We start from the raw sequence: 52,121 nt of genomic DNA on the forward strand, positions 1-52,121 counted from the left end.
TGGCCGCACTGATGGAGATGGTGGCGTTAGATGCGACATTAGCGAACCACTGGCCGCATGAAATTTCCGGCGGCCAGCAGCAGCGGGTTGCGCTGGCGCGCGCGTTGGCCCAGCGGCCATCCCTGATGTTGCTGGATGAACCTTTCTCGGCGCTGGATACCGGGCTGCGGGCGGCGACGCGCAAAGCCACCGCCGATCTGCTGGCCGAGGCTGGCGTAGCCTCGATCCTGGTCACTCACGACCAGACGGAGGCGCTGTCGTTTGCAAGCCAGGTCGCGGTGATGCGGCAGGGGCGTTTCGCTCAGGTAGGGACGCCGTTCGAGGTCTACTCGCGTCCGGTTGACGAGGCCACCGCGCTGTTTCTTGGCGATGCGCTGGTGCTCGACGCCGAGCTCATGGAAGGGCGCGCCCGTTGCGCCATCGGCGAGTTGCCGACCGACGATCCTCACGCCAGCGGCCGCGGGCGCGTGATGTTGCGCCCGGAACAACTGCGGGTGTCGTCGTGCGCGCCGCAGGAGAGCGCCTTTCGCATCGTGGATGTCGATTTCGCCGGCCATATCTCGACGCTGACCGTGAGGGCGGCGGGGCAATCGATGCCGCTGGTGCTGAAAACCGTCAGCCAGGCCGCCTGGCAAGCTGGCGCCGCGGTTCGCCTGGACGTTATTGGTCAGGCGCGGATATTTTGCGCATAGCGGTGAAAAGCTGAACGTTCAGCTGGGATAAAAATTGATTTGGCGCGGAGATGCGTTAATTCGCTGCTGATGTAGCACATTGTGCTAATTACACTACCAGCGAAGGCTTTAGTATCCGCGCCACTGATCTCGTCGCCATGGAGTGGTAGGTCGTTGGAATATTTCCGCGGGGTCAGTCCATTCTTATTGCGGTGCGAGCTGGAACTGTGATTGTCTCTCCGGCCAGCGCCGCTGGCCGGAGAGCGAGCTATAAATCCAGCACTAACCGGCCGCCTTTAGCGCGTGAGCAGCAGATCAGCATACTCTGCTGGCTGGCTTTCTCTTCATCGCTGTAATACTGATCGCGGTGGTCGGCTTCGCCCTCCAGAATCATCGTTTCGCAGGTGCCGCACACCCCTTCGCGGCACAGACATTCCACCTTCGCCGCTTTGTTATTCTCGATCACCTGCAAAATGGTCATCTCCTGCGGCACGGTAAATTCGCGTCCGGAACGCGCCAGCACCAGGGTAAATGCCTCTCCGCCTTTATCTTCAACGATAAATTGCTCAAAGTGCAGCTGGCTGGCGGGAACCTGATACCGTTCGGCGGCGGCTTTCACCGCCTCGTTAAGCGCTGCCGGGCCGCAGGTATAGATGTGGGTGCCGGGTTCGATATCGGCGAACAGGCGCGACAGGTCGAGACGGCTGCCGAGCGCTGATATGTGAATATCGACCCGGTCGCGCCACGGCGCGGCGCTGAGCGCATCGACGAAAGCATTATTGTCGGCGTCGTGGAAACAGTAGTGCAGCTGCCAGTCAGCCTGCTGCTGTTCCAGTTCAGGAATATGCGCTAAAAACGGCGTAATGCCGATGCCGCCGGCGATCAGCACATGTTTTCGCGCCTGTGGTTCGATGGCGAACAGGTTGTTGGGGGTGGACACCGTCAGGGTATCGCCCGGTCGCACCTGCTGATGCATAAAACGCGAGCCGCCTTTGGAAGGCGACTCCAGACGCACCGCAATCTGCCAGCTGGTGGTATCCAGCGGTGAGCTCATGAGCGAATAAGCATTGCTGTAACGCTGATCGCCATCCTGCATCTGGACGATAATATGGCTACCGCCGCTGAATCCCGGCAGCGGGGCGCCGGTCGGCGACACCAGCGTAAAACGCTTAACCTGGGCGGTGATCTGTTCAACATCGCGAACGATCGTCTCAAACATTTGATAATCAGACATCGCGGAACTCCATCAAAAAATCCCGGCGTGACCAGTGCCGTCGCCGGGAGAGGATATTTACAACCCCTGGCAGAGATACTTCATCTCCAGGTAATCTTCGATTCCGTGTTCCGAGCCTTCGCGGCCAAGACCCGACTGTTTCACTCCGCCAAATGGCGCGACTTCATTAGAAATCAGCCCGGTATTGATGCCGACCATGCCGTATTCCAGTTGCTCGGAGACGCGCCAGATACGGGCGGCATCGTTGCTGTAAAAATAGGAGGCGAGGCCGTAGATGGTGTTATTGGCCTGCTCAATGACCTCTTGCTCATCCTCAAATTTCACCAGCGCGGCCACCGGGCCGAAAATCTCTTCCTGCAGCAGCAGTGACCCCGGCTGTACGTCGCCGATCACCGTAGGGGTGAAGAAATTACCGCCCAGCGGATGCGCTTTACCGCCGGTTAACAGCGTCGCGCCGCGGGTGAGCGCGTCGTCGAGCAGGGACTGGACTTTGCGTCCGGCGTCGGCGTTGATAAGCGGGCCAATCTGGACATCGGACTCGCTGCCATCGCCGACTTTCAAGGCGGCGACGTGGGCGACGAACTTGTCGCAGAATTGGTCGTAGACGGCGCGATGAATATAGAAACGGTTGACGCAGACGCAGGTTTGCCCGGCGTTGCGGAACTTGGCGATCAGCGCCCCCTCGACCGCTTTATCGATATCGGCGTCGTCAAAGACGATAAACGGCGCGTTACCGCCGAGCTCTAAAGAGAGCTTTTTGATGGATTCCGCGCACTGGCGCATCAGCACGCGGCCGACTTCGGTCGAACCGGTAAAGGAGAGCTTACGCACCCGCTCATCGCCGGTGAACACCGCGCCAATCTCACGCGACTGGCCGGTGACAACGTTAATGACGCCCTGCGGGATCCCGGCCTGATTCGCCAGTTCCGCCATCGCCAGCGCGGTAAACGGCGTTTCATTGGCAGGCTTAATTACCATCGTACAACCCGCGGCCAGCGCCGGGCCGGCCTTACGGGTGATCATCGCCGCCGGGAAGTTCCACGGGGTGATCGCCGCGCAGACGCCCACGCCCTGGCGGATCACCATCAGGCGTTTATCGGCGCCGGGGGAGGGGATTATCTCGCCGTTGGCGCGTTTCCCTTGTTCGGCAAACCACTCGATAAACGAGGCCGCATAGGCGATTTCGCCTTCCGCTTCCGCTAGTGGCTTGCCCTGCTCGGCGGTCATAATCTGCGCCAGCGCGGACTTGTTTTCGAGGATCAGGCGGTGCCAGTTCTTCAATAGCGCGGCGCGCTGGGCGGCGGTAAGCGCGCGCCATGCCGGCAGCGCGGCAGCGGCGGCATCCACCGCCTGCTGCGCTTCCGTCCGGCCCATATTGGGGATCTGGCCGAGCGCCTCGCCGGTGGAGGGATTGCTGACGGCAAGGGTCGTACCGTCGGCGGCGTCGCGCCAGCTTCCGGCAATCAGCGCCTGCTGGCGAAACAGATTTGAGTGAAATACGGACATAGCCAACTCCTTCAACGATTACGGCTGGAACACCTGGGCGACCAGATTGTGGAAATGCGCGATCCCATGCTCGGAGATCCCGCTGCCGCTGTTATCCGCCATAATGCGTCCCTGGCCGCGATAGCCGCGGGACTTCAGCCCCTTCTGCACGCTTTCCACCAGGCGTAAATCTTCCGGGCGGAACACGTCGCGATACCACTCAATCAGCGCCTTCTGATCGTCGGTCAGCTCTTCATTGGTGAAATAGATGTCGTAGTTCTGCAGGGTGGTCTCTTCATCCACCGGGAATTCATAAATGACGGTCATCATGCCTTTGATCGGCGTGACGTTGAGCATGGTGCACGGCCACAGCCAGAAACCGTGGAACGCGGCGTCGGTACCTTCTTCGAATTTAAAGGACTGCTCGGACGGTTTGGCAAAGCCATACTGCAGCGTCCATTTGCCGTGCATGGTGTGCCAGTAACGGTCAACCTGCACGGAATCCGAGAAGCCCGGGTGCGCCGGGCCGCAGTGATAACATTCCAGATAGTTATCGACGATATTTTTCCAGTTCGCCGGGGTAAGAGTGGTAAAGCGCGCCGCCAGTTTCAGCTCATGAACATCCGGGCAGACTTCCAGCACTTTGTCCTGTAGCCCCGGTAGTTGTGTTTCCACGCTCTCCGCTTGCGGGTTCATATTGATAAATACAAAGCCGGCATACTCTTCAAGGCGAACCGGCACAAGCGTTGCCTTATCGCTATCGAAATTCTCCACGTTTTCGCAGTTGCGGGCGTGGGCGAGATTGCCGTCCAGCTTGAAGGCCCAGGCGTGATAGGGGCAGGTAATCACGTTTTTGGCTTTACCTTCGCCGCTCAGCAACTGGTGGCCGCGGTGCGGGCAGACGTTATAGAAGGCGCGCAGAATGTTGTCGCGCCCGCGGACGATAACGATATTTTCGCCGATGATCTCTCGGGTAATGTAATCGTTCGGCCTGGCGACTTCGCTGCCGTGGGCGACGCAAATCCAGCTATTGGCGAAGATACGCTCTTTCTCGTGCTCAAACGCCTGGCTGTCGGTGTAAAAACGGGCCGGAATGGTCCAGGCGTCCTGTGGATTGGCACAAAAGTTAATCGGCAGGGTAAAGTCAGGGCTTAAATTGCTCATGTAGGGTCACCTTGTGATTATTGTCAGTAAGCGTTTTTTACAGCGACTGGCCGTCGCCTTTGAGTACCGCGCCAACCGGCAGCGTCTCGGCTTTAACGATCGGCTCGGGCGTATGGGTTTCTATCTGATGCACAGGCACGTGGGCGTAGTCCTGTTTTAGCCAGCGTACAAAGCCGCCGGTCTTGATCAGTAAAATGGCAAGGAACGGTAAGGCGGTTAGCACCACGGTGGTTTTCATGGTTTCCAGCGAAGCGCCGGTAAACAGAATCGATAGCGGGATAAGGGTTATCACCACGCACCAGAACAGGCGCATGCCGCGATCCGGATCCTCGCCTTCGCGCAGGTTACGGGTACTGGTCGCCGCCATGGTGTAGGCCACCGCATCCATGTGCGAAGCGAGGAAAACAATCATCACGAACAGATAGGCGGCGAGGAACAGCTTGCCCGCCGGCAGCGACATCAGCACCTGTTGGACGGCGGTTTCGCCGCCGAGGGTCTGCATGACCTGCGGCACGTTAATCACGCCGTTGACGAACTGATGCATGGCATAGCTTTCCATCACCCCGAAGAAGAACCAGCAGCCGACGGTGCTGCCGAGGATAAGCCCCCAGATCACCTCTTTAATCTTACGGCCGCGGGAGACGCGGGTGACGAACATCGCCACCCCAGGGGTATAGGAGATCCACCACAACCAGTAGAAGACGGTCCAGTTGCGGGTAAAGGCGCCGTCGCCGAGCGGGTCGGTAAACAGGCTCATCTGCAGAAAGTTTTGGGTCGTCAGACCGATGGCGTTGATGATGTTATTGGTGATGAATTCGGTCGGGCCGATCAGTAATACCACCAACGGCAGCAGGAACGCCCCCCAGCCGACCATTTTGCTCAGACGCTGCAGGCCGTTGTTGATACCAATCCACGAACTCATGCAGAAAATACCGCCGGAGAGCAGGATCACAAACGCCTGGACGGTGAAGTTATCCGGCAGTCCGGTGAGAGCTGACAGGCCGCGGGTGAAGGTGGCGGCTGTGACCACCAACGAAATGGTTAACGCGCCGACGGTGGCGATCAGGAACATCAGATCGACCAGGCGGCCCCAAAAGCCCTGCGGATTAACGCCGGTGATCGCCGAAATGATCCCGGAAAGGCTGAGGCCCTTATTTTTCCGCACGTGGAAGTGATAGGCCATGATCAGCGAGGCGAGGGTGTAGGTCGCCCACGCGCTAATGCCCCAGTGGAAGAAAGAGTACGGGATGCTGTATTCCAGCGCTTTTGCTGAATGCGGCGCAATATTCAGGCCAGGGGTCTGGTAGTAATAAGCCCACTCGGCAACACCCCAGTACAGGGTAGAGGAGCCGAGTCCGGCGCAGATAAACATAAACAGCCATGAGAGAGTGCTGTACTCGGCTTTGCCTTCGCCGAGCCGGATATTGCCGTATTTGCTGGTGGCCAGATATAACACCAGTCCCAGCGCCAGCAGCACCAGCACCTGTACCGCGGAACCCAGCAGGCGGGTGACGCCGTTAAAAATCGAATTAGCCGCCTGGGCGGTTTGTTGGGGGAAGAGACTTAATGTAGCGGCGATGAAAACAATGGCCGCCAGGCTGATGACAATCAGCGGCACATCTTTTTTCTTTACGTTGCTCAACATGAGTGATCTCCTGGGCACGGTTGCCCGTCGGTGGCTTTAGCCTGTCGTTGTTATCACGCTGTAGGGGTCAGGGTTCGTAGCAAAATGCTATTAACAATTGGATTATTTCTTCGTTACATGAATTAAACAATTGGCCGATTCGTGAAGCAATAAAACACGGAACGGAAATAATAAAAGGTGAATTGGCGCAGGTTCTTTCCTTTCAGGAATCAATAAAGTTCGCCGCTGTGATGCGGTTCACTTGTCAATCGTGGGGTTTTCTGCATTCAGAGGAGAGAGGGGAGTTGGCGCGAGTTTTCCCGGGTAGCGGCTACGCCTTACCCGGGCTACGGTCCGAGCGACCTGCCTTTTATTTATTCACCACGCTGGCTGAAACTGCTGGTGTTGGTGGCCTCAAAATCGCTGAGACGTTCCCGGAAGGCCGGGGCAGCCCGCATGGATGCGGGCTGAGGGCCGTGTTTTGCAAGGACGCTGCCTCGGCCCGACCCGAAGCCTGCAGGGATAAGTCGAAGGTACCACGAAGTGGCGATTTTGGCGGCCAGAGCCCGGGAGTACAGAGGGCGGCGGCGACTGGCCGCCCTCTGTGCGCTCCCTGCGCCATGAGAGCTATAACGCAGAAGAAATATCGGGAGCGCAATGTGCTCTGAATTAACACAAAGCACATGTTTTTCCCGGACCAAAACCGTTGCAAACCGATGCGATATCTACATGAGCGTGCCATTGTTGCCCCGGTAAGCGCAGCGCCACCGGGGGCGGCCGGGGTAATTACGCCAAAATAGCCTTGCAGATAGCGTCGCTGACCTGCTGCGTTGAGGCGTTGCCTTTCATGTCCGGGGTTTTCGGCCCGCTGGCGATCACCTGCTCTATCGCCGCCAGAATGCCGTTGTGCGCGGCATGGTAGCGCTCGTCGCCGTTTCCGAGGAAATCGAGCATCATCGCCCCGGCCCAAACGGTAGCGATCGGGTTGGCGATATTTTTACCGTAGATATCCGGCGCCGACCCGTGAACCGGTTCGAACAGCGACGGGAAGGTCCGCTCTGGGTTCAGGTTAGCCGACGGCGCAATACCGATAGTGCCGGTACAGGCCGGGCCGAGATCCGACAGAATATCGCCAAACAAATTGGAGCCGACGACCACGTCGAAACGTTCCGGCTGCAGCACGAAGCGGGCGCAGAGAATATCGATATGCTGCTTGTCCCAGCGAATCTCGGGATAGCTTTTGGCCATCTCTTCCACGCGCTCATCCCAGTAGGGCATGCTGATCGCCAGACCGTTAGATTTGGTGGCTGAGGTCAGCGTTTTACGCGGGCGGCTTTGCGCCAGCTCAAAGGCGTAGCGCAGGATCCGGTCAACGCCGCGGCGGGTGAAGACCGACTCCTGAATCACCACTTCATGCTCGGTGCCTTCATTGGCGCGACCGCCAAGGGCGGAATATTCGCCTTCAGTATTTTCGCGCACCACGTAAAAATCGATATCGCCGGCCTTTTTACCCGCCAGCGGACAGGGGACGCCGGGGAACAGGCGCACCGGGCGCAGGTTGACGTACTGATCGAACTCACGGCGGAACTTCAGCAGCGAACCCCACAGGGAGATATGGTCGGGGACGGTATCCGGCCAGCCGACGGCGCCGAAATAGATAGCATCGAAGCCCTGCAACTGCTCGCGCCAGTCGTCCGGCATCATCTTGCCGTGATGGGCGTAATATTCGCAGCTTGCCCACTCCATCTGTTCGAAGCTCAGCGACAGATCCCAACGCTGTGCGGCGGCTTGCAGCACGCGAATACCTTCAGGCAGAACTTCTTTACCAATTCCGTCACCGGGGATGGCGGCAATACGACAGGTTTTTTTCATTCCGGTTCTCACTTTTTAGCGATGATGTTTGACCACCTGCCTATCCTATAATTGACTGGTTCATAATTAATCACGCTAACTGGTGAAACATAAAACACAGATCATGAATAATCTACCGCTGCTAAATGATTTACGCGTGTTCATGCTGGTCGCTCGCCGGGCCGGTTTTGCCGCCGCCGCCGAGGAGCTTGGCGTCTCACCGGCGTTCGTCAGCAAGCGGGTTTCGCTGCTGGAGCAAACCCTGCATGTGATGTTGCTGCACCGTACCACCCGTCGGGTCACCATTACCGAAGAGGGGGAGCGGATCTACGAATGGGCGCAGCGCATTCTGCAGGATGTGGATGAGATGATGGACGAGCTTTCCGACGTGCGTCAGGTACCGCAGGGAACGCTGCGTATTATCAGCAGCTTTGGTTTTGGCCGTCGGGTGGTGGCCCCCGCGCTGTCGGCGCTGGCGCGCCAGTACCCACAACTTGAGCTGCGCTTCGATGTCCAGGACCGGCTGGTGGATTTAGTCAATGAAGGGGTGGATCTCGATATTCGCGTCGGCGACGATATCGCGCCGAATCTGATTGCCCGCAAGCTGGCGACCAACCATCGTATTCTCTGCGCGTCGCCGCAGTTTCTTGCCCGCCATCCGCAGCCGAAGCAGCTTAGCGATCTGGCTACCTTGCCCTGTCTGGTGATTAAAGAGCGCGACCATCCGTTTGGCGTTTGGCAGTTGCACAGCAAAGAGGGCCAGCACGCGATCAAGGTGACCGGGCCGCTCTCCTCCAACCATGGTGAAATCGTGCATCAGTGGTGTCTGGATGGGCAGGGCATTGCGTTACGCTCATGGTGGGATGTCAGTGAAAATATCGCCAGCGGCCATCTGGTGCACGTGCTGCCGGACTACTTCCAGCCCGCCAACGTCTGGGCGGTCTACGTCTCGCGGCTGGCGACCTCAGCCAAAATTCGCACCACCGTGGAGTTTCTGCGCCACTATTTTCAGCAGCACTATCCCCAGCAGTGTATCGTCAGCAGCGAGGAAAACAGCCGGCGACCAGCGCCGCCGGCGGAGGGCGTTACAGACGAGTGACGCTCTGAAGAATCGTCAGCGCGCGGGAGAATTGGGCATCCGGGATGGTCAACGGATAGAGGAAGCGAATGACGTTGCCATACTGGCCGCAGGTCAACAGCAGCAGGCCCTGCTCCAGCGCCTGCTGCTGGATTTTCTGCGCAATCGCCGCCGACGGTTCGCCGGTCGCCGGGTCGAAGAACTCGGCGGCGATCATCGAACCCACGCCGCGTGCTTCCACCAGCGCCGGACACCAGCCCTTAACTTCCTGTAGCGTCGCCAGCAGGCGCTCGCCGAGGAACTGGGCGCGCTCGCACAGCGCTTCGTTATCAATGATATCCAGCACCGCATGTGCGGCCGCCACCGCCAGCGGGTTGCCGGCGTAGGTGCCGCCTAAGCCGCCCGGCGCCGGGGCATCCATGATCTGCGCGTTACCGACCACGCCGGAAAGCGGCATGCCGCCCGCCAGGCTTTTAGCCATCGTCATCAGATCCGGTTTATCGGCATAGTGATCCATGGCGAACAATTTACCGGTGCGGGCGAAGCCGCTCTGGACTTCATCGGCAATCATCACGATGCCGTGCTCATCGCAGAGGCGGCGTACTGCGGCAACCAGCTCTTTCGGCGCAACGTTAAAGCCGCCTTCGCCCTGTACCGGTTCGAAAATAATCGCCGCCACCTGTTTGGCTTCGATATCGGCTTTGAACAGGCGTTCAAGGGCGGTAATCGAATCGGCGGTGCTGATACCGTGCAGCGCTGACGGGTACGGCACGTGGTATACCGAGCCGGGGAACGGCCCGAAGCCCAGTTTGTACGGCGCGACCTTACCGGTTAGCGCCATCGTCATATAGGTACGGCCATGGAAACCGCCGCCGAAGGCGATAACGCCCGGGCGTCCGGTATGGGCGCGGGCGATTTTCACCGCGTTTTCTACCGCTTCCGCGCCGGTAGAGAAGAAGGCGGTTTTTGCCGGACCTTTCACCGGCGCCAGTTCGTTGAGCTTCTCCGCTAGCGACACATAGCTTTCATAAGGCACGATCTGATAGGCGGTATGGGTAAATTGCTGTAGCTGCTGTTCAACCGCGGCGACCATCCGCGGATGGCGATGGCCGGTATTCAGCACCGCGATGCCGGCGGCGAAATCGATATATTCATTGCCTTCGACATCGGTCAAGGTGGCGTTTTGCGCGCTCTGGGCAAAGAAGTTGCACATAACGCCCACCCCGCGCGGGGTAGCGGAAAGACGACGCTGATGGAATTCATTGTTGCTCATAATAAACACCCTTTAGCAAAAGTTAATCACGGAACCGAACGGCAAATCAGACCCCAAGGCGGTCGCGCAGGCTGTAGTAGGCGGCGCCCATGGCGGTAAAAGGAATTCGCAGGCTGCGCCCGCCCGGGAACGGGTAGTGCGGCAGTTTGGCGAAGGCATCGAAGCGCTCGGCATCGCCGCGCAGCAGTTCTGAAATCAAGCGTCCGGCCAGATGGGTGCAGGTTACGCCGTGGCCGCTGTAGCCCTGCATGTAGTAAATATTGTTATCGAGACGGCCGAATTGCGGCATACGCGACAGGGTCAGCAGGAAGTTGCCGGTCCAGCGGTAGTCAATTTTCACCCCCTGCAGCTGCGGGAAGGTTTTCAGCAGCTTCGGCATAATCAGCCGCTCGACGTCGTCCGGGTCACGGGCGCCGTAGACCACGCCGCCGCCGTACAGCAGGCGGTTGTCGCCGGTAAGACGGTAGTAGTCCAGCAGGTAGTTACAGTCTTCCACACAGTAGTTTTTCGGGATCAGCGAGCGGGCGAGCGCTTCCGATAGCGGTGCGGTCGTCACGACCTGAGTGCCACACGGCATGCTGCGTTTTGCCAGTTCCGGCTCAAGCTTGTCGCCGAGATAGGCGTTACCGGCGACGATCACATAGCGCGCGGTTACCTGGCCGCGAGCGGTACTGACCACCGCCGGACTGGTGTGTTGAATTCGGGTCACCGGCGACTGCTCATACACCCGGCCGCCGTTAAGACGAATAGCGTCCGCTTCGCCGATGGCGAGGTTCAGCGGGTGAATATGGCCGCCGCTGTGGTCGAGCAGGGCGCCGACGTAGCGGTCGCTGTCTACTTCGCGACGAATGGCATGGCTGTCGAGCAGCTCCAGTTGGGTATTGCCGTAGCGCTCCCAGTTGGCTTTTTGCTCTTCCAGCGTTTCCATTTGCTTATGGTTCATGGCCACAAACAGGCCGCCTGGGCGGTAGTCGCACTGGATCTGGTAGCGCTGAATGCGCTCGCGAATAATATCGCCGCCTTCGAACATCATGCTGCCGAGCATTTTGGCCGCATCCGGGCCGTAGTTCTTCTCAATAACGTCGATATCGCGGCTATAGGAGTTAACCAGCTGTCCGCCGTTACGGCCGCTGGCGCCGAAGCCGATACGCGCGCCTTCCAGCACCACCACGTCGTAACCCATTTCGGCCAGATGCAGGGCCGAGGAGAGGCCGGTGTAGCCGCCGCCGACGACGCAGACATCACAGGTGATTGATTCCTCCAGCGTCGGGAACGGTTCATATTTATTGGCGCTGGCGGCGTAGTAGCTAGTGGTATGTTCAGTCATGATCAAGACTCCAAAGCAATCCAGATGGTTTTCAGTTCGGTGAATTTTTCCAGCGCGTGCAGCGATTTATCGCGCCCGTTGCCGCTCTGCTTATAGCCGCCGAACGGGACGGTCATATCACCATCGTTGTAGTTGTTGACGAAGACCGAGCCGGCCTTCAGGCGGCGACTCATACGGTGGGCGCGCGACAGATCGCGGGTCCACACCGCGGCGCCAAGACCGTAGTCGCTGTCGTTGGCCAGCTGCAGCGCCTCTTCTTCGCTTTTGAAGCGCGTGACGACCAGCACCGGGCCGAAGATTTCTTCGCGGCTGAGGGTTGATGTCGGATCGACATCGACGAAAATGGTCGGGCCGACGGCGGCAGGCCACGGATTTTTTCGCCCGTCGAGGAATAGCGTGCTTTTGGTTTCTCCGCCGCGGATAAAGCTGTGCACGCTGTCGGCATGGGCGTTATCAATTAACATTCCCATGGTGGTATCGGGATCGAGCGGATTACCCGGCTGCCAGTTTTGCGCCTGTACTTTCAGTAATGCCAGGAACTCGTCGGCGATGCTCTCTTCCAGCAGCAGGCGGGTGCCGGCGATGCAGACCTGCCCCTGGTTATAGAAGATACCGCCGGCGGTGGCGTTGACCGCTTTTTGCAGATCCGGACAGTCGGCGAAGACGATATTGGCGCTCTTACCGCCCGCTTCCAGCCACACGCGCTTCATATTGCTGTCGCCGGAATCTTTTAGCAGCTGTTTGCCGGTACGTGTGGATCCGGTGAAGGTGATGACTTCAACGTCAGGGTGCAGCGCCAGCGCCTGCCCGGCCTCGTGGCCAAAGCCGCTGACCACGTTTAACACCCCGTCCGGAAGTCCGGCTTCTTTCGCAAGCCCAGCCAGACGCAGGGCGGTGAGCGGCGATTTTTCCGAGGGTTTGAGGATTACGCTATTACCAGCCGCCAGCGCCGGGCCGAGTTTCCAGCAGGCCAGCAGCAGCGGGAAGTTCCACGGCACCACCGCGGCAATCACGCCAATCGGTTCACGAACGATCATTGCCAGCTCGTTACCGCCGGTGGGCGCGACTTCGCCATAAACTTTATCCAGCGCTTCGGCGTACCAGCGAATGGCGCGGGCAGCGCCGGGAATATCGTCGCGCAGGCTGTGGCGAATCGGTTTGCCGGTATCGAGCGTTTCCAGCAGTGCCAGCTCTTCACGATGGGTTTCCATCAGGTCGGCAAATTTCGTGAGAACCGCTTTACGCCGGGCCGGAGAGGCCTGCGACCAGTCGCCGTTATCAAAAACCTGACGCGCGGCTTTCACTGCCCGTTCGACGTCGGCTGTTTTACCGCGGGCGACCTGCGCTAATGTCTGCTGTGCGGCAGGGTCGATAGTCTCAAAGGTGGTATTATCGACCGCGGCGCAATATTCGCCGTTAATAAATAAGCGCGTTTCAATGGCCAGGTTTTTCGCTTTTTCCTGCCAGTAAGCCAGGTGCTGAAAATTCATCATGACTCCTTAAAAACATCATCGGCAAAATATAGGGTTCGGCGTTTTCAGGGGCTCAGGGCGCAGGGCGTCCCCGGGGTAGAAAACCGTCTCTTCGCCATTCACTGGCGTTAATTATCTTTGGGCCAGCAGGAAATAAGATTTCCGCGCTGCGCAGGTATTATTACTGCGAGTTCTTCGCCGCGGCGGAAATATTACATCCGCCGCGACAGGCCTGAAGAAAGCCTGAAACCTGCTCAGGCTAAGAAATCAGAATGTGGTGGGGGTATGGGCACTGATAATGCGGCAGATACCTGCCGAGGTGTTGCTGAAGCTATGAGGGATGCCGGTATTAATGGCATAGCTCTGTCCAGCCACCAGGTGGTACGACTGACCGTTAATCGTCAGCACGATCTCACCTTCCAGTATGGTGCCTATCTCCTCACCCTGATGCTTAATTCTCTCCCCGGTTGTGGTCCCAGGCTGGTAAGTTTCAAAAATCATCGCCAGCGTACGGTTCGGATTTCCGTTATGAACCAGTTTCATTGAAACGCCCTGACTCCCCATTTCGATAAGATCGTCCTGATTAATGACGACCTGCGGTTCATCCGGCTTTTCGGGTTCAGAAAAGAATTCCGAGAGCGACAGCCCATATACTTTCAGCAGCTTTTGCAGCGTACTGATGGCAGGACTGACTTTGTCCTGCTCTATGGTGCTGATGGCACTATGTGTTAACCCAGACAGTTCGGCGGCACGACGCTGTGAAAGACCCAGCTGTTGGCGGATCTCTGACAGACGTTTCCCTGGCGCCAGTCCGTCATCGCTCATATTTGCATTTCCTTAACTGTAGTGGTCAGAGCCGCCGCTTTTCGGCGACATGGCTCTGACAGGCGGTGATAAAACCATCAAACAACATACGCGACAGGGCGTATTCGCTACTGTTCCATTCAGGATGCCATTGCACGCCCAGCGCGAAAGGGTGGTCGTTGACGCTGACCGCCTCAACCAGCCCATCCGGTGAACGGGCCTCCACGCGCAGACGCGAACCCAGCGTTTTTGCGCCCTGGCCGTGTAGCGAGTTTACCCAAAACGTGTTGCAGCCCGGTATTAACTGAGAAAGTAAACCTCCTTCCTGCACCTCCACCTGGTGGGACGGCGCATACTGCTGCTCCACCGGTAGTTCAGGATCTTCGCGATGCTCCAGCAGTTCCGGCTGTTCAAACAGACGACGATACAGAGTCCCGCCGGTGGCGACAACCAGTTCCTGCAGCCCTCGGCAGATGGCGAAAATGGGGATGCGCCTTTCGAGCGCGGCGTTAATTAGCGCCATGCTCAGAAGATCACGCCCGGGGTCGGCGTCAGGCTCATCGCCGTTTTCACCATAAAGGTGCGGCTGCACGTTGCTGGGGCTGCCTGGCAGGTAGATCCCGTCCAGTTTATCGACTAACGCATCCAGCAGTTCCGGCTCGGCCAGCGCGTGCGGCAGGGCAATCGGCAGTCCGCCAGCGTTAACAATGGCATTCAGGTACTTTTCTTGCAGAGTCTGGGTCTGGTGACCCTTAAGCCTGTTTCTACACATCACGACGCCAATAACTGGCTTGTACATTATATTTTCCATGATCGCCCTCACAAAGTGGACTAAATTATGACCGCCAGTGGCTGATAAACGGCCATATCGTTCAATATTTTCTCAATCTAGCAGTGGAAATAGCCGTTTGCAAACTTAATTTAACATTTGACAAACATTTTGTTTGCATACACATTCGAAGGGTGGACATTATATTTGACGTTTTCAGTCAGGGTCCGAAAACTAAAACAACGGCGGTGAATCATGGATACCAATATCGTAGAAGTTGAGAATTTTGTTCAGCAGACGGAAGAGAGACGGGTAAGCGCGTTCGCTAAAGAAGTGAAGCGCTACCTCGAAACCTACCCCAACACTCAGTATGTCGATGTACTCCTCACAGACCTGAACGGCTGCTTCCGCGGCAAACGCATTCCGGTCGCCAGCCTCAGCAAGCTGGAGAAGGGCTGCTACTTCCCGGCGTCCGTTTTCGCGATGGATATTCTCGGCAACGTGGTGGAAGAGGCCGGGCTTGGCCAGGATATGGGCGAACCGGACCGCAGCTGCGTCCCGGTATTGGGCACGTTGACCCCTTCGGCAGCCGATCCGGAATACATCGGCCAGGTCCTGTTGACCATGGTTGATGAAGATGGCGCTCCCTTTGACGTTGAGCCGCGGAACGTACTCAACCGCCTCTGGCAGCAGCTCCGCCAGCGCGGATTGTTCCCCGTGGTAGCGGTAGAGCTGGAGTTCTATTTACTCGATCGCAAACGCGATGCCGAAGGCTACCTGCAGCCGCCGTGCGCGCCCGGCACCGACGACCGTAATACCCAAAGCCAGGTCTATTCCGTTGATAACCTCAACCATTTTGCCGATGTACTGAATGATATTGACGAACTGGCCCAGTTACAGCTGATCCCGGCGGATGGCGCGGTGGCCGAAGCCTCTCCGGGACAGTTCGAAATCAACCTCCACCACACCGATAACGTGCTGGATGCGTGCGATGATGCGCTGGCATTAAAACGTCTCGTGCGTTTAATGGCGGAGAAGCATAAGATGCACGCCACTTTTATGGCGAAACCTTATGAAGAGCATGCGGGTAGCGGGATGCATATCCATATCAGCATGCAAAACAATAAGGGCGAAAACGTGCTGGCGGATGCGGACGGCGAGGATTCAGCCCTGCTGAAACGCGTGCTGGCCGGGATGATTGACCTGATGCCGGCGTCGATGGCGCTACTGGCGCCGAACGTGAACTCGTATCGTCGCTTCCAGGCGGGCATGTATGTGCCGACGCAGGCGTCATGGGGGCATAACAACCGTACGGTAGCGCTGCGCATTCCGTGCGGCGATCGGCATAACCACCGCGTTGAATATCGCGTGGCCGGGGCGGACGCCAACCCGTATCTGGTGATGGCGGCGATTTTCGCCGGTATCCTGCACGGGCTGGATAATCCGCTGCCGCTGCAGGACGAGGTGGAAGGTAACGGTCTGGAACAAGAAGGCTTGCCGTTCCCGATCCGCCAGAGCGACGCCCTGTGGGAGTTTATGCAAAACGATCATCTGCGGGAGCGTCTTGGCGAGCGTTTCTGCCACGTTTACCACGCCTGTAAGAATGATGAGTTACTGCAGTTCGAGCGTCTTATCACAGAAACGGAAATTGAGTGGATGTTGAAAAACGCCTGATGGTCGCCCCGTAAGGGGCGCATTAGTTTAATCGGTAGCATCATACGGCCTGAGCGGAGCCTGGTCGTTCTTTTTTGCTGGGAGCCCAGCCATTTCCCGGATGTCGCGTTAAGGAGCGCAGGCGGCAACGGGGCTTCAGTTAACGACACAGTGTGTGACGAGGAAATGAGATGATGCAGATGTTCAAATATCCGCAGGGAGAAGGGGGCCTCTTTGGCCGCATTGGATGCCAACTTACCGCCGTTCATCGGTCCGTCTTACCCTTTTATTTACGCCTTACCCCCTTGCTAAGCAGGTTTGTTACCCGGTCTTTGAGCCCGCAAACTGTCGTCGGCATGGGGGGAATGCGTCATGGCTGCTAATCTTCCTGCAGAAAAGGCCGTTCAGGCGGGAAAACCGCGTCTGCGTAAATCGCTCAAACTGTGGCAAGTGGTGATGATGGGGCTGGCTTATCTGACCCCCATGACGGTGTTTGATACCTTCGGCATCGTTTCCGGCATCAGCAATGGCCACGTTCCGGCCTCGTATTTGCTGGCGCTGGCTGGAGTGCTGTTCACCGCCATCAGCTATGGCAAGCTGGTGCGCCAGTTCCCGGAAGCGGGCTCGGCCTACACCTATGCGCAAAAATCGATTAACCCGCATATCGGTTTTATGGTCGGCTGGTCCTCGCTGCTCGACTATCTGTTCCTGCCGATGATTAACGTCCTGCTGGCGAAGATCTACCTCTCCGCGCTGTTTCCGGAAGTGCCGCCGTGGGTGTGGGTCGTAACTTTTGTCGCCATTCTGACCGCGGCGAATCTGAAAAGCGTTAACCTGGTGGCCAACTTCAATACCCTGTTCGTGCTGGTGCAGATCTCCATCATGGTGGTGTTTGTGATTCTGGTGGTACAAGGGCTGCATAAGGGCGAGGGCGTTGGCACCGTCTGGTCTCTGCAGCCGTTTATCAGCGAGAATGCGCATCTGATCCCGATTATTACCGGCGCGACGATTGTCTGCTTCTCGTTCCTCGGCTTTGACGCCGTTACCACGCTTTCTGAGGAAACCCCGAATGCCGCGCGGGTGATCCCGAAGGCCATCTTCCTTACCGCGATGTACGGCGGCATTATTTTTATCGTCGCCTCGTTCTTTATGCAGCTGTTCTTCCCGGATATCCATCGCTTTAAAGATCCGGACGCCGCGCTGCCGGAAATTGCGCTGTATGTCGGCGGCAAGCTGTTCCAGTCGATTTTCCTGTGCACCACTTTTGTTAATACCCTGGCATCGGGCCTGGCGTCACACGCCAGCGTGTCGCGCTTGCTGTACGTGATGGGCCGGGATAACGTCTTCCCGGAACGCATTTTCGGCTATGTGCATCCGAAATGGCGTACCCCGGCGCTGAACGTGATTATGGTGGGCATCGTCGCGCTGTCGGCGCTGTTCTTCGACCTGGTGACCGCGACGGCGCTTATCAACTTCGGCGCGCTGGTGGCCTTTACCTTCGTTAATCTCTCGGTATACAACCACTTCTGGCGGCGCAAGGGGTATAACAAAACCTGGAAAGATCGCTTCCACTATCTGCTGTTGCCAATGGTCGGCGCCCTGACCGTGGGGGTGCTGTGGTTGAACCTCGAGGCGACCTCGCTGACGCTGGGGCTGGTGTGGGCCGCGCTGGGATTGCTTTATCTGACCTACCTGACCCGCCGTTTCCGTAAACCGCCGCCGCAGTTTGACGCGACGAAAGCGGAGCAGGCCTGGGAGTCGTAATTTGCTGTTACCACGACAACAAGGCAGCCAGGCCTGATGTCGAAAAAGGGCTCCATGTTTATCATGGAGCCCTTTTTAATGACTTGAATATCTGCTTTTACCCCATCTTTTGTTTTTTTGTCGACTTTAAATGAACGGTTTTTATTTCCGCTGTGAATATAATGGGCTGGTAATATTATATATTGTGGGATAATAAACTTATATTTTAATTTTGTGTTGCTGGGCGTATTATTTTTGGTCAGTGCTGTTTTATCAAAAGGATATTTGGTTATGACAGAACAAACTAAAATAATTCAATTACAGGATACATTAAACCGTTATTTGCTTTACTTTCCGCGAAGCAAAAGTACGGCTGTCGATGTGCATTCTTTTATAGGCGAAGAGACGCTCAGCAAACCGTATCGTTATACCATCCGTTTTACCAGTGCCGATAACAATATTCCGGCCGGAGCTGTTCTCAATCAGATCGCGCGGTTTTATCTTCGGGCGCCTAATCCGAACGCGCGTTGGCAGAACGAGGCAGCCTGGGTGCCGGTACGTCAGATTAACGGCGTTATAACACAATTTACCCGCCTGAAGTCGTCCTCAGATGAGGCGCTATATGAGTGCGTGCTGGAGCATGAGCTTGCGCTGCTGGATAAAAATTATCGCTCAGCGGTGTATACGGATGTCACCGTGCCGGAAGTTGTTACGCAACTCATGAAAAATAGCGGCTACTTCAAAGGGTATAATATCGATTTCGACAGGCTGAGTTACACCTATCCTCGAAGGGAAATGATTATTCAGTGGAAAGAAACGGATCTGCAGTTTATTCGTCGGCTGTTGGCTGAAATTGGCATCTGGTTTCGTTTTGAGAATCACCATAAGGTTCAGACGGAAACCGTGGTGATTTTTGCTGACTCTGACTGTCGATACATTTACCGCGATAAAAAACTCCCCTACGTCCGCTATTCCGGGATGACCAGCTATGACGAGTATGTGACCGATCTGGAAGAGCAGCACTCGCTGATTCCTGAACAGGTATTAGTACGCACCTACAACTATCGCGATCCGTATTCTCCACAAGCTATTAAAACCATTATCAATAATGATATCCCGGAGGGGATTACGTCCGGGGGAGAGTATCACTACGCCGATCATTACCTCGCAGACGGCGATTTTCACGCAACAGAAGCTGAGACGGCCACGTTTTACGCCCGCCTACGCTATGAACGTCTACTGAATGAGCAGAGCCGGCTCAGTGCAACAACCAGCGATCCGGAGCTGCGGCCTGGCGTTATGTTTCACCTTACTGGGCCGGTACCAGACGGCTTCAAACCGGGTTTTTTGATTACCACCATGACGATTACGGGCAGTCGAGCCCGGCATTATCACGCGCAGCTCGCCGGCATTCCGTATCTTTCAGGATACAACTTTCGACCGGAGTATCTGTCGCGACCTGTCATTGCCGGTACGGTGCCCGCGCGGGTGGCCTCTATCGGAAGGGATAAAACGTATGCCGGGGTGGATGCCAGGGGGCGTTACTGCGTGAAGTTTGATTTTGATCTCAATGAAAAACGCAGCGGCTTTGAAAGCGCACTCGTCCGGCTGGGCAGGCCTTACGCCGGCGACACTTACGGTTTTCATTTTCCGTTGCTGGATGGGACGGAAGTTGCCATTGCCTTTGAAGGTGGCGACCCGGACAGGCCTTTCATTGCGCATGTGATGCATGACGGCGCTCGCCCCGATCTGGTCACAAACCGTAATGATACCCGCAATATTATCCGCACGGCAGCGCTGAACAAAATCCGTCTGGAGGACCGCCGGGGTAAGGAGCATATCAAGATTTCGACGGAGCACGGCAAGGGGCAACTCAATCTGGGCCACCTTGTCGATGCGGAAGGAAAAAAACGCGGGGAAGGGCTGGAGGCCCGTACCGATGACTGGATGGCTTTGCGTGCGGCAAAGGGGGTGATGATCACCACGCAAGCGCAGCCGCGGGCCCAGGGGCAGCAGTTGGATATGACCGCCGCGATTACGCAACTGGAAAAAGCGCTCTCGCTGGCAATGACATTGCAACAAAGCGCACTAACGGCCGGCGCCAGTAATGTGGATACCGATCGGCAAAATATGCTCGGCCAGACGCTGAATAGACTCAGCGGTGCAGCTCTGCTGACCTATGGCGGGCAAGGACAGGCGCATGTGACCCCGGAAAGTCTGCAACTGTCCGCCGGACAGGATGTGATTACGACGGCAGGTCGTCACGCCAGTATGAACGTGATGAAGAAATTCTCGCTGGCCGTGGGCGAAAAACTCTCATTGTTTGCCCGCAAGCTAGGTATTCAGATGGTTGCCGGCGCCGGGGATATCACCACGCAGGCGCAGCGCGGCGCCATACATATGCTCTCTCAGCAGGATTTTACGCTAACCAGTACGGACGGGAGACTGCATGGCAGCGCCAAACAGGGCATACAACTGGTGTGCGGAGGCGGCGGGATCCGTATCAGCCCTGATGGCCAGGTTGAGATTTTCTCTCCTGTCGGGGTCGATATTAAAGGGCCGAATCTCAGGTATCTGGGGCCAGAAAGCGCGCAGGTGCAAGCACCTGCCTTTGATAAAGGAACCTTTACGCGTCGCTATCAACTGCATGCTTCTGACGATCCGGAACAGGTTCTGGCGAATCGTCCTTTCAGGCTCAAGAGCTCAACCGGCGAAGTGCTCGAGGGCGAGACGGACAGCAATGGTTGCTCTCCATTGCTCGATTCGGCCGATCTTGATTCGTACAAACTGGAGGTACTGTAATGGCTGGCGAGAAAAAGAAGCCGTATTGCCCGCGTATTGTGTCTGAGAATGATGTGGGAGTGCATAAATCGCTGGGGCTGGAGGCGCAGACCTGCAGGGTTGGCATTCCCCGACCGATGCCGGGGATAGTGATTTTGGTCCATGGCGTGAACGACGTCGGCGAGGCGTACCAGAATCAGGAGAAGGGGATTATTGCCGGACTGAAGAAACGGCTTAATCGGCCGGATTTTTACGCCCACGAATGGAAAGACTACAGAATCACCGTTCCCGGCCGTTCCCCCATCATCCCGTTCTATTGGGGGTATAAGCCTGTCACGCGTGAAGAGTACATGGGCGATCAACAGCGTTACCGGAATGAGGTCAGCAAGCTACAAGACAGCGCGCACCTGCCGTTTGACGCTTACCAGGAAGATAACGCCGATAAGAAAGCTGAACTGGGTAACGATGGCAAAGGTAGGTTTAAGTACCAGAACGACAACTTTAAAAATGCCCTTGATGTTAACTTTGCCAAAGGGGGCGGGACGTTCGCGAACGCCACAACGAACATCCCGGATATGCTCGGACCGGGTGCGGGAGGGGTAGCGCTAGCCGCAGCTGGATTTAGCACGCTGTACATGAACGGCGGTGATTTTACGCACCCTATTTTCCCTAATCCACATCGTATTTATCAGTTTTTTGCCGCGCAACGTCTGGCCGATTTAATCCTGACAATCCGACGTGATCTGACGACGGCAAATGATGTAATTAACATCGTCGCGCATAGTCAGGGTACGATCATCACCATGCTGGCAAATATGCTGGTAAAACAGGCCGGATATGATCCAGTTAACTGTGTCATTTTGATCCATTCGCCGTATTCGCTGGAAGGGCGTCTGAGTGAAGATATTCAGCCCGGGCACCACCAGACGGATAACGCCCGGCAAACGACCTTTAAAAATTTTTGTGCGTTGATGGCAACTCAGTACAAAGGAGGTGAAATATCAGAAGCTAACCTGCTGGCAATGGAAGGGGCCTGTACGTTACGAAAAGCGTCAGATAGCCCACTGCGGCAGGATGAAAAGTACCGTCGGGACAATAATGGCAAGGTCTATAACTATTTCTGTCCAAACGATGGCACGGTATCGCTGAAGAATATTCAGGGAATTGGCTGGCGGGGGATCCCCAGGAACATAGCCAGTGCTATTCCCAATCTGTATCAACGGGTGTTCTATCAGCATGGGCAGACCGGAATCGCCCCGACCGGAAAGCCTTTTGAGTTACCGCCATCACACAAAGGGGATGCGGAATATAGCTCTCTCACCAACACGGCTTATACCGCGCATGATGTTGTCGTTAATGGAGAAGAACTGCCGCAGCCGTTCGTCTTTAAACTGCAGGGGCAGGATAACCATCCGGACAATGATCCGAAAACGAGCGATAAACCGTATACCGCGTATATCGATCCGGACAGTCCGGATGCCTATATCTCCTATTCAGCAAAAGCCTACGCTATCAAACGAACTCGCAGCGCCACCTATTCGCTTAGCCGTTACGCAAGCCTGAGTTGGCGCCCTGGCCATATTCTGACGGCGGATGAGCTGAAAATGGAAAGCTATGAGCGAAAGGTAGAAGTTATTCATGGTGAGGTCATTGGAACGAAAGACTTTTCTCAACTTACGCTGACATGGCTTAAACCTCGCGAAGAGCTTGAAAACGAATGGCAGAAAGCCGACCCGGTGGGTTACAGCCAGCACTCATCGATCGTTATGAGCGAATTTGCCCCATCCCATGCTATGGCGTTTGACCTGGCAATTGGTCCATGTCGTTCATTTGACTATAAAGCGGGTAAGTTCTGGGAAGATCTACTGCATCGTGCAGACTGGCGCGATCCTTTGAATAAATACCCTCAGGCTAAAGAATACTACCAGAATGGAAAGTTAAACCTTCAGGAAACGAAATTCTACATGAACAAGCCTGACGAGATATTGCCGAAAGGGGATTTTGGGGTAGTAAACGAATTTAACAATGCGACCAGGGTGAGGCCATCCCGCGACCTGGCTGCCGGTAATCAGGAAGTGGCAAACCTGCAGTGGGAGATGCCGAAACCCAAAAGTGACAGGGAACTGGGTATCGGAAACCAACGGTCAGCGCTCGATATCTAGGGAATATTTATGAAGCAGAGATACACATCAGGGACTGTTCTGGCGGCCATACTTATGGTCGTTGGATGTCAGGCGCAACAGCTGCCGACGCAGGTCATTTATCGTTTCGATGACCACCGTTATCTGGAGCTGAAAGGCTGGGATTGTGAGGGCGAACTCTGGTACACGGATACACTGAGGGGGATTCACACCGAACCAGTTAGCCAATTTTACAGAATATATACTAAAAAATTTATTCATCCGTCTGAGCGTTACATTGCGCTGCCAACTTGGGATTCCGCGGGGTTTATAGTGTCAAAGGACTACGGAAAAACGTGGTATCCATCCTCATTTGCTCCCAGAGAAAATGAGCCAAACGGTGATTCGTCCCCCCCATATGATGACCTTATCTCTTTCACCGTCGTCAACGATCAGGGTTTTTTGCAGACCAGGCACCGACTGTATATGTCGTCCAAACCGTTCGACGATCCACGTCTGGCGGCTGGTGGCCCGGGTATCCAATATGTCATTGAAGGGGAAACTCACACTATTACTCCGCAATCCCCGGGGCCTTCGTGGGGTATGGATTACATAACGAAGCAAGGACTTGAGAACGATACGGCAAAATTCCACACCAACTACCAGGGGCTACCCGACAGAGTACCCGAAGTAAAAGGCTATACCGGTTGGGATCATATGCGTTGTGATATGGATGCGGGGAGATAGCCATGAAAGGATTATTCACCGCTCTGGCGGCCATGCTTATGGCCGTTGGATGTCAGGCGCAACAGCCGCCGACGCAGGTTATTTATCGTTTCGATGACCACCGCTATCTGGAGCTGAAGGGGTGGGGCTGTGAAGGCGAACTCTGGTACACGGATACACTGAGGGGGATTCATACCGAGCCGGTAAGTCAGTTCTATCGAATTTTTACCAAAAAATTTATCCACCCTTCTGATCGCTATATTGCTATTCCTAACTGGGAAATAGATGGGTTTATTGTCTCGAAAGATAACGGTCAAACCTGGAGTCCTGTCGGATATTCGCCGGGTTATAACGAGCCGGATGGGATGAATTCTCCCCCTCGAGATGATGTTCTCTCTTTCACCGTCGTCAACGACCAGGGTTTTTTGCAGACGAAGCACCGACTGTATATGTCGTCCAAACCGTTCGACGATCCGCGTCTGGCGGCTGGTGGCCCGGGTATCCAATATGTCATTGAAGGGGAAACTCACACTATAACCCCCCAGTTTCCAGGTTGGTCATGGGGGATGGTTTATATGACCAAACAAGGACTTGAGAACGATACGGCAAAATTCCACACCAACTACCAGGGGCTCCCCGACAGAGTACCCGAAGTAAAAGGCTATACCGGTTGGGATCATATGCGTTGTGATATGGATGCAGGACGTTAAGGGAGCAAAAATAATGAAAGGTGTCATTAGGTTAAATGATCCGCTGGCGGGCGGAGGAAAAGTGATCACATCATCCGGTGCTGAATTTATGGGAACCCCTGTCACCCTGAAAGGTGACAAAGTTCAGTGTGCTACGCACAAAGGGACTTTCGATATTACTGAGTGCCACCCCTTTTGGACGATGAACGGTCGCGGTGTGGTGGTGGATGGCTGTAAAGCTGAATGTGGATGCGCGATACGAACGACGCTACAAACTGCGGGAGCGGTGTAATGGAATGGTGGCTATATTCTGAGCAGGAAGATATTCAGGATGAGATGCCTGTATTGGCTGTCGTGATGATTTATGTAGCGCTTATCGCGGTATGCCTGTTTATACAGGCGCTAGTCTGGCCTGCAAATAAACCTGTCACGTTTGAGTTCTTCATTCCTTCCGTTTTACTTCCTGCCTGTGTTTTGACCACGATATTGTTCTTCGTGAAGATGGTATTGAGTGCGACAGTGTGTTACGCAGAAATACGCAAATATATTGCCAAATCCTGGGAGGTGGAGCTTAAAACCTATGCCCGAAAAAATATCGCGCTAGCCGCCTGGACTGCTCTAACCCCTTTAGAACAGCCTGCGCTCAATATGCTGAAACTGGAAGGGGAGTTTCCGTTAGCGCCGAAAACCCCACTCAGGATAGAAATTGAAGATCTTTTCGAGCAGACCCGTAATGAGCAAATTTTCACGAAATTGCTTACCCCAATGGCTATGATGTTGAACGGTAATAATTACCGCGGAATTGAAATTATCGTCTGGGTACGTGGGGGAGATAACTTCTGTGTAGATGCATTGAGGAGGGTGCTGGAGCATCTGAATATCCCTAACGCCAACGCCTGTGAAATCGAATACCTTACCGAGTGTCCGGAGTACGGCATGGTGGATAAATGGATCGCTGCGCCCGATGACAACGTCATTAACCGAATCGTCATTACTGTCGATATGCATGAAGAAGATAGCGATTCTAAAAGCATGGAAAGCGCCTGTGCGTTTTTGTTCACTAATCACTATGTCAGAGGAGCAGGCGAAAAGCCGGTATATCTTTATCAGCCGATGTCCGGCGTTACTGATGTAGAAGAAAAGATGCCGGTCTATCTGGAGGTTGAGTCCGTTATTGCACCTAAAACACTGTGGTATACAGGATTGTCCAGAGTGGATAAATACCCATTATTGCAGGCGTTAGATGCAAAAAATCTGGCGTCAGAACGCCTGGATATGGAGGCCTCACTAGGGGAAAAGAGTGCCGGTTATCGATGGCTGGCTTTGGCGCTGGCTGCCGATGCCGTTAGATATGCGCAAGGCGAGCAGCTGGTGGCGACATCTGAAAATAACAAGTTTGCTATTACTTCCTTGTCTTCAAAGAAGACGAATTTACCCGACAAAGCTAAGTGGGGCCATACGATACCACCTGTTGTGCACAGCGTTATAGTATCGGGAGGCCTGATGATTTCGTGGCTGTTTTATAATGTGAGTTTTACGCCTAAACCTGAACATATCTCTACGCTGTGGATCGTGGCGAGTATAGCCATTCCTGCAATTATCGCTTTTGGCGTTGGTTTGTCATTGACTGTTTTAGCCGTCAATAAGGCATATCAACATATGGGGTATTGAGCTGAATCTTATTGTATAGACGGGAAGAAGCCGACCGTGAGATCGGCTTCTTCCCTGGTAATACGCAGCCCGGGTGTAAAGATTGGCAAAGTGAAGTTATTTCTTTTTTTTATCGGTTGGCAACTGACCGGCGCGACGTTCTTTGATGTAAGACACCAGGCTGTAAACGGCGACACCCAGTAGAGCGATCGCCACGATAAAGAGCAAGAAACCCGACATAAATTAACCTAATAATTTGTTTAAACAGAAGAAAAAATAACGCCTCACGAAGACGATAACATCGGGATGTTTCCGAAAGATGACCTAAAAGTGCCAAAGGCATCCAGCATGGCTCATTATGTTAAAATATTGATGGTGTTAATGTATTGTGACGCTATGTGCGCGCCTTAGCGTCTGATGTAACACTCCGTTAAGTCATTTTACAGACGGATGGGATTGCGGCTGTTACGCTAACCGTTGAATGAGAATTTTCTGAGAGTAATGCATGTTTAAAACAAGTCTCGCCGGCCTGCTTGCTTCGGCGCTTATGCTGACGGCTTTTGCCAGTTGGGCGCAGTCGGAAAGCCAACAGGTTCGCGAACGAATTGTCGAGCAGGTGTTAAAACCCTGCGAAGGTAAAAAGGCCGGGGATAAAGTGGTGATGGTCGACCGCCGGGGCGGTGAACATGAAGCGATTTGTACGCTGGCGGCGGTGCCATTACCGGAATAGGTAGCCGCTTTCGCCACTCCCTCTGCGACACTCATCCTGACTCTGTTTTATGCCTTCGGTAGCGGTTAAGATCATACCAACTGAGGTACTCGCGGGTTATGGCTTGCGCTTTATCCGGGCGACCTGCCGTTAATTTATTCACCATGCAGGCTGAAACTGCCGGTGTTGCGGCCTCAAATCCCCGGTGGCGCTGCCGCTTACCGGGGCTACAGTGCTTTGCGATTTGGTAGCCCGGAGAAGGCGCAACGCGCCGCGTCCGGGAAAACTCCTTAAGAAAGTTGCCAACCGATAACCGTATCTACGGTCCTGAATCTGCCGCTCCCGGCCATCTCTGAAGTGTTAAAAAAGCGACCGACGCCTCAGTTTGTGAGCCATTGCCCGCAAAAATGTCATAAATCCGTCACAATGATGGCGATGATAATAAATGACTGAGGATGAAGGGATGAAAAAAAGTCTACTCGCCGCCGCGGTGGCCGGGGCCGTATTGTTATCCGCCGGCGCCCAGGCGCAGGACGCCGTTGCGCCGGAAGGGTATCAACTGCAACAGGTGCTGATCATGAGCCGCCACAACCTGCGCGCGCCGCTGGCCAATAACGGCAGCGTACTTGAGCAGTCGACGCCGAAATCCTGGCCGCAGTGGGATGTGCCAGGCGGCCAGTTAACCACCAAAGGCGGCGTGCTGGAGGTCTATATGGGCCACTATATGCGTGAGTGGCTGGCGCAGCAGAAGCTGGTGACCAGCGGCGAATGCCCGCCGGAAAATGCCGTCTACGCCTACGCTAATAGCCTGCAGCGCACCGTCGCCACCGCGCAGTTCTTTATTACCGGCGCTTTCCCTGGCTGCGGGGTGCCTGTGCATCATCAACCGCAGATGGGAACGATGGATCCCACGTTCAACCCGGTCATTACTGACGATTCAGCCGAATTCGCGCAAAAAGCGGTGCAGGCAATGGAAAAAGAGCGTCAGGGGATGCAGCTCGCTGAGAGCTACAAGCTGCTGGAAGAGATGACCGACTATCGTAATTCGCCATCCTGTAAAGAAAAGCATGTCTGCTCGCTTAGCGACGGTAAAGATACCTTTAGCGCCAAATATCAGCAGGAGCCAGGTGTTTCCGGGCCGCTGAAGGTCGGTAACTCGCTGGTGGATGCCTTCACCCTGCAGTACTACGAAGGTTTTCCGAAGGATCAGGTGGCGTGGGGCGAAATTGCCAGCGATAAGCAGTGGCAGGTGCTGTCAAAGCTGAAAAATGGCTATCAGGATAGTCTGTTTACTTCCGCGGAAGTGGCGCGCAACGTCGCTAAGCCGCTGGTTAAATATATCGATAATGCGCTGGTGGGCGATGGCGCCGCTAAGGCGAAAGTGACGCTGCTGGTCGGGCATGATTCCAACATCGCTTCGCTGCTGACGGCGCTGGACTTTAAACCCTACCAGTTACCCGGCCAGTATGAGCGCACCCCCATCGGCGGCAAGCTGCTGTTCCAGCGCTGGCACGATAGCGGCAGCAATCGCGATTTAATGAAGATTGAGTATGTCTATCAAAGCACTGAACAGCTGCGCAACGCGGATGCTTTGAGCCTGCAATCTCCACCGCAGCGGGTCACGCTGGCGCTTAACGGTTGTCCGGTTGATGACCAGGGATTCTGCCCGTTGGAGACGTTCAAAAAGGTCATGAACGAGGCGGCAAAATAAAACAAAAAACCCGGAGTAGTCCGGGTGATGAATGAGCGCGGGCGCAATGCCCGCGCAATTGCGCTATCAGACGTTTTTACGTTCGATGGTCTGTTCGCCCCAGAAGAGGCTGTCTTTATCGGTTTTGGCGAAAGCTCGCGACAGCACCTCATCGCTGCCTTCTTCCCAAATTTTCTCCGCCAGCTTTTCATCGTAATTCGCGAGTTCGAAAATGGCTTCGGCGATTTCCAAAGAGGTATTACGTAAGCTTGCCCATTCGCCCACGTGGTGGGCCTTCGCTTCTTGATTCGGCATGCAACTCCTCCTGTTGAAGGTTAGCCGTGTAATTTCACAGCTACATTGGCGACGTGCTCACCCTGGTAGCGAGCGATAGCCAGCTCTTCCTGGCTTGGCTGACGGGAGCCGTCGCCACCTGCGATGGTGGTTGCGCCATATGGCGTGCCGCCGCGCACCTGGGAGACATCAAACAGCTCCTGCGCGCCGTAGCCAATCGGCACAATGATCATCCCATGATGGGCAAGGGTAGTCCAGGTTGAGGTAATTGTCTGCTCCTGGCCGCCGCCGGTACCGGTTGAACTAAAGACGCTGGCGACTTTGCCATACAGCGCGCCGGAAGCCCACAGGCCGCCGGTCTGATCCAGGAAGGTGCGCATCTGTCCCGACATATTGCCGAAACGGGTAGGGGTACCAAAGATGATGGCATCATACTCCGCCAGTTCCTGCGGTGTGGCGACGGGCGCATTTTGTGTTTTCCCGCCTGCTTTGGCAAACGCTTCAGCCTGCATAGTTTCCGGCACGCGCTTCACAACCACCTCAACGCCGTCAACTTTATTTGCCCCTTCGGCAACGGCATGAGCCATGGTTTCGATGTGTCCATACATGGAATAATAAAGCACCAGAATTTTAGCCATTTGCATCACTCCTCGGTTGCGTAATTGTCCAGCCAAGCGACTGGCTATCTATAAAGATAAGACCTGTGGCGCAGAGTGCAAATCCAACAAACATTTGTTTGATTTATAACAAAATGGCAAAGATTAATTTGCAACATGCCTCGTAGCAAATAGATACATTTTGCGCAGGGCTGATTTCAGCTGTAAGAAGAAATGCTTAGCGGTTGCGATCGCGGCTGGCGTCTGGTTTTGACGATTAAATGTTGCGGAATGTGACTATTTGCTTGGGGAATGAGTTTCATTTACTACGCTTATAAGCACGCGATGCATAATGGCCATGCCATATGCCGCGGGGGCTTAGGCCCAGAACTCACCTAATGCAATATGATGTCAAACCCAATGGAGGTCAGTAATGGCAAACCATCGTGGCGGTTCCGGCAATTTTGCCGAAGATCGTGCCAGAGCATCAGAAGCAGGTCGTAAAGGTGGCCAGCACAGCGGGGGGAACTTTAAAAACGATCCTCAACGCGCCTCGGAAGCTGGCAAAAAAGGGGGTAAAAATAGTCACGGCAATCGCAATAGCTAGCCGGGACTGTCTTTTATGATGCGGTGTTAATCTCCCCCGACCCTGCCGCATCACCCTCGCCGCCGACGTATGTCGGCGGTTTTTTTGTCTATGGGTGTTGCTTTTGGCCTGAAGCGCCTGCGAAACTGGTTAGCTATTTATTGCTATTGGTCGCCTCATGTCTTCGCTCAAACTCTCGATAACGCCGCAGGAACTGATCCTGATTGTGATCACCATGTTCTGGGGCGGTACCTTTCTTGCCGTACAGTACGCCGTGAACTTTAGCGGGCCGTTTTTCTTCGTCGGCCTGCGCTTTGCCACCGCCGCGCTGGCGGTGGCGCTACTGTCGCTGCGTACGTTACGCGGCCTGACCTGGCTTGAGGTTAAGGCCGGTGTGGCGATCGGCGTGGCGATTGCGCTCGGCTACAGCCTGCAAACCTGGGGCTTACAGTCCATCTCCAGCAGTAAATCGGCGTTTATTACCGCCATGTATGTACCGCTGGTGCCGCTGTTGCAGTGGCTGTGTCTTGGGCGCATGCCTGGCGTCATGTCCTGCGTGGGCATCGTGTTGGCGTTTATCGGGTTGATCCTGCTGGCGGGGCCGGAAAACAATCTGCTGGCTTTGGGGATTGGCGAAATGATTACCCTGGCAAGCGCGGTGGCTATCGCTGCCGAAATCATTTTAATCAGCGCGTGGGCGCGTCAGGTCGATGTGCGCCGGGTGACGGTGGTACAGCTGGCGACTGCCTCGCTGGTGGCTTTTGCCGCGATGGGGCCGGCTGGGGAGTCTATCCCGCCGATGCGCCCGGAACTGCTGGCCGTCGCGCTGGGACTGGGGATTTTCAGCGCCATTATTCAGGTCACCATGAACTGGGCGCAGCGTAGCGTATCGCCGACGCGGGCGACGCTGATTTACACCGGCGAGCCGGTTTGGGCTGGCGTGTTTGGTCGTATCGCCGGCGAGCGTCTGCCGCTGTTGGCGCTGGTGGGCTGTCTGTTTATTCTCGCCGGAGTGCTGGTCAGCGAGCTGAAGTGGAAGAAAAAATCGCGGCCGCAGATTGCGGCAGAGGAAGCGCCAGAACTTGCGGATCGGCGCGAGCCCTAATTATGGCCCCGGCGCGCGTCGCCGGGGCGAACCCTGATTATACCGTAGTGGCTTTTGCCACCTTTTCCTGATGCTGACGGCGGTTAAGCAACGCATGCAGTAAAATAGCGCCGAAAGTCGCCGTCCCAATCCCTCCAAGGCGAAAGCCCCCCAGCGACAAGGTAAAATCGCCTGCGCCCAGAACCAGCGTCACCGCCACCATGATTAAATTCGCATTCAGGCTGAGATCGACCCGATTCTGCACCCATATCCGCGCCCCGGTGACCGCAATCAAACCAAAGACCACGATTGACGCGCCGCCAATGACCGGGCCTGGGATCGTATGAATCAGGGCGCCGAACTTGGGAGAAAAACCGAGCAGGATGGCGATCAGCGCCGCGGCGACAAACACCAGCGTTGAATAGACTTTGGTCACCGCCATAACGCCGATGTTCTCCGCATAGGTGGTGACGCCGCTACCGCCGCAGGCGCCGGAAAGCAGGGTCGCCAGCCCGTCGCCGACAAACGCGCGCCCCATCCAGGGATCCAGATTGCGCCCCGTCATTCCCGATACGGCCTTTAAATGCCCCAGGTTTTCCGCCACCAGAATGATGGCCACCGGCGCAATCAGCAGCATCGCCTGGCTGTCAAAGGTGGGGGAAGTAAAGTGCGGGACGCCAAACCACGCCGCCTGGGCGACAGGGGCAAAATCCAGCGGTTTACCAAGAGCGAATCCGTTGGCCAGCAGCGCATAGAGCGCACAGGCGATAATAAGCCCCATCAGGATCAGTAGACGCTGCAGCAGTCCTCGGGTAAAGACCGCGACGGCGCCGATACAAAGCACCGTCAGCATCGCCATCCAGCTGTCGAAGGCGTTGGCGGAAACGCTGTGCACGGCAATTGGCGCCAGGTTTAGACCGATCGCCATCACCACCGCGCCGGTTACCGCGGGCGGCATCAGTCGCTCTATCCAGCCGGTGCCGATTTTCATCACCACCAGACCGATCAGGGTATAGAGCAGCCCGCAGGCGATAATGCCGCCGAGGGCGATGCTGAGATGAGGATTCAACCCCTGGCCCGTAAAGCCGGTCACGGTGATGACCACGCCGACGAAGGCGGCGCTGGAGCCAAGATAGCTCGGTATCCGGCCGCCGGTGACGACAAAGAACAGCAGAGTGCCCACCCCCGACAGCAGGATAGCCAGGTTGGGGTCAATCCCCATCAATAAAGGCATCAATACGGTCGCGCCAAACATCGCCACGGCGTGCTGCACGCCCATGATCAGCGTTTGCCCGGCGGATAAACGTTCATCCGGGGCGACAACGCCGGCATCTGCGGCGGGGGTGGTTAACTGCCAGCGAGGAAAATCGAAGAGTGCCATGATGATATCCCGGGTGAGAGGTTAACAAACGGGCCGCATAAGCGTGTGATAGCCGCGGTCAAACCACATCAGGCCGCGCGGTTCCGGCTGGCGGGCGATAGCTACAACCTGGCAAAACAGAATGTCATGGGTGCCGACCTGTAGCCGCTGGTCGATGCGGCAGTCGAAACTGACCAGCGCCTCTTTCAGCCGCGGGCAGCCGGTCGCGCCGGTTTGCCAGTCGGCGGCGGCAAAGCGCTCATCCATTGCCGTTTTACCGCCAAAGAGCGTCGACAGGGCCTCCTGTCCGGCCGCGAGGGTATTGACGCAAAGGGCCTGATGTTCGCTGAATACCGGCCAGACCGAAGCCGAACGGTTGAGGCACACCAGCAGCGTCGGCGGGGTATCGGTTACGCTGCATACCGCGCTGGCGGTAAAACCGGCGCGCCCGGCAGGCCCTTCGGTGGTGATAATGTTGACCGCCGCGCCGACATGGGCCATGGCGTCACGAAAACTGTGTTGATCCGCTACGTTCATTACCGTCTCCTTATGCCAGCAGGCAGGCTTCATCAAAACTCAGGCGCGGCAGCCGGTCGTACAATTTGCCGGGGTCGCCATAGCCGATATTCACCAGTAGATTGCTTTTCCAGCCGCTGTTGGCGAAAAACGCCGCATCGACTTTCTCGCGGTCGAACCCCGACATCGGGCCGGTGTCGAGGCCCAGCGAGCGGCAGGCGAAAATCAGATACGCTGCCTGCAGCGAGCTGTTGCGAAAGGCGGTTTCCTCGGCCAGCTGCGGACTGGAAGTAAACCAGCTCCGGGCGTCGCCGTGCGGAAACAGCGCGGGCAGGCGCTCGTAAAACGCGTTATCCCAGGCCACGATGGCGGTGACCGGCGCCTGCATGGTTTTTTCCACATTGCCGCTGGAGAGCGTTGGGCGGAGTTTCGCTTTGCCCTCGGCGCTGCGCACAAAAACGATTCGCGCCGGTGAACAGTTGGCCGAGGTCGGGCCCAATTTCATCAGGTCGTAAATTGCCCGCAGTTGCTGGTCACTAACCGCGAGATCCCGCCAGCCGTTGTAAGTTCGGGCATGGGTGAATAGGGTCTCGCAAGCCTTTTGGTTGATTGCTTCGCTCATATATTCTCCTCGGCGACCGGCAGCAGGGTCGTCAGGCCGTCGCGTAAAATAGGGTTAAAAGTGTCGCTGTCGGTAACGTTACAGGCATGGCCGCCCCAGGCCATTTCCACGAGTCGGCTACCGGGAATCGCCGCCTGCAGCATTCGCGAGCAGGAGGCGGGGACCAGCAGGTCGTCGGTGGCGCTGATGATGAGCGTCGGGCAGGCGATAGCCGCCGCGCGGCGCGAAAAATCCGCCTGTTTCAGGGCCTGCAGCCTTTTCAGTAGATTCTCCTTGCCCTGGAAATGGCTAATAGCCAACGCGTCTTCCGCTTCAAGACGCGGCAGGCGGGCCGCCATCCACTCCGCCGGATAGAGAAACAGCGGCTGAGCCTCGACCCACGCCTGGGCGCCGCCGGCATGCAGCAGGCGTTCGCGGACCTGAAAGCAGCGGCGGGTATGCGGGGAAAGCGTTAGCCAACCGTTTACCAGCACCAACGCGCTGACCGCGCGCGGATAGTCGAGCGCCAACTGCATCCCAATCAGCGCCCCCAGGGCGTGGCCAACCAGCGCGAAGCGCATGATGCCCGCCGCCTGCAGGGCGCTGAACAGCTCCTGCGCCATCGTCGCCATGCTGTAATTTTCCGGCAACGGGCCGCGGTTCTCCCCGGTACCGTTATGGTCATAGCACACCAGTTGATAATGCTGTTCCAGCGCCGCCCGCTGCGCCAGCCAGTACGCGCTACCCCCGCCAAGCCCGGCGCTCAGCACCACCACCGGCGCGCCGGGCCACGGCGGCGGGGCGATATTGAGCCTCATCATGTTGGAGTACCGATATGGGCGACGCTGGCAATTTCCACCAGCGCATCGGGTTTCACCAGCCCGCACTGAATACAGAAACGCGCCGGTTTATCACCGGGGAAAAACTCGGCGTAAACCTCGTTAATCGCGGCGTAATTTTGCCAGTCGGTGATAAAGATACTGTTGAAGGTCACATCCGCCATACTGCCCCCCGCCGTTTCGATAACGCTTTTGATAATCTCCAGCACGTGACGGGTTTGCGCCTTTGGGTCGCCGGGGTAGAGCACATTGTTTTGCTTATCGAACGGCAGAGTGCCGGAGACATATACCACTCCGTCGGCGAGCGTCCCTGGAACAAAGGGGGCAATCGGCGTAGCGGTGCCGGGGGGAATAATCACCTGTTTAGGCATAGCGTTTCTCCTCGGTAAAAGCGAGCGGGGCTTCGGGTTCTATGGCGCGACAGAAGCTGCCGACGTCGCTGACCCAGCCGAAAAAGGTTTCAATGTTGAATAACGCCGCCTGTTGCGCGAAGGCGGGACCTGCCTGATGGGTGGCATCCTCCAGCACCACGCCGAAGTATTCGAGGAAGAAACCATCGCGCAGCGTCGATTCGACGCAGACGTTGGTGGCGATGCCGGTGAACACCAGGTGGCGAATACCGCGGCTGCGTAGAATGCTGTCGAGCGGGGTATTGAAGAAACCGCTGTAGCGCGGTTTCGGCAGGACGATATCGCCCTCCCGGGGCCGTAATTCGTCAACCAGTTGATAATCCCAACCGCCTTTTGCCAGCAGCTTGCCCTGTAGTTCCGGGCGTTGGCGCATGGTCTTCAGCGCGTTAGATTTATGGTAATTCGGCGAGCCGGGGCCGCCGGCTTCCACATACTGTTCGTCCCAGCCATTCTGGAACCAGATAATTAACATGCCGGCGGCGCGGGCGGCGGCCACCGCGAGATTAATATTATCGATAACCGGCCGGGTGGCGGAGACGTCAAAACCGGCGAGATCCAGGTATCCGCCCTGGCTTGCATAGGCGTTTTGCATATCGACCACGATCAGCGCGCTGTGCTGCGGCGACAAAGTCAGCGATTCCGGGCGAGCGGGAAGGGTAATCATCAGGCCACCTCGCGGGTAATGGGATCAATATGGTCACGGCAGCGCATCAGCGGCTGAATACGTTCGCCGAAGGCGTCAATGCCCTGCAGGAAATCATCGAAGGTCAGCAGTACGCCGTCGGTACCGGGGACCGCCGCCACCTCATCGAGCATACGGGCGACGTTGGCATAGGAGCCGACGAGGGTGCCCATATTGATGTTGACCGCGGAGGTGGGGTCGGCCATCTGACGGACGTTGGTATCGCTGCCGGAGCGGGTATCTTTCTGGCTCTGTTCGGTCAGCCAAGCCAGCGCCTCTTCATCCGCGCCGGCCTTGTAGTGTTCCCATTTAGCGCGGGCCGCTTCGTCAGTTTCGTCGGCGATCACCATAAACAGCACGTAGGAGCCGACCTCGCGGCCGGTTTTTTCCGCCGCCTGCATCATACGTGCGGCGGTGGGCGCGAAGGCGGCGGGGGTATTAACCCCTTTGCCAAAGCAAAAGTTGTAGTCGGCGTGTTGGGCGGAAAACGCCATGCCGGCGTCGCTTTGCCCGGCGCAGATAACCTTCATCGGCTGCGAGGGCCGTGGGCTAACCCGGCAGTCGTTCATGGTGAAGTAATCACCTTTAAAATCGCTGCGCCCGGTCCCCCACAGATCGCGCAGAACCGTAACGTATTCAGTCAGGTAGTCATAGCGGCTGGCGAAGTATTCATCGCCGGGCCAGATCCCCATCTGGTCATATTCCGGTTTTTGCCAGCCGGTCACCAGATTCACGCCAAAACGTCCGCCGGAGATAGAGTCGATTGTCGAGGCCATGCGGGCGACGATAGCCGGAGGGAGCGTCAACGTCGCGGCGGTGGCATAAATCTCGATCTTCGAAGTCACCGCCGCCAGACCGGCCATCAGGGTGAACGATTCCAGGTTGTGATCCCAGAACTCGGTCTTCCCTCCGAAGCCGCGTAGTTTGATCATGGAGAGCGCGAAGTCGAAATGGTAGTGCTCGGCCTTCTGAACAATCGCCTTATTCAGTTCGAAGGAGGGCATATACTGCGGTGCATGGGTGGAAATTAACCAGCCGTTATTACCAATGGGAACGAAAACACCGATTTTCATAACTACCTCTCTGTCGTCATGGAAGATGAAATTGCGCGGTGCGGCATCCTGCCTCTCCCCGAACCACCTCGCAGCGGAAATAAAGCAAAGGTAATGCCAGTTTTAAAAAAGTGTTTGTTATTAATGTGTTGTGAAATGGTTACTGGATTTAAGGATAAAAATGTGGACCGAATGGTCAAAATCAGTGCACGAAAAAACGGCAGTCATGCGCGATTGGAGTGCGCAGGGTCGTGTCGGCGAGGGGCTTTTGCTATGCTGAAGACGACTACTGAAGGAGAAGACGTATGGCACAGGGCGCCGTGAAAAAAACCGGCAAGCGTTCACAGGCGGTGAGCGCCAAAAAAGAGGCCATTCTGGCCGCTGCGCTGGAGACCTTCTCGCAGTTCGGCATTCACGGTACGCGGCTGGAGCAGGTCGCTGAACTGGCCGGCGTATCGAAAACCAATTTACTCTATTACTACCCATCAAAAGAGGCGCTGTACGTTGCCGTACTGCAGCGGATCCTCGCTATCTGGCTGGCGCCGCTGCGGGCATTTCGCGAAGATATCAGCCCGCTGGTGGCGATCCGCGAATATATTCGCCTCAAGCTTGAGGTATCGCGCGATCATCCTCAGGCTTCCAGGCTGTTCTGTCTGGAGATGCTGCAGGGGGCGCCGCTGCTGATGGGCGAACTGACCGGCGATCTGAAGGCGTTGATAGATGAAAAGTCGGCGATAATCTCGTCATGGATTGATAGCGGCAAGCTGGCGGCGGTCGATCCGCAGCACCTTATCTTTATGATCTGGGCGACAACACAGCATTACGCCGATTTCGCCACTCAGGTGGAGGCGGTAACCGGCGCAACGCTGCAGGATGAGTTGTTTTTCCAGCAAACCGTGGATAACGTGCAGCGGATGATTATCGAAGGGATCCGCGTACGTTAATTAGCTGGCGGCAGCGGGCAGTTTTGGTCGCCGTCTTCGCACTGAAGCAGCGAGGCGAGGAAGGCCTCGCGCTCGACGCTCTTATCGGTCATGCACTGGCTTATCAGCATCGGTTGCATACTGCCGCCTTCCGCGCCGGAAGCGAGAAACGCGCAGTCGGCATCACGCAGGGAAATCCACGCCTGCTGGGCTTTTTTCAGCAACTCCTGCTGTTGGCCGGAGGCGCGTTTCAGCGCCTGTTGCCAGGTCTCATTCAGCTTTTTATCGGCCGCCTGATATTGCGCGGCGGCGCACTGATTCATTTCGGTTTGCGTGTTGGCGTTGCTGCAGTCATCCGCCCACGCCGCGCCGCTGGCCAATAGGGCAGCGGCGGCAATTAAAGTGCGTTTCATCGTTCTACTCCCATAAAAAAAGCTCCCGTCCGGGAGCCTTAATTAAGCACAGCTGTCGTCGGCTGTCATTAGTTGAACGCGCCGTAGATTTCCCGGATGGCGGCCCGGCTACCCTTTGGCGGGGTTATGTAGCCCCGGTAAGCGTAGCGCCACCGGGGAGCCCGTTTTAGCCGATGGTCATCAGGCTGGCGTTACCGCCTGCCGCGGCGGTGTTGACGCTCAGCGAACGCTCGAGATACAGGCGCTCCAGCAGCAGATTGGTTTCACCGCGGGCAAAGCCCTGCACCGATACAATCGCCCCGTCGCGCGCCGCCACCTGCTCACACAGCTCGCGCAACTGATCGGAATCACCGTGATAAATGACCGCGTCGAAAGCCTGGCTGGTCAACTGATCCGCTTTCGCAAAATGAATGCGCTCACTGACCTCACGCGGCAGTTTCTTCGCCAGTTCGCGCTGCAGGGCGCTATCCGGCCACAGCACTTCACAGCCAACCGCCATTGCCGCAGCCAGTTGAATCAGCGCGTCCTGCTCGTTATCCGCCACGCACAATACGCGCTCGCGCGGCATCAGCGTCAGGGTATTGCGCTCGCCGGTTGGCCCTGGCAGCAGACGTTGGGTGCCGCTTTGCGCCAGATCGCTGTATTGCTGACACAGCGCCTGCAGTTCAGGACGGCCAGCCGCCCACTGCTGCAGCGCCTGCAGCGGTTTTTCCAGCAGCGTTTTCAACTGGGCGTCCAGCGGACGCTCTGCATCCTGGCGGGCGAAAGTGATGCCGACCGCGTCCTGCGGGCGACTGGAGAGCAGACGATACAGGTACAGCGGGCCGCCGGCTTTCGGACCGGTACCCGATAACCCTTCGCCGCCGAACGGCTGTACGCCGACCACCGCGCCAACCATATTGCGGTTGACGTACAGGTTGCCGACTTTCGCGCTGCCGGTGACCTGAGCGATGGTTTCGTCGATACGGGTATGCACGCCGAGGGTCAGACCGTAGCCGGAGGCGTTAATCTGCTCGACCAGCTTATCCAGTTCGTTACGGTTATAGCGCACCACGTGCAGAACCGGGCCAAAGACCTCTTTTTTCAGTTCGTCGAAGCTCTCGAGTTCGATAAGCGTTGGCGCCACGAACGTACCGTGATTCCATTCGCGGGCATCTTCGCTATTTTCACGTACCGCCTGGAAGACATTACGGCCTTTCGCGCGCAGCGCCTGAATATGGCGCTCGATATTCTCTTTGGCTTCCGCGTCGATTACCGGGCCGATATCGGTGGTCAGACGACCCGGATTCCCCATCCGGCATTCGCTCATCGCGCCGCGCAGCATGGTTAACGTATGGTCGGCGACTTCTTCCTGCAGGCAAAGCACGCGCAAGGCGGAACAGCGCTGGCCGGCGCTGTCGAAAGCCGAGGCCAGTACGTCGATCACCACCTGCTCGGTGAGCGCCGACGAGTCGACGATCATCGCGTTCATGCCGCCGGTTTCCGCGATAAGCGGCGTCGGACGTCCCTGCGCATCAAGGCGGTTAGCGATGTTGCGTTGCAGCAGCGTCGCTACTTCGGTCGAACCGGTAAACATTACGCCGCGTACGCGTTCATCTGAGGTTAGCGCGGCGCCCACGGTTTCCCCGCGGCCCGGCAGCAGTTGAATCACCCCCGGCGGTACGCCGGCTTCCAGCAGAATCGCTACGCCTTGCGCGGCGATAAGCGGCGTCTGCTCGGCCGGTTTGGCCAGCACGCTGTTGCCTGCCGCCAGCGCCGCGGCAATCTGGCCGGTGAAGATCGCCAGCGGGAAGTTCCACGGGCTGATACAGACGACCGGGCCCAATGGACGGTGGGTTTCATTATCGAAATCGTCGCGCACCTGACCGGCATAATAGTGCAGGAAGTCGACCGCTTCGCGCACTTCAGCAATGGCGTTGCTGAAGGTTTTGCCAGCTTCGCGCACCAGGATCCCCATCAGGGTCGGCATCTGGCTTTCCATTAACACGGCGGCGCGCTCAAGAATGGCGGCGCGTTCCTGCGGCGGGGTGGCGAACCAAATTGGCGCGTTATTGATAGCGCTGGTCAGCGCCAGCTGCACTTCGGCATCGCTGGCTTCGCGGACGTAGCCGACGATATCTTTCGGTTCCGCCGGGTTGATGACCGGCTGCATTTCGCCTTCGGCCACCGGCTGCTCCAGCATCGGTAGCGCCTGCCACTTGTGCAGCGCGCTGTTAAGCAGCGAAGAGGAGAGGGAGGCCAGACGATGTTCGTTAGCCAGATCCAGACCGGCGGAGTTGCTGCGGCCGTGACCGTACAGATCGCGCGGTAGTGGAATTTTCGGATGCGGCAAGCCGGCCTGTCCTTCCTGCTGCGCCAGTTTTTCGACCGCGCTGACCGGATCGGCCACCAGTTCGTCCAGCGGCAGGGTATTATCCGCGATACGGTTAACGAAGGAGGTATTGGCGCCGTTTTCCAACAGACGACGCACCAGATACGCCAGCAGCGTTTCATGGGTACCGACCGGCGCGTAGATACGGCACGGACGGTTTAGTTTGCCGTCGGCGACTTTGCCCACGACCTGCTCATACAGCGGTTCGCCCATGCCGTGCAGGCACTGGAACTCATACTGGCCAGGATAGTAGTTTTGCCCCGCCAACTGGTAGATAGCCGCCAGCGTATGGGCGTTATGGGTGGCAAACTGCGGATAAATCAGGTTCGGTACCGCCAGCAGCTTTTTGGCGCAGGCGAGATAAGAAACGTCGGTGTAGACCTTACGGGTATAAACCGGATAGCCTTCGAGGCCTTCCATCTGCGCGCGTTTGATTTCGCTATCCCAATAGGCGCCTTTCACCAGGCGGATCATCAGGCGACGACGGCTGCGGGTCGCCATGTCGATCAGCGAATCAATCACAAACGGGCAGCGTTTCTGGTAGGCCTGGATAACAAAGCCGATTCCGTTCCAGCCGGCCAGCTCCGGTTCGAAGCACAGTTTTTCCAGCAGATCGAGGGAGATCTCCAGACGATCGGCCTCTTCGGCGTCGATGTTAATACCGATGTCGTACTGGCGCGCCAGCAGCGTCAGCGATTTCAGCCGCGGATAGAGCTCTTCCATGACCCGATCATACTGCGCGCGGCTGTAGCGCGGGTGCAGCGCGGAAAGTTTAATCGAGATCCCCGGCCCTTCATAAATGCCGCGGCCGTTAGAGGCTTTGCCGATGGCGTGGATCGCCTGCTGATAAGAGACCATATAGGCCTGCGCATCGGCGGCGGTCAGCGCGGCTTCGCCAAGCATATCGTAGGAGTAACGGAACCCTTTCTCTTCCAGCTTGCGGGCGTTAGCCAGCGCTTCGGCGATGGTTTCTCCGGTGACGAACTGCTCGCCCATCAGGCGCATCGCCATATCGACGCCTTTGCGGATCAGCGGTTCGCCGCTCTTGCCAATAATGCGGTTCAGCGAGCGGGAGAGGCTGGTCTCGTTATGCGTTGACACCAGTTTCCCGGTAAACAACAGTCCCCAGGTGGCAGCATTGACGAACAGCGATGGGCTGCGGCCGATATGCGATTGCCAGTTGCCGTTGCTGATTTTGTCGCGGATTAGCGCGTCGCGGGTGGCTTTATCCGGAATACGCAGCAGCGCTTCGGCCAGGCACATCAGCGCCACGCCTTCCTGTGAGGAAAGCGAGAACTCCTGCAGCAGGCTTTGCACCATGCCGGCGCGGCCGCTGGCGGTTTTCTGGTTGCGCAGTTTTTCCGCCAGCTGGTAGGCCAGCTTGTGCGCCTGTTCGCCTAACGGCTGCGGCAGACGGGCCTGCTCCAGCAACATCGGTACCGCATCGGTTTCCGGGCGACGCCAGGCCGCGGTGATCGCCGCGCGGCTGACCGACTGCGGCAGAATTTGTTCGGCGAATTCGAGGAACGGCTGATATGGCTCATCCGCCGGAGCGCCGGCTTCATCACTTTCATTGGCGGCGCCGGAAAGGAGCGCCGGCAGTTCCGGCAGCGTCTCGTCGTTTTCCAGCTTTTCCAGATAGTTGAAAATGGCTTGTTTAATCAGCCAGTGCGGCGTGCGGTCAATACGGCTCGCGGCGGACTTAATGCGTTCGCGCGTGGCGTCGTCAAGTTTTACACCCATGGTAGTGGTGCCCATTGCGGGAACTCCTGTTAGCTATGTAATGCCCTTTTATTGGTTGCGTAGAAATATCACCTATGTTGCAACTTTGTGCAACCTTGTTAATTGTGACCTGGCTAGCAAGCTGAGAAATGAATGAATTGTTAATAGTCTTGATAAGAATTTCCAATAAATAGCCTCATTCAAATAACGTATTTATCTGCGTTGCTTAACAGTTTTTTCAGGTGCAACCCGTAAAAACGTGAGGGAGTGCAACCTATAGAAAATTGCTATTTTTCCTGAGACAACTTTCGTGTAAATGCTGTGTTAAATCGTTTGTGAAATACCGACGCATCCGTCAGGATACGCTCGCCCAATACAACCAATACGCCATTACCCCGTTCCGGTAGTGGCTAAAACGACAAAGTTGGACGTTGTCGAAATAAATTCTGGAGATTTGCATGGCTATTAGCACACCCATGTTGGTGACGTTTATTGTTTATATTTTTGGCATGGTACTGATAGGTTTTATTGCCTGGCGCTCAACCAAGAACTTTGATGATTATATTCTCGGCGGGCGTAGCCTCGGGCCGTTTGTTACCGCGCTCTCTGCCGGTGCATCGGATATGAGCGGCTGGCTGCTGATGGGGCTTCCGGGAGCAATTTTCCTCTCCGGGATTTCCGAAAGCTGGATCGCCATCGGCCTGACGCTGGGGGCGTGGATTAACTGGAAACTGGTGGCCGGGCGTCTGCGCGTGCATACCGAAGTCAACAACAATGCCCTGACGCTGCCGGACTATTTTACCGGTCGTTTCGAAGATAAAAGCCGCGTGCTGCGTATTATCTCCGCGCTGGTTATCCTGCTGTTTTTCACTATTTATTGTGCTTCCGGGATTGTTGCCGGCGCGCGTCTGTTCGAAAGCACTTTCGGTATGAGCTATGAAACCGCGCTGTGGGCCGGCGCCGCCGCGACGATCGTTTATACCTTCGTGGGCGGTTTCCTGGCGGTGAGCTGGACCGATACCGTGCAGGCCAGCCTGATGATCTTCGCGCTGATTTTAACGCCGGTGATGGTGATTATCTCGGTCGGCGGTTTCGGCGATTCGCTGGAGGTGATTAAGCAAAAAAGCATCGAAAATATCGACATGCTTAAGGGACTGAACTTCGTGGCGATTATTTCGCTGATGGGTTGGGGTCTGGGTTATTTCGGTCAGCCGCATATTCTGGCGCGCTTTATGGCGGCGGATTCGCACCACAGTATCGTTCATGCCCGTCGTATTAGTATGACCTGGATGATCCTCTGTCTGGCGGGCGCGGTATCGGTCGGTTTCTTCGGTATCGCCTACTTTAATAACAACCCGAGCCTGGCGGGCGCGGTTAATCAGAACGCCGAACGGGTATTCATCGAGCTGGCGCAAATCCTGTTTAACCCGTGGATTGCCGGGATCCTGCTGTCGGCCATTCTGGCGGCGGTCATGTCGACCCTGAGCTGCCAGCTGCTGGTCTGCTCCAGCGCTATTACCGAAGATCTGTATAAAGCCTTCCTGCGTAAAAACGCCGGTCAGAAAGAGTTGGTCTGGATCGGCCGCTTTATGGTGCTGGTGGTGGCGCTGATTGCAATTGCGCTGGCCGCTAACCCGGAAAACCGCGTACTGGGTCTGGTCAGCTACGCATGGGCAGGCTTTGGCGCCGCCTTTGGCCCGGTAGTGCTGTTCTCGGTGATGTGGTCGCGTATGACCCGTAACGGCGCGCTGGCCGGGATGATCATTGGCGCGGTCACGGTTATCGTCTGGAAACAGTTCGGCTGGCTGGGACTGTATGAAATCATCCCTGGCTTCCTGTTCGGCAGTATCGGGATTGTGGTCTTCAGCCTGCTGGGCAAGGCGCCATCGGCGGCCATGCAGCAGCGTTTTGCTGAAGCGGACGCGCATTACCACTCTGCGCCGCCGGTACGCGCCACCGCTGAATAAAGTAGCGAGCGCCAGAAACCGCAACGGCTCCCATCAGGGAGCCGTTTTTTTTCGCCGCCTGTACGGCCCGGCGGAAAGCTACTGGCGGTAAGGCGGTTACTTCGCCGCGCCTTCGTTTACCCAGTTCATGAAGATCAGATACCCGATGGAGAGCAGGGTCGCGCCAATAAACATCCCGAGAATGCCATCGGTGGCCATGCCGCCCAACGCGCCGAGCAGAACGATCGGCATCGGCGCATCTACGCCGCGGCCCAACATCAGCGGTTTGAGGACGTTATCGACCATTCCCGCGACAATCAGCAGGACGGTAAACACGACATTCACCGCGGTGCCGTGGTCGCCGGTCATCCACATAATGGCAATCGCCGGGGCGGTGACTAGTATTACCGGAATCTGCGCGATGCCGAGCACCAGCGCCAGCACGAAGAAGATGCCGGCGGCCGGGATCCCCGCCAACGCAATGATAATTCCCGTCAGCAAGGCCTGAATCAGCGCCACGCCAATAACCCCCTGCGCCACGGCGCGAATAGTGCCGGTGCACAGGCGGCTCAGGGCAAGACCTTTATTTTCATCAGTGATACGGATAGCGATACGTTTAGCGCTGTTGGCGCCTGCCGCGCCCCAGGTCATGATGGCGCCGGCAACAATAAAGGAGAGGACAAAGCCCAGCAGCCCACCGCCCATACTCGCCAGAACGCCGAGCACCAGTTTCGCCGCCTCGCCAATTTGCGTATGATAACTGCTCAGTACCGCCGGCAGGTCCGCCGAGGCCTTCAGCCAGAACGCATACAGCTTACCGCCGACGAGGGGAATAGAGGCGACGTTAGCCGAAGGCGGCGGCAGCGTCAGATCGCTTCCGCTGACCTTATCAATCAGGCTACCGGCGCTTTCGCCAAGCGAGGTCACCATGAAAATGGTCGGTATGACGATGATCAGCAGGCCGAATAATACCAATATGGTTGATGCCAGCCCCTGTCGCCCGCCGATACGTCGCGCGATGTGTTGATGTAAAGGGTAGAGGGTGACGGCCAGGATCAGCGCCCATAGCATCATGTTCAGGAACGGCGAGAAGACGGTAAAGCAGAAGGAGGCCAGCGCCAGTATCAAGCCGAACTTAATAAACATATCGAGAAAGCGGGTGACAATTCTTTTCTCAATATTAGCTAACTCATTATTTTCTATCATGAATTATTCCAGTTGTTATTTTACGCGGCCGCCAGGCCAGTTAAAAACGCTCAACTATAGAGAAGTCTTTGAAATAAAAAACGCAGGAAATAATTTAAAAAAGAATTTCGCCCAGGCTGTGTTTATCAGTGTAGAACAAAAGAAAATCTGCCGTATCGCCAGAGAGTAATGTTCGCGCATCTCTTGCTAATTCACTGAAAATACGCTGATATCTGTGTACAAAAAACAATGAGGATAGCAAATGAAATTACCCCAGGGCGCTGCGGCGCTGATCGTTGCCGCACTATTGGCAGGATGCGTGGCGCCATCCGAGAAAAGCGCCGCGCACGTTGATAATAACGGCTGTCAGGCGGATAACAGGATGATGCAAACCACCCTCTATTTCGGCCTTAGCCGCCCGGCGGGAAAAGATATTACCGCTCAGGAATGGCAGCAGTTTGTCGACCGCGATGTGACGCCGCGTTTTCGCGATGGCCTGACGGTATTTGACGCCCGCGGCCAGTGGCTAGGCAACAATGGCGCAGTCGCCCGCGAATCCAGCAAGGCGCTAATGCTGATTCATAGCAACGATGCGAAAAGCGAGCAGGGGATTGAAGCGTTGCGTAATACGTATAAGACGCGCTTTGCCCAGGAGTCCGTTATGCGCGTTGATCAGCCGGTCTGCGTACACTTCTGAAATGCAGGGCGGGGAGCTCCCCCGCCCGATGAGTTACAGCACCAGTCCGGCAAAACTGGCGGACAGCAGGCTCACCAGCGTCGCGCCATAGACCAGACGCAGGCCGAAACGGGAAACGGTATTGCCTTGCTGCTCGTTAAGCCCTTTAATCGCCCCGGCAATAATGCCAATGGAGGCGAAGTTGGCAAACGAGACGAGGAACACGGAAAGGATCCCTAGCCCGCGCGGCGTCATGCTGGCGGCAATTTTCTGCAGCTCGATCATCGCCACGAATTCATTGGCAACCAGCTTGGTAGCCATAATACTACCGGCATTTAGCGCGTCGCTTAATGGAATACCCACCAGCCACGCCAGCGGATAAAATACGTAACCGAGGATTTGCTGGAAGCTTAAGCCGAAAACGGTCGCAAATAACGCATTAACGGCGCTAATCAGGGCGATAAAGCCGATTAGCATCGCCAGAATAATCATCGCCACCTTAAAGCCTGCCAGGATATATTCGCCCAGCATTTCAAAGAAGCTCTGCGATTCATGCATCTTCTCTAGCTTTATTTCTGCTTCGCTGCCGGGGCGCGTAGGATTAATAATCGACAGCACAATAAAGGTGCTGAACATATTAAGAATCAACGCCGCCACCACGTATTTCGCATCAAGCATGGTCATATACGCGCCGACGATCGACAGTGATACCGTTGACATGGCGGTCGCCGCCATCGTGAACAGGCGACGTGAGGAGAGGTCCCCGAGTACGCCTTTGTAAGCAATAAAGTTTTCCGACTGGCCGAGGATCAGCGAGCTGACGGCATTGAATGATTCCAGCTTGCCCATGCCGTTCACCTTCGACAGCAGGGTGCCGATCAGACGAATAAAGATCGGCAGAATACGCCAGTGTTGCAGAATACCTATCAGCGCGGAAATAAAGACAATCGGACACAGTACGCCGAGGAAAATAAAGGCCATCCCTTTTTCACCCATCCCGCCAAATACGAAGTTGGTCCCTTCAGCGGCGAACCCGAGTAACGAAGCAAAAAATCCTGAAATATTTTTCACTACCCATAAACCGCTTTCGGCGTGAAGGAAAAAGAAAGCCAGGGCGATTTCAATAATAATTAACTGCAGAATGTAGCGAATGCGGATTTTTTGTCGGTCATAGCTGGCAAACCAGGCGAGGGCAAGAATAACTGCCAGCGCCAGCAGGAAGTGCAAAATTTGAGTCATGTTATTTATTTCGCAGATAAATCAGGACCGCCATTTAGCCACAGCGCTCCGGCCCGGTAAATATGTGGCATAAAAAATCATGCTATTTGCCATTTTAATGCTTAGTTGGTGAGGTATTTTCGCAAGTGACTATTTTGTAGCGATTAATTTACAACTAGTCATCATTCCCTGAACATTTCGCTTGTGTTTCTCATTGTTGTAATGATAATCACTATCAGAAATATTTACCTATCTTTGCATCCGTTGACTGCGGTTCACATTTAAGGGTTTCGGCATGTTTGTTCCATTTCTCATCATGTTACGCGAAGGGCTGGAAGCCGCGCTGATTGTCAGCCTGATTGCCAGCTATTTAAAACGAACCCAGCGCGGCAACTGGATCGGCGTCATGTGGATTGGCGTATTCCTCGCGGCGGCGCTCTGTCTCGGGTTAGGGGTTTTTATCAACGAGACCACCGGAGAATTTCCGCAGCGCGAGCAGGAGCTGTTTGAAGGCATCGTGGCGGTGATAGCGGTATTTATTCTCACCTGGATGGTGTTCTGGATGCGTAAAGTGTCGCGCAACGTCAAACAACAGCTGGAGCAGGCGGTGGATAACGCGCTGCAGCGCGGGAATAACCACGGCTGGGCGCTGGTGATGATGGTGTTTTTTGCGGTTGCCCGCGAAGGCCTGGAGTCGGTTTTTTTCCTGCTGGCGGCATTCCAGCAGGATGTGGGCATCTGGCCGCCGCTGGGGGCGATGCTCGGCCTGGCGACGGCGGTGGTATTAGGCTTCCTGCTTTACTGGGGCGGTGTCCGCCTTAATCTCGGCGTGTTCTTCAAATGGACCAGTCTGTTTATCCTGCTGGTGGCGGCCGGTCTGGCAGCCGGGGCGATTCGCGCCTTCCATGAGGCGGGACTGTGGAATTATTTCCAGAATGTCGCCTTTGATCTTAGCAACGTGGTATCGACGCATACGCTGTTCGGCACGCTGCTGGAAGGCATCTTTGGTTATCAGGAGACGCCCACCGTCAGCGAAGTGGCGGTTTATCTTCTCTATTTGATCCCGGCGCTGGTGTGTTTTGCCTTGCCGCCGGGCAGCAAAACGACAGCATCGCGGGCCGCGTAATTCAGGCGCCGCTGATTAATATAGTTACAACATACTTTTCGAAAGGGATGGCCATGATAATTCAATTTCGCCGTACTGCGCTGCAGTTAACCGTCGCCGCGCTGTTCAGTTCCGCATGCTACGCTCAGGCTGCGGATATTCCGCAAGTAAAAGTTACCGTCAACGACAAGCAGTGCGAACCGATGAATGTGACGGTGAAGGCGGGTAAAACCCAGTTCATCATTCAGAACCACAGCCAGAAAGCGCTGGAGTGGGAGATCCTGAAAGGCGTAATGGTGGTCGAGGAGCGTGAAAATATCGCGCCGGGATTCACGCAAAAATTGACGGCTAACCTACAGCCGGGCGAATACGATATGACCTGTGGCCTGCTGACTAATCCGAAAGGAAAGCTGATTGTCACCGGTGAAACCAGCAAAGATGCGGCGAAAGCCGATGCGGTGCTAAGTCTTGGCGAGGCGATTACTGCGTATAAAGCCTACGTCACCGCGGAAACCACGCAGCTGGTTAGCGGTACTAAAGCCTTTACCGATGCGGTAAAAGCCGGAGATATCGAGAAAGCGAAGGCGCTGTATGCCCCGACCCGTCAGCACTACGAGCGCATCGAACCGATTGCGGAACTGTTCTCTGACCTCGACGGCAGCATTGACGCCCGTGAAGATGATTTCGAGAAAAAAGCCGAAGATCCGAAATTTACCGGCTTTCACCGTCTGGAAAAAGCGCTGTTTGGCGATAACAGCGTTAAAGGGATGGAAAACTATGCTGAACAGTTGAACAGCGATGTGCTGGAACTGCAAAAACGCATTAGCGAGCTGGCCTTCCCGCCGTCGAAAGTGGTAGGCGGCGCGGCGGGGCTGATTGAAGAAGTGGCGGCCAGCAAAATTAGCGGCGAAGAAGATCGCTACAGCCATACCGATCTGTGGGACTTCCAGGCCAATATCGACGGCGCACAGAAAATCGTCGACCTGCTGCGCCCGCAACTGAAAAAGGATAATAGCGCGCTGCTGGCCAAAGTTGACGCCAACTTCAAAAAAGTTGATGTCATCCTTGCTAAATACCGCACGAAAGACGGTTTCGAGACCTATGACAAACTTACCACCGCTGACCGTAATGCGCTGAAAGGGCCGATCACGACGCTGGCAGAAGATCTGGCTCAACTACGCGGAATTTTGGGCCTGGATTAATTCGATGACACAACAGAAACCATGCGACGTGAATGAACCGTCACGTCGCCGCTTACTGAAGGGGATCGGCGCGCTTGGCGGCGCGCTGGCCATCAGCGGCGGTTGCCCGATGGCGCAGGCGGCGAAAGCGGAAAGCTCCCCCGGCACGCTCGCCCCCGATGCGCGTCAGGAAAAACAGCCATTTTATGGCCCGCATCAGGCGGGCATCCTGACGCCACAGCAGGCCTCGATGATGCTGGTGGCGTTTGATGTGCTGGCGGCGGATAAAGCTGACCTCGAACGCCTGTTCCGCTTGCTGACTCAGCGGATCGCCTTTTTAACCGCAGGCGGTCCGGCACCGGATACCCCGAATCCCCGATTGCCGCCGATGGATTCCGGGATTTTAGGGCCGTGGATTGCGCCGGATAACCTGACTATCACCGTCTCAGTCGGCCATTCGCTGTTCGATGAGCGCTTTGGATTAGCGGACAAAGCGCCTAAAAAACTGCAGGCAATGACGCGTTTCCCGAATGATTCTCTGGATGCTGCACTGTGCCATGGCGATCTGCTACTGCAGATTTGCGCCAATACCCAGGATACGGTGATTCACGCACTACGTGACATTATCAAGCACACGCCCGATCTGCTGAGCGTGCGCTGGAAGCGGGAAGGGTTTATTTCTGATAGCGCGGCCCGTAGCAAAGGCAAAGAGACGCCAATTAACCTGCTGGGCTTTAAAGACGGTACCGCTAACCCGTCGAGCCAGGATAAAGCGCTAATGGATAACGTGGTGTGGGTTACTGCCGACCAGGGCGAACCGGCCTGGGCGATCGGCGGCAGTTACCAGGCAGCACGTATCATTCAGTTCCACGTTGAGTTCTGGGATCGTACGCCGCTGAAAGAGCAGCAGACGATTTTTGGTCGCGATAAACATTCTGGCGCGCCGTTGGGGATGAAACATGAACATGATGTTCCGGATTATAGTCGCGATCCGAATGGTGAAGTGATCGCTCTTGATAGCCATATTCGTCTTGCGAACCCGCGTACGCCGGAGACGCAATCCAGCCTGATGATGCGCCGCGGTTACAGCTATTCGTTGGGGGTCACCAACTCCGGACAACTGGATATGGGGTTATTGTTCGTTTGCTATCAGCACGATCTGGAAAAGGGATTCCTGACGGTGCAGAAACGGCTGAACGGCGAGGCCCTGGAGGAGTACGTTAAACCGATTGGCGGTGGATACTTCTTTGTTTTGCCCGGCGTGATGAACGACCAGCATTATCTTGGACAATCTCTTTTGCAAGCCTGATACGCGTCCTGCCGGTGAAGGCAGGGCGTTTTCTGCTGTTTTTCTCGGATTCAATATATTTCCTGCCATGTGTTATATTTCTGTAATACAAATGACGGATAGTTTTCTACAGTAAGTTGAGAAATCATTGTTGCGTCAATGTAAAAAATAAGTTGCATTAAGAATATTTTTTGATGTACTTATTACATACGCGGTAGTTCCCGGCAGTGATGTCGCTCACTATGGAGATCGCGAATGGTAAGGTCCTGCAGCGGACAACGTAAAACCTCATACCGTACTTTCCAGCACGGGGGCCCAGCTTCCGGCAGCGATTCTCACTCTGTAACCTCATTTTCCTCCACTACTAATCAGGCTAACTCTGGCAGGGAACGCGGTGCGCGTAGCCGCGGCTCGTTGTCCATTCAACCGGCAAGCAATGGCTTACAAGGAAGCCAAACCTCAATCGTTCGTGCGCATAATCGCGTTGCTCTTGACGCGCGTGATGTAAACCAACAACGCAAGGTGCTATCCATGGGAAGACAAAAAGCAGTGATCAAAGCTCGTCGTGAGGCAAAACGTGTGCTGAGACGGGATTCGCGTAGCCATAAACAACGTGAAGAAGAATCGGTCACATCGCTTGTGCAAATGAGTGGCGTAGAAGCAATCGGCATGGCGCGGGATAGCCGCGATCTTTCGCCGATTGAAGCGCGTAATGAAGCTCAGGCGCATTATTTGAATGCCATCGACAATAAACAGCTGATTTTCGCCACCGGCGAAGCCGGGTGCGGGAAGACCTGGATCAGCGCGGCTAAAGCAGCTGAAGCCCTGATCCATAAGGATGTGGACAGAATTATTGTTACCCGTCCCGTTCTGCAGGCCGACGAAGATCTCGGCTTCTTACCGGGAGATATCGCCGAAAAATTCGCTCCTTATTTCCGACCGGTATATGACGTACTGGTGAAGCGGTTGGGCGCTTCCTTTATGCAATACTGCCTGCGTCCGGAAATCGGCAAGGTAGAAATCGCGCCGTTCGCCTATATGCGCGGACGCACCTTTGAAAATGCGGTGGTGATTCTGGACGAGGCCCAGAACGTGACCGCGGCGCAAATGAAGATGTTTTTGACCCGCCTCGGGGAGAACGTCACGGTGATCGTCAACGGCGATATTACCCAGTGTGATTTGCCCTCTGGCGTAAAATCAGGCCTGAGTGACGCGCTGTCGCGTTTTGAAGAAGACGACATGATTGGCATCGTGCGCTTTACCACCGATGACTGCGTGCGTTCAACGCTTTGCCAGCGAACGTTGAAAGCCTATTACTAAACGCTAGTGAGTGTGCAAAGCCCGGGATATCCCGGGCTTTGTTGTTTTCGCAGCATTTCCCCGGCGGCGCTGCGCCTGGACGGGCTACTGGTGGTGGTGCGGCCTGTGGGATTCCCGGCGGCGCTGCGCCTGGCCGGGCTACTGGCTAGTGGTGCGGCCAGTGGGATGGGTAGCCCGGGCGAGGCATTTATGCCGACCCCGGGAAGGTTTACCGGGGTCAGATGCGAAAAAAGCCCGTAC

46 protein-coding genes (1 of these 46 cut by a window edge) are annotated in these 52,121 nt (G+C 56.1%); 22 read left to right on the forward strand and 24 right to left on the reverse strand.

Going from position 1 to position 52,121, the window contains the following annotated elements; translation table 11 throughout:
- Positions 1-692, forward strand: the 3' portion of a protein-coding gene (locus ABLV07_RS08335; RefSeq protein WP_042894806.1) for an ABC transporter ATP-binding protein. 337 nt of this gene lie to the left of the window's left edge; only the last 692 of its 1,029 coding nucleotides appear in the window; the start codon falls outside the window, past its left edge; its stop codon occupies positions 690-692.
- Between the two features lie 247 nt (positions 693-939).
- Here ABLV07_RS08335 and ABLV07_RS08340 read toward each other — a convergent pair whose 3' ends face one another.
- From ABLV07_RS08340 to ABLV07_RS08360, 5 genes are all read right to left on the reverse strand, one after another.
- Positions 940-1,905 carry a PDR/VanB family oxidoreductase gene (locus tag ABLV07_RS08340; RefSeq protein ID WP_047041773.1) on the reverse strand — a complete coding sequence of 322 codons (966 nt, stop codon included), beginning with the start codon at positions 1,903-1,905 and terminating at the stop codon, positions 940-942.
- A 57-nt stretch (positions 1,906-1,962) separates the two neighbouring features.
- On the reverse strand, positions 1,963-3,411 hold the full coding sequence (locus ABLV07_RS08345) for an NAD-dependent succinate-semialdehyde dehydrogenase (protein WP_348853433.1): 1,449 nt from the start codon (positions 3,409-3,411) through the stop codon (positions 1,963-1,965).
- 18 nt (positions 3,412-3,429) lie between these two features.
- A complete protein-coding gene (gene yeaW, locus ABLV07_RS08350) occupies positions 3,430-4,554 on the reverse strand; it encodes a carnitine monooxygenase, oxygenase subunit YeaW (RefSeq protein ID WP_015704973.1) in 1,125 nt (374 codons plus the stop codon).
- A 37-nt stretch (positions 4,555-4,591) separates the two neighbouring features.
- Entirely contained in the window at positions 4,592-6,199 is a 1,608-nt protein-coding gene (locus ABLV07_RS08355; protein ID WP_126027513.1) for a BCCT family transporter, read from the reverse strand.
- Between the two features lie 765 nt (positions 6,200-6,964).
- Positions 6,965-8,050 carry a tartrate dehydrogenase gene (locus ABLV07_RS08360; protein ID WP_015367268.1) on the reverse strand — a complete coding sequence of 362 codons (1,086 nt, stop codon included), beginning with the start codon at positions 8,048-8,050 and terminating at the stop codon, positions 6,965-6,967.
- Positions 8,051-8,132: 82 nt separating this feature from the next.
- On the opposite strand from ABLV07_RS08360, the gene ABLV07_RS08365 reads away from it, so the two are divergent.
- A complete protein-coding gene (locus ABLV07_RS08365; protein ID WP_015367267.1) occupies positions 8,133-9,128 on the forward strand; it encodes a LysR substrate-binding domain-containing protein in 996 nt (331 codons plus the stop codon).
- Here the strand turns inward: ABLV07_RS08365 and puuE are convergent.
- From puuE to puuD, 5 genes are all read right to left on the reverse strand, one after another.
- Positions 9,115-10,380 (reverse strand): 4-aminobutyrate transaminase, encoded by a 1,266-nt coding sequence (puuE, locus tag ABLV07_RS08370; RefSeq protein WP_045386357.1) that lies wholly within the window; start codon positions 10,378-10,380, stop codon positions 9,115-9,117. The genes ABLV07_RS08365 and puuE overlap by 14 nt on opposite strands.
- Positions 10,381-10,426: 46 nt before the next feature.
- Positions 10,427-11,707 carry an FAD-binding oxidoreductase gene (locus ABLV07_RS08375; protein WP_063446894.1) on the reverse strand — a complete coding sequence of 427 codons (1,281 nt, stop codon included), beginning with the start codon at positions 11,705-11,707 and terminating at the stop codon, positions 10,427-10,429.
- A 2-nt stretch (positions 11,708-11,709) separates the two neighbouring features.
- Positions 11,710-13,197, reverse strand: a complete 1,488-nt coding sequence (gene puuC / locus ABLV07_RS08380; protein ID WP_348853430.1) for an aldehyde dehydrogenase PuuC — start codon at positions 13,195-13,197, stop codon at positions 11,710-11,712.
- Positions 13,198-13,446: 249 nt separating this feature from the next.
- Positions 13,447-14,004, reverse strand: coding sequence for an HTH-type transcriptional regulator PuuR (puuR, locus tag ABLV07_RS08385; protein WP_002898590.1), 558 nt, complete (start codon positions 14,002-14,004; stop codon positions 13,447-13,449).
- A gap of 25 nt (positions 14,005-14,029) precedes the next feature.
- Entirely contained in the window at positions 14,030-14,782 is a 753-nt protein-coding gene (gene puuD / locus ABLV07_RS08390) for a gamma-glutamyl-gamma-aminobutyrate hydrolase (protein ID WP_161798760.1), read from the reverse strand.
- A 225-nt stretch (positions 14,783-15,007) separates the two neighbouring features.
- On the opposite strand from puuD, the gene ABLV07_RS08395 reads away from it, so the two are divergent.
- From ABLV07_RS08395 to ABLV07_RS08430, 8 genes are all read left to right on the forward strand, one after another.
- A complete protein-coding gene (locus ABLV07_RS08395) occupies positions 15,008-16,426 on the forward strand; it encodes a glutamine synthetase family protein (RefSeq protein ID WP_015367262.1) in 1,419 nt (472 codons plus the stop codon).
- A gap of 351 nt (positions 16,427-16,777) precedes the next feature.
- Positions 16,778-18,169 carry an APC family permease gene (locus tag ABLV07_RS08400; protein ID WP_077203241.1) on the forward strand — a complete coding sequence of 464 codons (1,392 nt, stop codon included), beginning with the start codon at positions 16,778-16,780 and terminating at the stop codon, positions 18,167-18,169.
- Positions 18,170-18,439: 270 nt separating this feature from the next.
- Positions 18,440-20,950 carry a type VI secretion system tip protein VgrG gene (vgrG, locus tag ABLV07_RS08405; protein WP_348853428.1) on the forward strand — a complete coding sequence of 837 codons (2,511 nt, stop codon included), beginning with the start codon at positions 18,440-18,442 and terminating at the stop codon, positions 20,948-20,950.
- A complete protein-coding gene (locus ABLV07_RS08410; RefSeq protein WP_020079174.1) occupies positions 20,950-23,091 on the forward strand; it encodes a hypothetical protein in 2,142 nt (713 codons plus the stop codon). The genes vgrG and ABLV07_RS08410 overlap by 1 nt, the downstream gene beginning before the upstream one ends.
- Before the next feature lie 9 nt (positions 23,092-23,100).
- On the forward strand, positions 23,101-23,796 hold the full coding sequence (locus ABLV07_RS08415) for a hypothetical protein (RefSeq protein ID WP_020079173.1): 696 nt from the start codon (positions 23,101-23,103) through the stop codon (positions 23,794-23,796).
- A 2-nt stretch (positions 23,797-23,798) separates the two neighbouring features.
- Positions 23,799-24,485, forward strand: a complete 687-nt coding sequence (locus tag ABLV07_RS08420; protein WP_045411907.1) for a hypothetical protein — start codon at positions 23,799-23,801, stop codon at positions 24,483-24,485.
- A 13-nt stretch (positions 24,486-24,498) separates the two neighbouring features.
- A complete protein-coding gene (locus ABLV07_RS08425) occupies positions 24,499-24,756 on the forward strand; it encodes a PAAR domain-containing protein (protein WP_026612353.1) in 258 nt (85 codons plus the stop codon).
- Positions 24,756-26,135 (forward strand): hypothetical protein, encoded by a 1,380-nt coding sequence (locus tag ABLV07_RS08430; RefSeq protein ID WP_020079171.1) that lies wholly within the window; start codon positions 24,756-24,758, stop codon positions 26,133-26,135. Before ABLV07_RS08425 ends, ABLV07_RS08430 begins: the two co-directional genes overlap by 1 nt.
- Positions 26,136-26,231: 96 nt before the next feature.
- Here the strand turns inward: ABLV07_RS08430 and ABLV07_RS08435 are convergent, their stop codons facing one another.
- The gene (locus tag ABLV07_RS08435) at positions 26,232-26,354 is read right to left on the reverse strand and encodes a small membrane protein (protein WP_015367255.1); all 123 of its coding nucleotides are present in this window, start codon (positions 26,352-26,354) and stop codon (positions 26,232-26,234) included.
- Between the two features lie 265 nt (positions 26,355-26,619).
- Between ABLV07_RS08435 and ABLV07_RS08440 the strand changes: the two genes are divergently transcribed.
- Positions 26,620-26,844, forward strand: coding sequence for a hypothetical protein (locus ABLV07_RS08440; protein ID WP_015704988.1), 225 nt, complete (start codon positions 26,620-26,622; stop codon positions 26,842-26,844).
- A gap of 442 nt (positions 26,845-27,286) precedes the next feature.
- On the forward strand, positions 27,287-28,534 hold the full coding sequence (gene agp, locus ABLV07_RS08445; protein WP_015704989.1) for a bifunctional glucose-1-phosphatase/inositol phosphatase: 1,248 nt from the start codon (positions 27,287-27,289) through the stop codon (positions 28,532-28,534).
- A gap of 66 nt (positions 28,535-28,600) precedes the next feature.
- Here agp and ABLV07_RS08450 read toward each other — a convergent pair whose 3' ends face one another.
- Complete coding sequence (locus ABLV07_RS08450; protein ID WP_015367252.1) at positions 28,601-28,828, reverse strand: YccJ family protein; 228 nt, start codon at positions 28,826-28,828, stop codon at positions 28,601-28,603.
- Positions 28,829-28,848: 20 nt separating this feature from the next.
- A complete protein-coding gene (gene wrbA / locus ABLV07_RS08455; protein WP_015367251.1) occupies positions 28,849-29,445 on the reverse strand; it encodes an NAD(P)H:quinone oxidoreductase in 597 nt (198 codons plus the stop codon).
- 391 nt (positions 29,446-29,836) lie between these two features.
- Between wrbA and ABLV07_RS08460 the strand changes: the two genes are divergently transcribed.
- Together ABLV07_RS08460 and ABLV07_RS08465 are read left to right on the forward strand one after the other, a co-directional pair.
- On the forward strand, positions 29,837-30,010 hold the full coding sequence (locus ABLV07_RS08460; RefSeq protein ID WP_015367250.1) for a general stress protein: 174 nt from the start codon (positions 29,837-29,839) through the stop codon (positions 30,008-30,010).
- A gap of 157 nt (positions 30,011-30,167) precedes the next feature.
- Positions 30,168-31,094, forward strand: coding sequence for a DMT family transporter (locus ABLV07_RS08465; protein WP_020079169.1), 927 nt, complete (start codon positions 30,168-30,170; stop codon positions 31,092-31,094).
- Positions 31,095-31,131: 37 nt separating this feature from the next.
- Here the strand turns inward: ABLV07_RS08465 and rutG are convergent, their stop codons facing one another.
- The 7 genes from rutG to rutA are packed head-to-tail and all read right to left on the reverse strand — an operon-like array spanning position 31,132 to position 36,554.
- Complete coding sequence (gene rutG / locus ABLV07_RS08470; protein WP_126027511.1) at positions 31,132-32,454, reverse strand: pyrimidine utilization transport protein G; 1,323 nt, start codon at positions 32,452-32,454, stop codon at positions 31,132-31,134.
- 21 nt (positions 32,455-32,475) lie between these two features.
- Positions 32,476-32,970: an NADH-dependent FMN reductase RutF gene (gene rutF / locus ABLV07_RS08475; RefSeq protein WP_020079167.1), complete on the reverse strand. Its 495-nt coding sequence runs from the start codon at positions 32,968-32,970 to the stop codon at positions 32,476-32,478.
- A gap of 10 nt (positions 32,971-32,980) precedes the next feature.
- On the reverse strand, positions 32,981-33,571 hold the full coding sequence (locus tag ABLV07_RS08480) for a malonic semialdehyde reductase (protein WP_020079166.1): 591 nt from the start codon (positions 33,569-33,571) through the stop codon (positions 32,981-32,983).
- A complete protein-coding gene (gene rutD, locus ABLV07_RS08485; protein ID WP_020079165.1) occupies positions 33,568-34,371 on the reverse strand; it encodes a pyrimidine utilization protein D in 804 nt (267 codons plus the stop codon). The genes ABLV07_RS08480 and rutD overlap by 4 nt, the downstream gene beginning before the upstream one ends.
- Positions 34,368-34,760: a pyrimidine utilization protein C gene (gene rutC / locus ABLV07_RS08490; RefSeq protein WP_020079164.1), complete on the reverse strand. Its 393-nt coding sequence runs from the start codon at positions 34,758-34,760 to the stop codon at positions 34,368-34,370. The genes rutD and rutC overlap by 4 nt, the downstream gene beginning before the upstream one ends.
- Positions 34,753-35,463 (reverse strand): pyrimidine utilization protein B, encoded by a 711-nt coding sequence (gene rutB / locus ABLV07_RS08495; RefSeq protein ID WP_020079163.1) that lies wholly within the window; start codon positions 35,461-35,463, stop codon positions 34,753-34,755. The genes rutC and rutB overlap by 8 nt, the downstream gene beginning before the upstream one ends.
- On the reverse strand, positions 35,463-36,554 hold the full coding sequence (gene rutA, locus ABLV07_RS08500; RefSeq protein ID WP_020079162.1) for a pyrimidine utilization protein A: 1,092 nt from the start codon (positions 36,552-36,554) through the stop codon (positions 35,463-35,465). Before rutA ends, rutB begins: the two co-directional genes overlap by 1 nt.
- Positions 36,555-36,838: 284 nt before the next feature.
- On the opposite strand from rutA, the gene rutR reads away from it, so the two are divergent.
- On the forward strand, positions 36,839-37,477 hold the full coding sequence (gene rutR / locus ABLV07_RS08505; protein ID WP_015367241.1) for an HTH-type transcriptional regulator RutR: 639 nt from the start codon (positions 36,839-36,841) through the stop codon (positions 37,475-37,477).
- Here the strand turns inward: rutR and ABLV07_RS08510 are convergent.
- Complete coding sequence (locus ABLV07_RS08510) at positions 37,474-37,869, reverse strand: lysozyme inhibitor LprI family protein (protein ID WP_015367240.1); 396 nt, start codon at positions 37,867-37,869, stop codon at positions 37,474-37,476. The genes rutR and ABLV07_RS08510 overlap by 4 nt on opposite strands.
- A 166-nt stretch (positions 37,870-38,035) precedes the next feature.
- A complete protein-coding gene (putA, locus tag ABLV07_RS08515) occupies positions 38,036-41,998 on the reverse strand; it encodes a trifunctional transcriptional regulator/proline dehydrogenase/L-glutamate gamma-semialdehyde dehydrogenase (RefSeq protein ID WP_126027510.1) in 3,963 nt (1,320 codons plus the stop codon).
- Between the two features lie 422 nt (positions 41,999-42,420).
- Between putA and putP the strand changes: the two genes are divergently transcribed.
- Positions 42,421-43,929 (forward strand): sodium/proline symporter PutP, encoded by a 1,509-nt coding sequence (gene putP / locus ABLV07_RS08520; RefSeq protein WP_015704992.1) that lies wholly within the window; start codon positions 42,421-42,423, stop codon positions 43,927-43,929.
- A 96-nt stretch (positions 43,930-44,025) separates the two neighbouring features.
- On the opposite strand, the gene ABLV07_RS08525 is transcribed toward putP, so the two are convergent.
- Entirely contained in the window at positions 44,026-45,114 is a 1,089-nt protein-coding gene (locus ABLV07_RS08525; RefSeq protein WP_020079160.1) for an AI-2E family transporter, read from the reverse strand.
- Between the two features lie 241 nt (positions 45,115-45,355).
- Between ABLV07_RS08525 and ABLV07_RS08530 the strand changes: the two genes are divergently transcribed.
- Complete coding sequence (locus ABLV07_RS08530) at positions 45,356-45,790, forward strand: DUF3574 domain-containing protein (protein WP_015704994.1); 435 nt, start codon at positions 45,356-45,358, stop codon at positions 45,788-45,790.
- Between the two features lie 33 nt (positions 45,791-45,823).
- Here the strand turns inward: ABLV07_RS08530 and ABLV07_RS08535 are convergent, their stop codons facing one another.
- A complete protein-coding gene (locus ABLV07_RS08535) occupies positions 45,824-47,008 on the reverse strand; it encodes a nucleoside transporter C-terminal domain-containing protein (protein ID WP_020079159.1) in 1,185 nt (394 codons plus the stop codon).
- 274 nt (positions 47,009-47,282) lie between these two features.
- On the opposite strand from ABLV07_RS08535, the gene efeU reads away from it, so the two are divergent.
- From efeU to ABLV07_RS08560, 5 genes are all read left to right on the forward strand, one after another.
- Complete coding sequence (efeU, locus tag ABLV07_RS08540) at positions 47,283-48,113, forward strand: iron uptake transporter permease EfeU (protein ID WP_015367234.1); 831 nt, start codon at positions 47,283-47,285, stop codon at positions 48,111-48,113.
- Positions 48,114-48,166: 53 nt separating this feature from the next.
- The gene (gene efeO, locus ABLV07_RS08545; RefSeq protein ID WP_020079158.1) at positions 48,167-49,294 is read left to right on the forward strand and encodes an iron uptake system protein EfeO; all 1,128 of its coding nucleotides are present in this window, start codon (positions 48,167-48,169) and stop codon (positions 49,292-49,294) included.
- A gap of 4 nt (positions 49,295-49,298) precedes the next feature.
- Entirely contained in the window at positions 49,299-50,582 is a 1,284-nt protein-coding gene (gene efeB, locus ABLV07_RS08550) for an iron uptake transporter deferrochelatase/peroxidase subunit (RefSeq protein ID WP_020079157.1), read from the forward strand.
- Positions 50,583-51,092: 510 nt separating this feature from the next.
- Positions 51,093-51,881 (forward strand): phosphate starvation-inducible protein PhoH, encoded by a 789-nt coding sequence (gene phoH, locus ABLV07_RS08555; RefSeq protein ID WP_015367231.1) that lies wholly within the window; start codon positions 51,093-51,095, stop codon positions 51,879-51,881.
- Positions 51,882-51,887: 6 nt separating this feature from the next.
- Positions 51,888-52,121, forward strand: a 234-nt coding sequence (locus ABLV07_RS08560) for a hypothetical protein (protein ID WP_348861430.1), incomplete at its 3' end; no start/stop codon positions are given.

Source organism: Klebsiella sp. CN_Kp097 (assembly GCF_040064495.1).
GTDB classification, from domain to species: domain Bacteria; phylum Pseudomonadota; class Gammaproteobacteria; order Enterobacterales; family Enterobacteriaceae; genus Klebsiella; species Klebsiella aerogenes.

Excerpts from the sequence above, each read along its gene's own strand:
- ABLV07_RS08420 (WP_045411907.1), top strand. The coding sequence starts at position 23,799 with ATGAAAGGATTATTCACCGCTCTGGCGGCCATGCTTATGGCCGTTGGA.
- ABLV07_RS08525 (WP_020079160.1), bottom strand. The coding sequence starts at position 45,114 with ATGATAGAAAATAATGAGTTAGCTAATATTGAGAAAAGAATTGTCACC.
- efeU (WP_015367234.1), top strand. The coding sequence starts at position 47,283 with ATGTTTGTTCCATTTCTCATCATGTTACGCGAAGGGCTGGAAGCCGCG.
- ABLV07_RS08465 (WP_020079169.1), top strand. The coding sequence starts at position 30,168 with ATGTCTTCGCTCAAACTCTCGATAACGCCGCAGGAACTGATCCTGATT.
- ABLV07_RS08400 (WP_077203241.1), top strand. The coding sequence starts at position 16,778 with ATGGCTGCTAATCTTCCTGCAGAAAAGGCCGTTCAGGCGGGAAAACCG.
- puuD (WP_161798760.1), bottom strand. The coding sequence starts at position 14,782 with ATGTACAAGCCAGTTATTGGCGTCGTGATGTGTAGAAACAGGCTTAAG.
- ABLV07_RS08425 (WP_026612353.1), top strand. The coding sequence starts at position 24,499 with ATGAAAGGTGTCATTAGGTTAAATGATCCGCTGGCGGGCGGAGGAAAA.
- ABLV07_RS08450 (WP_015367252.1), bottom strand. The coding sequence starts at position 28,828 with ATGCCGAATCAAGAAGCGAAGGCCCACCACGTGGGCGAATGGGCAAGC.
- ABLV07_RS08395 (WP_015367262.1), top strand. The coding sequence starts at position 15,008 with ATGGATACCAATATCGTAGAAGTTGAGAATTTTGTTCAGCAGACGGAA.
- rutB (WP_020079163.1), bottom strand. The coding sequence starts at position 35,463 with ATGATTACCCTTCCCGCTCGCCCGGAATCGCTGACTTTGTCGCCGCAG.
- ABLV07_RS08410 (WP_020079174.1), top strand. The coding sequence starts at position 20,950 with ATGGCTGGCGAGAAAAAGAAGCCGTATTGCCCGCGTATTGTGTCTGAG.
- rutC (WP_020079164.1), bottom strand. The coding sequence starts at position 34,760 with ATGCCTAAACAGGTGATTATTCCCCCCGGCACCGCTACGCCGATTGCC.
- yeaW (WP_015704973.1), bottom strand. The coding sequence starts at position 4,554 with ATGAGCAATTTAAGCCCTGACTTTACCCTGCCGATTAACTTTTGTGCC.
- ABLV07_RS08360 (WP_015367268.1), bottom strand. The coding sequence starts at position 8,050 with ATGAAAAAAACCTGTCGTATTGCCGCCATCCCCGGTGACGGAATTGGT.
- ABLV07_RS08530 (WP_015704994.1), top strand. The coding sequence starts at position 45,356 with ATGAAATTACCCCAGGGCGCTGCGGCGCTGATCGTTGCCGCACTATTG.
- vgrG (WP_348853428.1), top strand. The coding sequence starts at position 18,440 with ATGACAGAACAAACTAAAATAATTCAATTACAGGATACATTAAACCGT.
- wrbA (WP_015367251.1), bottom strand. The coding sequence starts at position 29,445 with ATGGCTAAAATTCTGGTGCTTTATTATTCCATGTATGGACACATCGAA.
- putA (WP_126027510.1), bottom strand. The coding sequence starts at position 41,998 with ATGGGCACCACTACCATGGGTGTAAAACTTGACGACGCCACGCGCGAA.
- rutG (WP_126027511.1), bottom strand. The coding sequence starts at position 32,454 with ATGGCACTCTTCGATTTTCCTCGCTGGCAGTTAACCACCCCCGCCGCA.
- ABLV07_RS08345 (WP_348853433.1), bottom strand. The coding sequence starts at position 3,411 with ATGTCCGTATTTCACTCAAATCTGTTTCGCCAGCAGGCGCTGATTGCC.
- ABLV07_RS08375 (WP_063446894.1), bottom strand. The coding sequence starts at position 11,707 with ATGACTGAACATACCACTAGCTACTACGCCGCCAGCGCCAATAAATAT.
- ABLV07_RS08415 (WP_020079173.1), top strand. The coding sequence starts at position 23,101 with ATGAAGCAGAGATACACATCAGGGACTGTTCTGGCGGCCATACTTATG.
- efeB (WP_020079157.1), top strand. The coding sequence starts at position 49,299 with ATGACACAACAGAAACCATGCGACGTGAATGAACCGTCACGTCGCCGC.
- rutF (WP_020079167.1), bottom strand. The coding sequence starts at position 32,970 with ATGAACGTAGCGGATCAACACAGTTTTCGTGACGCCATGGCCCATGTC.
- ABLV07_RS08460 (WP_015367250.1), top strand. The coding sequence starts at position 29,837 with ATGGCAAACCATCGTGGCGGTTCCGGCAATTTTGCCGAAGATCGTGCC.
- rutR (WP_015367241.1), top strand. The coding sequence starts at position 36,839 with ATGGCACAGGGCGCCGTGAAAAAAACCGGCAAGCGTTCACAGGCGGTG.
- ABLV07_RS08440 (WP_015704988.1), top strand. The coding sequence starts at position 26,620 with ATGTTTAAAACAAGTCTCGCCGGCCTGCTTGCTTCGGCGCTTATGCTG.
- ABLV07_RS08430 (WP_020079171.1), top strand. The coding sequence starts at position 24,756 with ATGGAATGGTGGCTATATTCTGAGCAGGAAGATATTCAGGATGAGATG.
- putP (WP_015704992.1), top strand. The coding sequence starts at position 42,421 with ATGGCTATTAGCACACCCATGTTGGTGACGTTTATTGTTTATATTTTT.
- efeO (WP_020079158.1), top strand. The coding sequence starts at position 48,167 with ATGATAATTCAATTTCGCCGTACTGCGCTGCAGTTAACCGTCGCCGCG.
- ABLV07_RS08480 (WP_020079166.1), bottom strand. The coding sequence starts at position 33,571 with ATGAGCGAAGCAATCAACCAAAAGGCTTGCGAGACCCTATTCACCCAT.
- rutD (WP_020079165.1), bottom strand. The coding sequence starts at position 34,371 with ATGATGAGGCTCAATATCGCCCCGCCGCCGTGGCCCGGCGCGCCGGTG.
- ABLV07_RS08535 (WP_020079159.1), bottom strand. The coding sequence starts at position 47,008 with ATGACTCAAATTTTGCACTTCCTGCTGGCGCTGGCAGTTATTCTTGCC.
- phoH (WP_015367231.1), top strand. The coding sequence starts at position 51,093 with ATGGGAAGACAAAAAGCAGTGATCAAAGCTCGTCGTGAGGCAAAACGT.
- ABLV07_RS08510 (WP_015367240.1), bottom strand. The coding sequence starts at position 37,869 with ATGAAACGCACTTTAATTGCCGCCGCTGCCCTATTGGCCAGCGGCGCG.
- agp (WP_015704989.1), top strand. The coding sequence starts at position 27,287 with ATGAAAAAAAGTCTACTCGCCGCCGCGGTGGCCGGGGCCGTATTGTTA.
- puuC (WP_348853430.1), bottom strand. The coding sequence starts at position 13,197 with ATGAATTTTCAGCACCTGGCTTACTGGCAGGAAAAAGCGAAAAACCTG.
- ABLV07_RS08340 (WP_047041773.1), bottom strand. The coding sequence starts at position 1,905 with ATGTCTGATTATCAAATGTTTGAGACGATCGTTCGCGATGTTGAACAG.
- rutA (WP_020079162.1), bottom strand. The coding sequence starts at position 36,554 with ATGAAAATCGGTGTTTTCGTTCCCATTGGTAATAACGGCTGGTTAATT.
- ABLV07_RS08355 (WP_126027513.1), bottom strand. The coding sequence starts at position 6,199 with ATGTTGAGCAACGTAAAGAAAAAAGATGTGCCGCTGATTGTCATCAGC.
- ABLV07_RS08435 (WP_015367255.1), bottom strand. The coding sequence starts at position 26,354 with ATGTCGGGTTTCTTGCTCTTTATCGTGGCGATCGCTCTACTGGGTGTC.
- puuE (WP_045386357.1), bottom strand. The coding sequence starts at position 10,380 with ATGAGCAACAATGAATTCCATCAGCGTCGTCTTTCCGCTACCCCGCGC.
- puuR (WP_002898590.1), bottom strand. The coding sequence starts at position 14,004 with ATGAGCGATGACGGACTGGCGCCAGGGAAACGTCTGTCAGAGATCCGC.